Raw genomic sequence first — 57,671 nt, 5'->3', positions numbered from 1 at the left:
CGACCACGCGCGCACTTGGGAAATCTATGCCTTCATCGCTCTGCCAATGCTCAAGGCGCCGCTGATCTCGCTCGCCTTCGTCAAGATGATCGAGTCGCTGCGCGCCTTCGACCTGATCTACGTCATGACCCGCGGCGGCCCCGGTATCGCGACCGAAACGCTCGACATGTACGCCTTCTCGCAAGGTTTCATCGAGTCCGGCCGTATCTCCTACGCCTCCAGCATGGCCGTTCTGATGATGATTGCCACCTCGATCGCCTTCACCTTCATCTGGAAGAGGGTTCAGTGATGACCGCCCACACCCTTGGCCGCCTCATCGGCCGGCTGATCCTTGGCCTCGCCGCCTTCTCCGCCATCTTCCCGATGTTCTGGACGGCGCTCAACGCCTTCAAGAACCGCGTCGACATCGTCACGCCGACACCGCTCTTCATCTTCGAGCCGACGCTCGACAATTTCGCCTATGTGCTCGGCCGCGAAAGCGTCTTTGCCGGCCTCGTCAATTCGCTGCTGATCTCGGGTGCTGCGGTGCTGATCGGCGCGGTGCTCGGCCTGCCCGCGGCCTACGCGATCGCGCGCTATCCCAACCGCTGGTCACGCGACATCCAGTTCTTCGTGCTGTCGCTGCGTTTCCTGCCGCCGGTCGCGATCGCCATTCCGCTGATGGTGATCTGGCTCGATTTCGGCCTTTACGACACGCGCCTGTCGATGATCGTCACCTATTCGCTGCTGACGCTCGCAACCATCATCTGGCTCAGCGTCCCGGCCTTCGCCCGGGTGCCGAAGGAAGTCGAGGAAGCGGCCCGCGTCGATGGCTACGGCCCCTATGCGATCTTCTTCCTGATCGCGCTGCCAATTGCCCTTCGTTCGCTCATCGGCGCCGTCGCCTTTGCCTTCGTGCTCGTCTGGAACGAGTTCCTGATCGCACTGATGCTGACGACCTCGGACGCCAAGACGCTGCCGATCGTCGCCTCGGAACTGACCCAGCTCGGCCGCGACGTGCCCTGGGGCATTCTCAATGCATCCGTCGTGCTGCTCTCCATTCCGCCGCTGCTCTTCATCGGGGTCCTAAGTGGCATGCTCAACAGCGCCTTCAAGCGCAAGATTCAATGAAACCCAAGACTGGAAAAACAAGGAAGTCCTCCATGCAAGCATTGGTCCTCGAGCAAAAAGGCAAGCTCGCGCTCAGGGAGATCGACCTCCCGCTCACGCTCGGCCCCGATGACGTCAAGATCGCCATCCACACGGTCGGCGTCTGCGGCAGCGATGTGCACTATTACACCCATGGTGCCATCGGCCCCTATGTGGTGCGCGAGCCGATGGTGCTCGGGCACGAGGCGGCCGGCACCATCGTCGCCGTCGGCAGCAACGTGGAAACGCTTGAAGTCGGCGACCGCGTCTGCATGGAGCCGGGTGTTCCGGATCTTACGTCCCGCGCTTCCAAGCTCGGCATCTACAATGTCGATCCCAAGGTTCGCTTCTGGGCGACGCCGCCGGTCCATGGTGTGCTCGCTCCCTTCACCGTCCATCCGGCTGCTTTCACCTACAAGCTCCCCGATAACGTCTCGTTTGCCGAGGGCGCGATGGTCGAGCCGTTCGCCATCGGCATGCAGGCGGCCGCCCGCGCCCGGATAGCACCCGGCGACGTCGGTGCCGTCATCGGCTGCGGACCGATCGGCATCATGGTGGCGCTGGCAGCCCTTGCCGGGGGCTGCAGCCGTGTCTTCATCTCCGATTTCAGCACCGAGAAACTGGCCATCGCGGCGCAATATCCGGGCATCACCCCGGTCAACATCGCCGAGCGCTCCTTTGCCGATGTGATCGCCACTGAAACCGGCGGCTGGGGTGCCGATGTCGTCTTCGAGGCAAGCGGCAGCGCCAAGGCATTCTCAGGCATCTTCGATCTCGTTCGCCCGGGCGGGGCCATCGTGCTGGTCGGCTTGCCGGTCGAAGCTGTCCAGTTCGACGTGCCGGGCGCAATCTCGAAGGAGGTCCGCATCGAAACGGTATTCCGCTATGCCAACATCTTCGATCGCGCGCTGCAGCTGATCGCATCGGGCAAGGTCGACCTGAAGCCGCTGATTACCGAGACATTCCGGTTCGAAGACAGCATCAAGGCGTTCGAGCGGGCTGCTTCCGCCCGGCCGACGGACATCAAGCTGCAGATCCTTATGGACAGCGGGAAGGATTGAGCCATGGCGAACATCGTCTGCTCCGGCGTCGACAAACAATACGGCGCCGTCAATGTCATCACGGATTTCAACCTCGATGTCGCCGATCACGAGTTCATCGTGTTCCTCGGTCCATCCGGCTGCGGCAAGTCCACGCTGCTGCGCATGATCGCTGGTCTTGAAGACATATCCGGCGGCACCGTCTCGATCGGCGGACGCACGGTCAACGACCTGCCGCCAAGGGATCGCGGCGTCGCCATGGTCTTCCAGAATTATGCGCTCTACCCGCACATGACGATCTACGACAACATCGCCTTTGGGCTGAAGCGCATGAAGGTGCCGAAGACGGAGATCGACACGCGCATTCTGGCTGTCGCGGCAACGCTCGGGCTTGATCCCTACCTAACCCGCAAGCCGACTGAATTGTCGGGAGGGCAGCAGCAGCGCGTCGCCATCGCCCGCGCCATGATCAAGACGCCGCGCGTCTTCCTCTTCGACGAGCCGCTTTCGAACCTGGATGCAAAGCTCAGAAACCACATGCGCGTCGAGATCGCCCGGCTGCACCAGAAGCTGAAGACCACGACCATCTACGTGACGCACGACCAACTGGAGGCGATGACGCTTGCCGACAGGATTGTTTTGATGAAGGGCGGAGCGATTGAGCAGGTCGGCACGCCAGCCGAAATCTACGAGCGCCCGCGCACGCTCTTCGTCGCCGGTTTCATCGGCACGCCGAATATGAACTTCATCGACGTCACCGCCGAGAAGACCGAAGGCGGATGGCTGCTTCGCAGCGCCGGCAGCAACTTCGTGCTCTCGGATGACAAGTTCGCGCTCCGCCATGGCCAGCAACTTGTGCTCGGTATTCGTCCGGCCGATCTGACGATTGCAGCAGAAGGCCACAACCTTCTCTCCGGCACCGCCGATCTCGTCGAGTTTCACGGCAATGAAGCGCTCGTGACCTTCCTGTTTGCCGAAAAGGAAATCGGCGCGCTGGTCAAGGCAACCATATGTCCCAAACCAGGAGACGCCGTATCTTTCGCCATCGAGCCTGAGAGCCTGCATCTCTTCGACCGGGAAAGCGGACTCTCCTTGCTGAAGTCCTGAGCGAAGCGGCTGAACCTCGTCAGCTCGGATTTGCAAATGAGGCGGCTGGAAGCGGTCCGGCCGTCATCATCGTAAAATCGAAGGGCACGCGGACGTCGGCATCAAGCACGTATTGCCGGTGAACGCGAAGGAAGTCGCGTTTGATCCTGCGATAGCGGTCCGGCGAAAGCATGTGCTTTAGCCGGATGAAGACGATGGGCGGCTGGGGCGCATCATGGTGTCCGGCCAGTGAAACGACCTGGCATCTGTAGAAATTGATCGCATCGGTCAGGCATTGCACGTCGAACCAGAAGATGTCCTTCACACGGGCGATGGCCCCGACACGGCCCCGCAAGACCTCGGCCGAGCGAAGCAATGCGCATTGCAGGATCGCGCCACCGAGCGTGACAAAGATGATGCGTTTTCCCTCAAACAGGCTCGGCTCTCTTTCTACCAAAGTGCCGATAACCTGGGTGGCGATGCTTGATCCCATGCTGTGGGAACTGATGACATATTCGTCGGCCGGCTCGCTGAGTGCCGCCCGCACGGACGCCAAATTATCCTCAACCCACTGCTTGAAATAAGGTTTTTCCAGGCTGGCGACGGCAACGGCCAGTTCCCAATCGGAAAAGAGGTGCAGCGTGTGCCATCTGTCCGACCACGGCAAAAAGAGCCGGAAGAAGGCCACATAGGCGATGATTGCACTTGGGATCAGGAGCCACGACTCAAGCGCAAGCCAATAGGGCGCAGTACCGATCAGCACGCTCAGAGCGAGCCCAATCGCCACCATCAGGAATGGAAAGAGGAAGAACAGACCGAAGCGCCACGCATGCCAGAAGTAAGACCAAGCGCCGCCTTCCCAGATCACGCGTGCGGCACTCAGGTACCCAGCAGCCATTCGATGTAGCATCGACCGACCGTTGAGGCTTTTGACGATTTCGTCGTGATCGAAGACGTAGACGCGGCTCATCGTTCGCCAATCGATGCCTTGACTGTCCACGTCGAAGTAGCGGCTGGGCCCTTCGGTCTGTACCGGTCCCACCTCGACCGCAAAGTCCTGAAGCTTGGCGGTCTTAACCGCCGATCGCTTGTAGCGCGCCTGGTGCTTTGCGGCGTCCAGTGGCTCAAAGCCTGGAAAGTGCAGCACAGTTCGTTTCGTGACGTGCCCGGAGGATCTGTCGAATGACAAGTGGATGATCTTTCAATAGGCGCAAAACGCCCGCTCCTGCTTCCCGATAGGAAGCGGGAGCGGGCGCTTGGTGAGCGCCGGGTGGTCCCAGCCTGCGGGAAGAGGTCGACAATCTCGATGTCGAGAATATGGCCGAATGAAACGATACAACGGTGCTGGAAGATTTTTTTTGGTGCGGCCGATCCGAAACGCGACTGTCCGCCCGCGCTGCGGAGACGCTGTGTGTCTTTATGGGTTCCTTATGCCCAGGCTCCGTCTTCCCAAGCGATTTCCTACCTTGTTTCACGCTAACAGGAGACGGCGCAAATGCCGCAACAAGCCTCAATGGCTCCGCCTTCTTAGCGCCGTTTTTCGATGGCTTGAGACGCCGTGCCGCCGGGAACATCGCCGAATTGCGGAACGTGTCACCTTTGCAATGTGCAGCCTGACTCGCGCACCCGCGTGGCAACGACGAGAGAAGTGCACAGACGCCTCGGCACCGACCTCCCCGGTCGCGGAAACGTCTCACAACGAGCAAGACAATGAAAATCAAGAACGGGTTCAAGCCCAACCCCAAGACCAGCCGCCGATTGCCGACGGAGTATTTCATCCTGGCGGATGTTGCTTTCGAGGGCGTCGTGATCGGCTACCTTGCCGGCAGGCCTATACGGGAAGCGGTAAGGGATGGCAGCGGCCTTTGCTATCGCTTCGTCGGCGTGGCTCCGCGGCTGCCAAGTGGTGGCTTCGACGTATTGTCGCTTCGCTCCGGCGAATGGATCGTAGAGCCCGGCCTTGTCTATGCGGCCGAAACGGCGGCTGCAAAGAAAGAAGCGAATCGCGCCGCCTGACCGCCTCTGGCTCGACCGCGCCTCGATGGCCTCCGGCCCAAATCCAGCGATGGTCATGGCCGGAACGTTGTGGAAGACGTCCGCGGGGATTCCTGTGCTTTCCGCCAGATTTCCGTTGCCCTCATTGCGAACAGTACGATCGCCGAGCGCACCCAGTATCATCTTGCAAGCGCGCAGCTTTCTCCTGATCAGCCGCGCCACGATCGAAACTGAACCGTCGGCAATCTCTCCGGGGACACGCCGTCCTCCCGCAATGTCCCTGTAATCTTGCCCCTTTAGCAGCGGGTTGTCGCCGCCTCGACCCGGAACAACACTCGGGCATGCGGCAGGTCAAAGCACGACCGTGCGTTTTGCGCGTCCGCATGGATGCCGGCGCTGCGGGAAACCGGGATCCGTCATGTTCTTCAGCAAAGGGCGTCGCGCCCTCGTATGCCTCGCCGCCGCCGCCGCCGTCCTCCTGGCCGGTTGTGCATCCGACACGATGAAAACCTATATCGGCCAGCCGGTCGAATCCGTCATCATCGACTACGGTCCGCCTTCGAACGTTCTCGATCTCGGCTGGAACGAGCGCGCCTATCAGTGGCGCAAGATCTCGACGAATGTCGTCTCCGGCACCTCCAGCGGTGAAATCAGAGACACTCGACGCGGAATGCGCTACGAGGAATACACGACGCCGGGCTATGTCGAGGAACAGGAGTGCTTCTACACCTTCTATGCCCGAATGCAGCAGGGCCGCTGGTACATCACCAACTTCCGCCAGCCGAAACTGGAATGCGAGTGATGGCTGCAGCCCTTCTGGTGAGTCGCATGGATTCATTGTAAATATTTGAATCTATGCATATTTTTATTGAGTGCTCTGCTCGGAAAGACCTGCGATCGGGAGAACTGGCATGCGCATCCTGCTGCTGGAAGACGAGCCGGAGATGGCTTCGGCGCTGAAGGCGGCGCTGGAGCGGCGTCAGGTGATCGTCGATCACGTCTCGACGCTGGCCGACGCCGAAGCCGTCGCCGAACTCTGGCCCTATGACGTCGTCGTGCTCGATCGCCGGGTACCGGATGGCGAGGGGCTGGACCTCATCCCGAAACTGCGCAGTCTCGGGGTCGCGGCGCCCATATTGATGCTGACGGCATTGGGATCGATCAACGATCGGGTCGCCGGCCTCGATGCCGGTGCCGACGACTACCTGTCCAAGCCGTTTGCCGTCGAAGAACTGATGGCCCGGCTACGGGCGCTCGCCCGCCGCCCGGTCTCATTGAAAGCCGAGCAAACCAAGGTCGGACGCCTGATTTACGACTTCCACCACCGCGAAGCAGCCGTGGACGACAAGCCGCTCGATCTCTTGCGCAGAGAACGCCTTGCGCTCGAAGCCTTGATGCGTCGACCGGGCCGAACCGTGCTCAGGGCGACATTGGAGGAATCGGTCTACGCCATGGAAGACGAGATCGAGTCCAATGCGCTCGACTCGCATCTTTCACGCCTGCGCCGAAAGCTCGATGATGTCGGTGCCGGCGTCGAGATCCGGGCCATCCGCAACCTTGGCTATCTCCTGCGCGCAACGACATGAAGAAAGCTCGGCCTCGCTCGCTGCAATGGGTGCTCGTGCGCCGCCTCATCCTGCTGCAGGCGGCAACCCTGTTTGTCTTTATCGGCCTGCTTTTTCTGGCAATGTTCATCGCCCAGCCGCGCCTCCTCGTCGACAACGAAGCGGCCGTGGATGTTCTCGACCACGCCGTCGGGCGTGATGCGAGCGGCGCGTTGATGATCCGTGAGACGGACGAGCTACGGGAGCTGCGCCAGTCCCACCCCAATCTCTGGTTCATCATCCGCGACGACGCCGGCCAGGTTCTCCGACAGGGAACCGTTCCCTCCCCCTATGACGAAAGCGGCGGCGACCTGCTGCGACGTGTGGAGGGCGCGAAACTGCTGTTCGATGACGGCGGAACGCTGCCGGACGCCGTCCTCCACAACGCCGAGACCGAGGCCGGCCGCGTCCAGATCATCGCCTCGACGGTTGCTTCGCGGCGCGACAATGGCCCGCTGGACGTGCAGATCAGCGTCAACGTCGACATGGCACGCGACCTCGACGGCACGACGACCTGGACCGAGGTCGTCCCGATGATCGCACTGCTCATCCTGTGTTTCCTGTTGCCGATCGTTCTGGTGATGGGCGTGACCACATTGGTCACGGCGCCAGCCGTCGTTCGGCGTTCCCTGGCAAGCCTCATATCGACGGCTGATGAAGCCGGTCGCATCGATATCGACAATCGAGCGGTTCAGCTTGAAACCGAACATGTCCCGACCGAAATCGCGCCGTTGGTGCGTGCCTTCAACAGGGCGCTGGCGCGGCTTGGCGAAGGATATGACCAGCGCAACCGCTTCCTCACCGACGCGGCACACGAATTGCGCACCCCGATCGCGATCCTCAGAACCCGTGCCGAACTTCTGCAGGAAGCTCCGGAAAGCGCCCGCCTGAGACTGGATATCGAGCGTCTGTCTCACCTCGCTCAGCAGCTCCTCGACCGGCAGGTGCTCGAGCATGCCGGTGGCGCACTCGAAGTGGTGGATCTTGTTGCCCTCGCGAGAAACATCGTCGCAGACTTTGCGCCGTTGGCGTTCGAAGCTGGCTACGAACTGGCGTTCGAAACCGAGGTGCCGGAGGCGCGTGTCAACGCTCGGCCACGCCAGATCGAACAGGCCGTCGCCAATCTCTTGCGCAACGCCATCGAACATGGCGGCGGCACCGGCACCATCACCGTGCAGGTCAATGCCGAGGGCGGGCTTGAAATCCAGGACGAGGGCCCCGGAATTCCTCTCGAGGAACGCGACCGCGTTTTCGAGCCTTTCTATCGCTTGCGTCCCCGCTCCACCGGCGCCGGTCTGGGGCTCAATCTGGCACGGGAGATCGCCCGCCTCCACGGCGGCCGCATCGACATCCTTGTCGGCCCATGGCGAGGAGCCCGCGTCCGCTTGCATTTGCCGCTTATCGACGGGAGCCGCCCGGCGCACAAATCGGCGTGAGCGCGGACGTAACCATCCCCTTTTCTCAAAAGCTTTCGGCTTCCCCCTTATCAAGGCGCCGCTGATGCTCCACATTTGCAGCGATACATCATGAACGTTCGCCGGACGACCGGCTGAGCGCTCGACCAGCATGGAGAATTGCATATGCAGATGTCTTCGCAGGCCCCCTCCCCTTCGACCGAAGGAGAAAGCTGGCCGGCCCGGCGCCGGAGCGTGCTCGACTGGTTGATCATAGAAACACGCAACGAGCGATTTATCGACAATATCCTCGTTGAAATGTGCGACCGGCTACAGACGGTCGGTGTCCCGGTTGCACGTGCGACGCTGCATTTCCGCATCAACCATCCGCAGTGGTTGGGCGCCCGCATTCTATGGCGCAAGGGCTTGGCGGAAGCCGAAATCGATCTCTACGACTATGGAACACAAAACACCGCAGTCTACCTCAACAGCCCGCTCTATGTAATCAACAACGGCGGCACCGAAGTTCGCATGAATCTGGAGGCTCTGCCGGAAGAGCAATCTCAGAATTCACTCTATGTCGACCTGAAAGCCGAGGGCCTGACCGAGTACATTGCCTGGCCGCTCGAGCACACGCTGGGCAAACGCCATGTCGTGACCTTTACCACCGACAGAATGGGCGGCTTCGAGGATGAGCACATCACCCTTCTCTCGGATCTTCTGCCAGCGCTGGCGCTCGTCAGCGAAATCCGGCTGAAGAACCGGTTTGTGCGAACGCTGCTCGAGACCTATGTCGGTCCGCATGCCAGCGAGCAGATTCTTGCCGGCGCCACGACGCGCGGCAGCGGCGTTACCGTCGGTGCCGCGATTTTGATCTGCGACCTGCGCAACTTCACGAAACTCTCCGACCTGTGGCCGCGCGACGACGTGATCGAACTGCTCAACGCCTATTTCGACGCGATGTCGGAACCGATCGAACGGCACGGCGGCGAAATCCTCAAGTTCATGGGCGATGGGCTGCTGGCGATCTTCCCGCTCAGCAATGCCAATGCCGCCGAAAACCTGCTGCAGGCAATCCGTGAGGCGGAAGCGGCAATCGCCCTCCTCAACAAGGACAACCTCGAAAAGGGCCGCGAACCCTTTGGCTATGGGATCGGCGTCCACGTCGGCGACGTGATGTACGGCAACATCGGGTCGCGTCGGCGGCTGGACTTCACGGTGATCGGCCCCGCGGTCAACATCGCCTCGCGACTGGAGAGCCTGACCAAGGAAACGAAGCGCCCGGTGCTTCTGTCGCGGGCTTTCGTCGAACTGGCCGGCTGTGCATCCAGCATGGAGCATCTCGGCTCCTATCCCGTCAGGGGCATCGGTGAGCCGATCGAGGTCTTCGCCTTTTCGGGCAACGGTCCGGCCCCCGTCTTGCGCGTGGTGGGAGAATAGCCAGTTGTCCGCGGACAACTGGCACGTTACCGGTCGGCGAGAATTAGCCGGCTATCCGATCGGGCTCGGCGCGAACTGAGCGACGAGTTCGTGGCGATCGCCGGGATAGGTCAGCCGCACATGCGTGACCGGTGCACGACCGCTCCAGGTGCGGCGCTCGATGACCAGGCAGGCGGTGCCGGTCGAAATATCGAGCGCCTGCGCCGCCAGCTTGTTAGCTGAAACGGCGCGAATGCGGTGTTCGGCCGTACTCCATGGCACCTTGCCAAGCAGCCACGAACCGGGGGCCGCGGTCTCAAACAACTCCGCTTCCGCCTCGGGCACCGCCGCAAGGCTGATCAGGCGCTCTTCGAAACAAAAGGGACGACCGCCGGCAAAATGCCGGCACGTGACATCCAGCAACCTGGCCGATGTCGGAAGATCCAGGCGTTCGACGTCCCGGCTCTCCACCTTGCGAACCTTTCGCTCGTCCAGCTGGAAACTGTAGTCGAGCCCCAGCGATTGGACTTCGAGCTTGACGTCGTGGATCTCCATGACCGCCGACTGCACCTGCGGAAAGGTGACGTAGCTGCCCGACTTGCGTCGCCGCTCGATCAATCCGCGCTTGACCAACTCCGTCAGCGCCTTGTTCACGGTCATCCGCGAGCAGTCATACTGTTCGGTCAACTCGTGTTCGAATGGAATGCGGTGACCGGGCGGCCATTCCCCGGAGAGGATGCGCCCTTCCACGTCCCCGAGGATACGCTGATGCAAGGACAAGGATTGCCCTTGGTTATCGACGGCATCGCCGGGCTGGTCGTTTGAAACGGTTCGGTCTTGCTTGGTGTCCATGACACCGAACTTAATCATTTCCGGGCGGCGAAACAGCCCTTCTCTCTCTGTTTCGCGCTTTTCCACCATGGCGCCCGAAGCCGGATCAGACGACTGTTGACAGGTGTCAACACCTGCAGCAGCGCCTGGGGATCAATAGAGAAGATGCCACGGCGTCAGGAAGGCACGCGCCCATTCCTGATTGCGGCCAGACTCTTCGCAGTCCGGCTTTTCAACCGAAGCTGACGCGATCTCCACACGCGACTGCCGCGTCGCCTTCGGCGGCGGCGGCGCCAGATAACCGAGGGTCATTCCACCAAGATAGAACATAGCGAACCTTCTCGCATCGCGTCTCTGATGGCCACAATCGTGACACAATCCGCTCATCTGTCAATAGTCTATAAATTCTATACTCTTTTAGAGCTTCACAGGCCTACCGGCGCGTCGGCGGAAGAGCCTACCGATAGGTCCGCTACCCGAACTCAGTTGTCCGCGGACAACTGGTCGCTATCCCAGGTTCATTCGCCGCCCAAATGGGGCCCTGGGTATAAATCGCTATGCGTTTGTAAAAGCGAACCGAATCGGAGCATAGTGCATCTGCGCATATTGTTCCGATATGACGATTTTTGCGCAGTTTTCGGGGAACCCAATGTTGCAACAGAAAATTCAAGGTCACGACGAACAGGAGCATCTGCCGACGCTTCTGGCTGCCGATGCTTTGGAACTGGCGCATCAGCTACAGCAGCATCAAAAGAAGATCTTCCCTCCGCAAGCCCAAAAGGCAATGCGCCTCTTCAGCCCTGCCGAAGCCGCGGCCTTCATTGGAATCGGCGAAGGCTATCTGAGACAGGTGGCCTCAGAGGGCCACGGCCCGGCGCCCTTGTCAAACGGTCGGCGCATGTACGCGGTTGAGGACATCGAGCGCATCCGTCGTGTTCTCGACGAAGGCGGCAAGTCCGGGAAATACGTCCCGCACCGCCGCGGCGACGAGAAGCTTCAAGTCATATCGGTCATGAATTTCAAGGGCGGCTCGGCGAAGACGACGACATCTGCCCACCTTGCCCAATATCTGGCCCTGCGCGGCTACCGGACGCTCGCGATCGACCTCGATCCGCAGGCTTCGCTTTCCGCCCTCTTCGGCCACCAGCCGGAACTGGACGTTGGCGAGGGCGAAACGCTTTATGGGGCGATCCGCTACGACGAGCCGCGGCCGATCGCCGACATCGTCCGTTCGACCTACACGGCCAACCTTCACCTCATTCCTGGCAATCTCGAACTCATGGAATTCGAGCACGAGACGCCGAAGGCAATGATGATGGGTGGCGCTGCCGAGACCCTCTTTTTCGCGCGTATCGGCGACGTATTGGCAGAAATCGAGAGTTTCTACGATATCGTCGTCATCGACTGCCCGCCGCAACTCGGCTTCCTGACCATGTCGGCGCTCTGCGCTGCCACATCCGTTCTCATCACCGTGCATCCGCAGATGCTCGACGTCATGTCGATGTCGCAGTTCCTGTCGATGACGAGCGAACTGATGAGCGTCGTCGAAAAAGCCGGTGGTCGCACAAGTTACGACTGGATGCGCTATCTCGGCACGCGTTTTGAGCCGAATGACGGTCCGCAGAGCCAGATGACCGGCTTCATGCGCGCCATTTTCGGCAACCGCATGCTGCAAAACGCGATGGTGAAGTCGACAGCTATCTCCGATGCCGGCGTGACGAAGCAGACACTCTATGAAGTCGAGCGCTCGCAGTTTGTCCGCGGCACCTACGACCGCGCCATGGATTCGCTGAACCAGGTCAATGGCGAGATCGAAGAACTGATCCGCCAGGTTTGGGGGAGGAAGTAATCCATGGCCCGCAAAAATCTGATTGGCATTACCGGCGACACGACCGGAAACGACGCTGAAACGGCTCTGGAGCGGGCAGCCGCCCGGCCAATCGCCGGTCTCAGCGTCGGGACTCGGCCAGTAAGCGCCGTCGGCGGCATTACTCGGTCCCTGTCGAACATCACCCAGAAGGTTGAGCGCGCTCAGGAGCTGGAGCGCCAGCTTGCCGAAGGATTGACGATCGTCGATCTCGACCCAGCGCTCATCGACGCCTCTTTCGTCGTCGACCGTCTCGAGATTGGGGTAGATGCACAATCCGCTCTTGCTGCACAGATCCGCGAGCATGGACAACAGGTGCCCATTCTAGTGCGCCCGCATCCCGATAACGAAGGGCGCTACCAGGTTGCCTACGGTCATCGGCGATTGGCCGCTGCACGCGAGCTTGGCGGCAAGGTCCGCGCCGTTGTCCGCGATCTCAGCGACGAGCAGCTGGTCGTCTCTCAGGGGCAGGAGAACAATACCCGCACGGATCTGTCATTCATCGAGCGGTCACTTTTCGCGACGCGCCTTGAAGACCGCGGCTTCTCCCGCGAAGTCATCATGTCCTCGCTCGGTGTCGACAAGGCCGCACTTTCAAAGATGATTTCCGTCGTTCGTCGGCTACCGATCGCCCTGATCGAGGCGATTGGCCCGGCACCGGAGATCGGTCGCCGTCGCTGGTTCGAACTCGCCGAGCTTCTGGCCCAGGACGGAAAGGCCGAAGCTGCAGACGTCTTTGTCAAAGACAAAAAACTCCAGGAGGCCGGGAGCGATCAGCGCTTTGATGCGCTTTTTGCCTTCCTCAACACCTCCAAGGCGCGCGCCAGAGCCATCTCATGGGTGGCGCCCGACGATACAACCCCGGTCCGGATCCGTGAAACGGACGTCGAAACGACGCTGTCCTTCAACAGGAAGAAGGCGCCGGGCTTTGCAGATTTCGTGAGGCAGAGGCTCAAATCTCTGTACCTCGAATACCAAGAGGAAACAGGAGACTAAACAGAGCAAAAGAAAAAGGCTTCCGAACGACTAGCGCTGCGGAAACCCTTCTCTCGTGTAGCAACTAGAGAATCCCATTTCCGCGAATCGGTGTCAAGAGTTTTCAACGTCGTTTCGGCGAACGAATTTCTTTTGCCTTGAAAAAGGTGAAGACGAATGGATTGTGGGATTGTCACGACGCCCTTCGGGCGGCGGGCGATGTCGCTTGGGATGTTGGCACACCAACTTTCCAGCGTTTCGGCCGTCGACGAAGGCAAGGTCGATAAATGGAAATTGTTTCGAACGGTCTGTGCTGCCAAGTCGAGCCTTGGCATTTCCGATCGTTCTCTTGCGGTTTTGAACGCATTGCTGTCGTTCTATCCGAAGACCGAACTCGAGGGGGCCGACGGTCTCGTCGTGTTTCCATCCAATGCTCAGCTTTCTCTGAGAACGCATGGCATGGCAGAGACAACGCTTCGGCGGCACCTCGCCACCCTGGTCGAGGCCGGCCTCATTCTCCGGCGCGATAGCCCCAACGGTAAGCGCTACGCTCGCCGCGACCGCAAGGGAGCGATCGGCCAGGCTTTCGGGTTCGACCTTGCGCCGTTGCTTTCTCGCGCGGCCGAATTCGAAGCTGAAGCTGCGCGTCTGGAAGCCGACCGGCGTTACCTGCAGATGATGCGTGAACGCATGAGCCTCTGCCGCCGCGATGTAGCAAAGCTGATCGATCTGCTGCGGCCTTCCGATAGTGCCTACGCCGAAGACGCCGAAGCGCGCTGCCAGGCCGTCTACATGTCCCTCACACGCAAGCCCTCGCTCGCCGAAATCGAGCGCCTCCTCCCCGTTCTTGCCCAACTGCAGGACGAATTGACTAATCGTCTGGAAAATCTACTGAAAACACAAAATATGGCTGCCAATGAACGCCAAAATGAGCGGCACATACAGAATTCAGAATCCGATTATCTTTCTGAATCTGAACAGGCTGATGAAGGACTTGGAGTGGCATTTTCGCGCAGCGTTTCAGCAAGTGTCCTGCCAGGGAGCCAAGATGGCAGTGATCTAGTCACCGATACCGAAACATCACTGCTGCCGAAACTTCACTCACATCACGCGGCAACCCCTCCTCTGAACCGCGCTGTGCCACTGCCACTCGTCTTGAAGGCCTGCCCGCAAATCCGCGACTACGGCCCATCCGGTCGTATCGACAACTGGCGCGATCTCCTGACAGCGGCCACAGTGGTCAAAAACATGCTTGGGATCAGCCCTGATGCCTACAACGAAGCCTGCGCAACCCTCGGGCCAGAAACCACCGCGACCGTGCTGGCGTGCCTTCTGGAGCGCGCTGAGCACATTCATTCAGCTGGTGCCTATCTGCGTGACCTTACGCGCCGTGCGAAGAGCCAATCCTTCGCTGTCTCGGCAATGTTATCGGCTCGGCTACGCGCTCAGCTTTCTGCCGTCGGATAGACGAAGGGATAGCCATTCGATAGGAATTCAGCGTGGCGTTCTGATGTCGGTGCTGCTTCTCTCCGAGGTCGAAGCAAGCTTGTACAAGGCGAGCAAATGCGAGAAACTGGAAGTGCAGGGATTCGTTGATATCTTCGAGTTATTGTAGTGTTCGAGATACAATTTGAACGCCTGCCATCTCCCAGAAAATATTGATGTTTCTATCCCTTTCGGAAAGAAAGGGGGCCTTTTCTTCCGTTGCTCAGACGGCACTGAGAATGACCGAGCGATCTCTCGGGGCAGATGTCTGTGCGGGGAACCAGTGAGATTGAAAATAGCCACGGCGAAACAGTGTCCGCTGGGGTAGGTTTTCGAAGATAGGCGTAGAGACAGTCGGTTTCCGTCTGCGCGAGGCCCGTGTTGACGGCTGTCAACGCAACTGGGCGACCGTTGGGCAAAGAACTACTCGGGCTTACGGTGGCCGGTAGAATTCCTATCAACAATCTCCGTCGATAAGAGAGCGACGTGGCTGCCGCTCAAGAAGCGGTTAGACGCTCTACACTTGGCCCCTGAAGATGTTCGAAACTCTCTCAGGCCCGGTTCGACTACCGAGCGGGCGCTGACCTGACTGCAGCCCTTCTGGCCATGGGGGCAACCATCTTTGATTATGTTTTTGAAGGCCCAGAGACGCTCGATCTATTCTGCGGGGGGGGGGCTACCTCATGAGGCGCCGGTCTTCGTTTTCACGCTTTGGGCGCCCATCGACTGCGTCATTAATCGGGAAGCAAACCGTGTCGGACGCAAGCAATTGGGGGGATGCTGTCGTGCGGACATACGAGGTGATCAACCGAAACCGGCATATGCTTGGGCGGGAGATTTCAAATACCGATACGCCGGAACGAACGGTGCAGATGAACCTGGAAGCAATCGCCAATCCGCGCAATAGCTGGGCGTGTCCCTACCCCGCAGACCTGAAGAACAGCCGATCTCGCGGCCCGCCAAATGACGTATTCAGCGCGGCGCTCCCGACGGAGCGGCTCAACGTCTCTGGTAGGTTGACAGCTGTCAACAGTCGCTGCACCTGGGCCGATGCCAACCTACCTGCCGTCCCTAGTCGGACAGTGAGCCGTGTGCGTCTGAGTTCGGACAACGATAGTGCTGGCCATAAGTCAAAGAAGGTGGCCGCGCCTGCGTTCCGCCGGAACGGCGCCCCTCTCGCAATGGTCGAGATCAGATTGCATTGCCGCGCATCTGTGACGGAAATGAATATCGTGTTACGTTCCGTTTCGACGCCGAGACCCTTAGTTTGAAATGCGATACCAGATCCCCGATCCCTATCATCCGACACTGCTTCCGCTGCTGATTTCGGCAGAAGATGCCTTGGCGCGACTGGACGAGCGAACAAACCGTCATGCGGTCGAAGACGGTTTTCGTGAGCGTGGCCATTTCTTCGACGCGGCGGCGGCGCTATGGGTTGCCGGAGAGCTCGTCCATGTCGAGGACCTCGTGCTGCACGATGCCCATATGGATGCGCGTGCCCCGACGCATGAATTGACGATTGCCCATTCGGTTATTCGCGCGCGGCGGCGCATCTGGCTGGGCGAGCCCGGATGGGCGTTTTCGCCTCAGGGGATCGCCGCCCTTCGAGGCGAACAGCTTGCACCAGCGAATGCCGGCGCTCTGCCTGCAGAGGCAGGGCCGGAGCCGCAATCTCACGCCACCGGCAACGACCGCGATCTTGAGGTGGACGACGACGAGGACGGCAATCCGATGGCTGCCGAGTTCGCGGCCATCGATGCAGCGATCGCCCGGTCACAGCAGCTGCTGGAAGCGCACGACAAGGATACGCTCGAAGTCGCCGAGCGCGCGGCACGCGTGACCGCACAGGAGCCCATGGGACAGCTAGGCCTGCTCTTTGACGAGGAATGGGACGAAGACGCGCGGATCGACGAATGGCGACAGGTGGTCGCAACCGCAGACAAGCTGCCGGCCAGCCTTGGCGCCGTACTGCTCTTCGATGCCTGGGAGCGGATCGAGCCGCTGCGTCGCCAGCACTGGTTGGGCTCGCTGCTCGTTGGCGCCTATCTGAGATCACGCGGGAAGATCACCTCGCATCTCCTCGCCTTCAATGCCGGACAGAAGGTCGTCCGCCATGAGCGGCGGCGCTCACAAGACCCAGCGACACGATGGAGTGCCTTCCTGGAAGCGATGGCGGTGACCGCGGATCTCGGGCTTAAGGAACTCGACCGTCTATCGCTGGCCAAGACCCAGATGGAGATGCGCATCCGCGATCGCCGCTCCAACAGCAGCCTGCCGGCGCTGATCGAGCTGGTTCTGTCGCGACCGATCGTTTCCGCCACGCTCGTCGCCCAGCATGTCGGCGTGACGCCGCGCGGTGCATTGAACCTTGTGAGGGAACTGGGCATCCGTGAAATGACCGGCCGCGGACGTTACCGCGGCTGGGGTGTGCTTTAGGTCATGCGCTGAATGCCGATGGGAGCATCTGGCCACTAGCCCATGGTGATCAAGATCAGCAGCACGAAAACGACGGGGACAAGAACCAGGGCCGGGATGATGATCGCTGGATAGCCGAAAGCGATGATCGCGAGCAGCCAGATCAATGCGCAGTTGATCACAAACAGGACTTTTGCCGTCTGTGATCCCTGTGCGGCTTCCTTCAGCATCCAGCCGAACACCGGCACGTTGTAGACAAGTCTGGCAATCATTGTTCTTCCTTTTCTGGGGCAGTCCGGGTGGGGATGTTCTGTTCGGAGAGCTTCAATTCTGGGGTTGCACGCCGCTGGCCGTCCGCTGGCGGGTGAGGCCGGCAGCGGTTTCAAGGCGTTCGGGATCGAGCACACGCATGCTCTTTGGATGGCTGAAGTCGATCAGACCTTCGCGCTTGAAGCGGTTGAGACACCGGCTGACGGTCTCGACGGTAAGGCCGAGCCAGTCGGCAAGATCTGCTCGGGTAAGGTGCAGGTGAAAGCACAATCGGGCAGGGGCGCCGCTGCGACCGCTGCGATTGAACAGGCGTGACAATTCGACCAGAGCACTGGCCACCTTCTCGCTCGCGGTCTTGCGGCCAAGCAGAGTGGCATGCGTCTGTAGCCTATGCAACGTCGTCTTCAACTCGCTGGCGACAGCCGGATTGGTTGCGTGAAGTTCGGCGTCGCCGAGGGTTTCAATACGCGCGATGCTCAATGTCTCTGCCGTGGCAATGTTGCGGCCCTCGACTGTGAAACCGAAAAGCCGGCCTGGACCGAGCACATCGGTGATCTGTCTGCGGCCGTCGTCGAGCAACTGGGAGAGAACGATGCAGCCATCGAGCACGCGAAACAGCGAGCGGTTGCGGCCACCTTCAAAGAGCAGTGTGAAGTTTTCGCCGACCACACGGCTGCGAGCTGGAACACGTGGCGGTCTGGTCAGGGACGCAAGGGGAGGGGCCGCGGGTGGGGCGACCGTGGATTGGGTTTCGGGCATAGGATTTGTCCGCGCTGCGAATGCAAGGAGGCATGGCAGCCTCGCTGCGATCCGACGTCGAAGGGGGGCGTTGACAGCTGTCAACGCGGTTTCAAAGCCAGGCGACGGCTTCAGGTGGCCCACGCGGACTGGAATTCGGGAAATGAACCTGTGTCGCCGGCTGTACGGCGGCGACCGCAACCAAGGGCGCAAGGCTTCCCTGCAGGCGCTCGCCGACGGTGTCACCCGGTGGGGGCAGCAGCGCCCAGAAGAATCGGCAGGCACTGCAGACATGTTTCTGCGCCGGCTTTTCCTTCCCGTCGGGGTCAGTACCGGTTTGACAGAAGTCCGGCAGTGAACCGTCGGGCAGGGCGTAGAGCGCATAGTCGGTTGCCGAGATTGGGGCCGCGAGCGCAGGGCCGAGATGGGCGAAACCCAGCAGGAAAAGAGCCATGGCGCACAGGGTGCGCAGGGCCTTGTCCCATCTTGATTTCGTGCGACGTGTCATCGCTCAGTTTCGTCCTCGTCTCTTTCTTCGACGAAGCCAGAGATAGGCGAGCAGCTTGACAAAGCTCAATGTGGCAAACCGCGCAGGGGCAGAATGCCGCAGTCATGGGAACGCCGCGCGTCCGGTTGAAAGTGCGGCGTTCTAACGTTTTGATTTATATGGATATTGTTGCGAAAATGGCTGGCAGCGATCAATCTTCCTCGACAAAGACCTCCTGCCGCTTGGCCTTTACGCTCGGCAGGAATACGACGATGAGCACCAACGCCGCGATCAGAAGCAGGATCGCGCTGATCGGTCGGGTGACGAAGGTCGTCGGATCGCCGCGCGACAGGATCATGGCGCGGCGGAGATTTTCCTCAAGCAGCGGCCCGAGTACGAAGCCGAGCAGCAGCGGCGCTGGTTCGCAGCGCAGCTTCAGCAGCAGGTAGCCGACGAGGCCGAAGAAGGCGACGGCATAGAGGTCATAGACGTTGGAGTTGACGCTGTAGACGCCGATCGAGCAGAAGGCCATGATGATCGGGAAGAGCACGTAGTAGGGGATCTTGAGCAGTTTTACCCAGAGCCCGATCAACGGCAGGTTCAAGACCACCAGCATCAGGTTGCCGATCCACATCGATGCGATGATGCCCCAGAAGAGCGCGGGCTGCTCGGTCGCGACGTTCGGACCGGGCACGATGCCCTGGATGATCATCGCGCCGATCATCAGTGCCATGACCGGGTTGGCCGGAATGCCGAGGGTCAGGAGCGGGATGAACGAGGTCTGTGCACCGGCATTGTTGGCACTTTCCGGACCGGCAACGCCGGCGATGGCGCCGTGGCCGAACTCTTCAGGACGGTCCGAGACACGCTTTTCGACGGTATAGGAGGCGAAGGCAGCAAGGATTGCCCCGCCGCCCGGTAGGATACCGAGTGCCGAGCCGATGATGGTGCCGCGCACGACAGGCGCGAACATGCACTTGAAGTCATCGCGGGTCGGCATCAGGTCTGTGACCTTGGCCATCAGCACTTCGCGGGTGCGCTCGTTTTCGAGGTTGCGCAGGATTTCGGCGATGCCGAAGACGCCAACCGCGAGGGCCACGAAATTCAGTCCGTCGGCGTATTCCCGGATGCCAAGCGTGAAGCGCGGCGTGCCGGAATAGATGTCGGTGCCGACCAGCCCGAGCAGCAGGCCGAGCGCCACCATGGCCAGAGCCTTGGTGATCGATCCATGGGCAAGGGCGATCGAGGAGACGAGACCGACGATCATCAGCGAAAAGTACTCGGCCGCGCCGAACTGCAGAGCGATCTCGGTCAACGGCGGTGCAAAGACTGCGACGAGGAAAGTCGAGACGGTGCCGGCGAAGAATGAGCCGAGCGCTGCAATGGCGAGTGCCGCTCCGGCGCGCCCCTTGCGGGCCATCTGGTAGCCGTCGATCGCGGTCACCGCCGAGGATGATTCGCCTGGCATGTTGATCAGGATGGCGGTGGTCGAGCCGCCGTACTGGGCGCCGTAGTAGATGCCGGCCAGCATGATCAGCGACGAGACCGGCTCGAGTTGGAAGGTGATGGGCAGCAGCATGGCGATGGTCGCCGTGGCGCCAATGCCAGGAAGGACGCCAATCAAGGTGCCGAGCAAAACGCCAATCAGGCAGAAGAGCAGGTTGGCTGGAGAGCCGGCGGTTACAAAGCCGAGTGCAAGATTGTCGAAGAGTTCCATTGCGCGTCTCCTAGAACTGGACCCAGGGGCCGAAGCGTTGGAAGGGAAGGCCAAGACCGTAGCTGAAAACTGCGACCGAGAAGGCCGTCAGCGCCGCCGACAGCGCGAGCGCCATCAGTGGTGTCATCCGGCCCGACGCGAAGCAGGCGATCAGAGCGGTGAAGAACAGCGCGGGCACGAAGCCGAGGCCGCGCACAGTCATGCCGAAGAAGACCGGCGCCGGCAGGATGAAGGCCATGCCACGGATCGCGATCGGGCCGATCGGTTCGCCTTGGACGCGGGTGGACTGCACGAGGATCACGACGCCGAGCAGTGTCAGGATGATCGCCAGCACCAGCGGGAAGTATCCCGGGCCCATGCGAAAGGCGGTGCCAAGCTCGAGATTGAAAGCCTGCCAGGCGAAGAACAGTCCGACTGCCGTCAGGATGCCGCCGCAAAGCGCATTGGTGGTGTCAAAGGAGAGTGATTTCATCGTGTCCCCATATGTTGCTAGCGGGGCAGCCGGCCGAGGCGTGACGAGCGGCCTCCCGCATTTGCATTGCCGGCGCGGAGCCGGGTTCGCTCAGTGGGCATGGTTGCGTTGACAGCTGTCAACAGATGCTGACGGGTTCGATCCCTCGTGAGGCGTGCCGTCAATGCATCGCCCGAAGTCGAGCGGCCGCGCCCCGACCTGGTCAGAGCGCGGCGCGACGAGCATGGATCAATCGGCGTACTGGCCGGCAGCCTCGATCACCGGCTTCCAACGGGCGATTTCGCTTTCGAGCTTGGCCTTCAACGCAGCCGGGGTGGCATCGGCATCCGACGAAGGTTCGGTACCGAGTTCGCCGAAGCGGGCGACGACATTCGGATCCTTGAGTGCGACCTGCAGCGACTTCGACAGGCGCTCGGTCACTTCGGCCGGTGTACCCTTCGGGGCGTAGACGCCGTGCCAGATGCCAACCTGGAGGTTCGGCAGGCCCGCCTCGGCCGTCGTCGGCAGATCCGGGAAGACCTTGAGCCGCGCAGGCGAGGTGACGGCGTAGGCCTTGATCGTGCCGCCCTGAATCTGCTTCGTGGTGTTGGTGGTCTGGTCGCACATAATGTCGACCTGGCCGCCGAGAAGATCGGTCATTGCCGGGCCGGTACCCTTGTAAGGCACGGTCGTCAGCGGCGTTTCGATCGCGCTCATGAACATCATGCCGCAGAGATGCGAGGCAGCACCGATACCGGCATTGGCAACGGTAACGGTGTCCTTGTTCGCTTTCACGTACTCGACGAGACCCTTGAGGTCTGCCGGCTCCAGATCCTTGCGCGCGACGATGGTCATCGGCACTTCGGTGACGAGGCCGACATACTCGAAGGAGTTCAGCGTGTCATAGGCGAGCTTGCGGTAGAGCGTGGCGCTCGTCGCCATGCCGATATGATGCAGAAGCACGGTGTAACCATCCGGATCGGCCTGGGCGACGCGACCGGCGCCAAGCGTGCCGCCGGCGCCGCCGACGTTCTCGACGATGATCTGCTGGCCGAGATCCTTGGACATGGATTCAGCCACGAGACGCGCGACGGTATCCGTCGGGCCGCCGGCCGAGAACGGCACGACCATGGTGATCGAGCGTTCGGGATAGGTCTGTGCATTGGCGGAAACGGCGAAAAGCGACAGGGCGGCAACAGCGCCGAGCAGGGCATTCAGGGTTTTCATCTCTTCCTCCCGGATGAAATATCGGCCAGCCGACAAGGTTTCCTCCCGCGCCGGTTCTGGGTTTCTCCATTTGCAAACGCAAACTTTGCGCAGACAACGGCTTAGCGGGGCGACGGCGCGTATTTGTCGGGCGCATGCGTTGATTTGGGTGGATTTGGAAACAAGCGGCCAATCGCATGGGTGGATTTCCACCCATCAGGGGGAGGCGCGGTACCGTGTCCTTGGTTCAGCAGCGATCGGGCGCCTTCGCTTGTTTCTTATGCCTGGGTGTGTTGGACTGGCCTCGTGGAGGCCGAGCCTTCACAGTAAGCACTCGCCCATGGGAATGGTTGGATGCGCAAGCTGGCCGCTGTTCTGTGTATCGATGTCGCCGGTTACAGCAAGCTGATGGGACGTGATGAGGCAGGTACCCTTGCCCGCGTCAAGGCGGCCTTTGCGGCATTCGATCCGGCGCTGGCGCGACACCATGGGCGTATCGTCAAGCTGATGGGCGACGGTGCCCTGATCGAGTTTGCGAGCGCGGTCGACGCGACCCTGTGCGCAATGGCGCTTCAGAGCGTGGCAGTGGCCACCGATCCTTCACTCCGCTTTCGCATGGGGCTCAATCTGGGTGATGTGATCGCCGAAGACGGCGATCTCTATGGGGAAGGGGTCAACATCGCAGCGCGGCTGCAGGCTCTCGCCCGGCCCGGTGGGATCATCCTCTCCGAAGCGGTCCGCGAGCACATCGCCGGAAAGCTGAGCCTTGCCCTGGAAGATCTCGGGCCGACGTCGCTCAAAAACATCGAGCGTGCCGTCCGCGCCTTTGCCATCCAAGCTGGCGGGCCGGCAGAGACCACCGGCAAGCGGGAGCGGATCGGTATCTGTGTCCTGCCTTTCACCAACATGAGCGGCGATCCGGAGCAGGATTATTTCAGTGCCGGCGTTACAGAAGACATCATCATTGATCTCAGCAAGCTCTCGCCGCTTTCGGTCGTCTCGCGGGCGACTTCCTTCGGGTTGAAAGCACAGAGCGCGCGGATCGTCGCGCAACAACTTGATGTCGCCTACATCCTCGAAGGCAGTGTGCGCAAGGTGGGTGACCGAATCCGACTGGCGGCGCAGTTGATCGATGGGAGCAATGAAGCGACCGTCTGGGCCGAGCGCTTCGACCGAGACATCAGGGACGTGTTGCTGCTGCAGTCAGACCTTGCAAGCGCCGTCGTCGAGGCGCTCCGGCTTCAGTTGCTACCTTCCGAGCGCCAGGCTTTGGAACGCACGGCGCCGACCGATCCGGAGGCATACAAGCTGTTTCTGCTGGCGCGCGAATACAATATCTCCGGATCCGAACGACACCTGCCGCTGATCATCCGGCTTTGCCGTCGCGTGACCGAACTGGAGCCCGGCAATGCACGCGCCTGGGCCCTTCTTGGCGAAACGCTGAACCGTCTGCGACGCAGCGTCGGCGGCGCGGAAACGGGCGAGCTGGAAATCGACCGCGCCCTCGAACTCGACCCCGGCCTTGCCAGTGCCCATGCCGCAAAGGCGCTGCTGTTTCTGTACAGAGGAGAGTTCGGTGAGGCTGAGCGCCAGTGTGCGATTGCGCTGCAACTCGAACCCGACGACTACGCCACCAATCTCGCTGCCGGCAGAACCTGCCTCATGCGCCGCCGCTATGATGACGCCATTCGCCACTTCGAGCGGGCCGCAGCGCTGGCGCCTGCAGACTACAACGCTGCCGCCATGGCCATCCAATGCTACCAGGGCAAGGGCGATGAGCAGGCCGCGCTTGCGGCCTGTCGCCGCGCGTTGGCCCGGATCGAGCGCATCGTCGCTGCCGAGCCGGATCATAGCGGCGCGATCGGGCATGGCGCCGGTATCCTTGCGCTCCTCGGTGATCGTGAGCGGGCGAATGAATGGGCATCACGCGCCAGTCTGCTGGAGCCTGACAACATCCAACTGCAGGCAAATCTGGTTTGTGCCTGGGCGATCAGTGGTGACGCTGAAGCGGCCCTGAACGCACTTGAGCGTATCGCGTCGGAGATAAGCGGGGAGTTGCTGGTGTGGATGGAAAACGACAACGACCTGGACAGCTTGCGCTCGTTGCCGCGTTTCGCGCAGATCATACGCGCGACCAAGGCACGCTTCGTCGATCCGACCTTGCCTGAAGGGGATGCCGCGAACGAATGATAGGCCTATCGTGGAGATCGTTCGCCGGACCTAGCGGCACAATCAGGTCGGCGGCAACTGGACCGTCAAAGCCCGGTGCGTTGCCTCAGATAGGTAACTTCCTCGGGGGTCAGGCTGCGGCTCGTCCCCTTCGGCAAATCGCCAAGAGCGATCGTCCCGATCGAAATCCGCAGCAGGCGCAGCACCTCGAAGCCGAGCGCATCGAGCATGCGGCGGATCTGGCGGTTGCGCCCTTCCTCCAGCTCGACCTCGATCCACGTGTTCTTGTCGCCACCCCTGAGGTGGAGGGCGCGCGCAGCGCGCAGAACCTCGCCACCTTCCTCGATGCCGGCAACCATCTGCTCGAGCTGACCAGCATCGATCTGCCCGGCAATCTGCACGTGGTAGACCTTGCCGAGATGGGTTTCAGGATCGAGCAGGCGCTGGGCGAGAACCGTGTCGTTGGTGAAAAGCAGAAGTCCCTCGCTCGCCTTGTCGAGGCGACCAACCGGGGACAAGAACGAAGTGTCCATATCCTTCAGGCAATCGAATACGGTCGACCGGCCTTCGGGATCGTGGCGGGTCGTGACCAGTCCACGCGGTTTGTTCAGCATCAGATAGATCTTGTCTTCGGCAAGCACCGGCTTGCCGTCGACCGTGATGCGATCCTTGTCGATATCGACCCAGTGTGAAAGGTCCGTGATCTTGCGTCCGCCGACGCTGACACGTCCTTCGAGCACGAACTTTTCGGCCTGCGTGCGCGAACAGTAGCCGAGCTTGGAAAGCGCGCGGGCAACGGTTACGCGCTTGCCGGCATCGGCCGCGGGGCGGCGGCCGTTGTCTCGAGCGGTTGTTGGTCGCTTCTGCTTCACGCTGTGGTCTTCCGGTTACTGGTCATGTGGCGGCTCGTTACCGCGCTTCTGCTTATCCGGCGGAGCGACAGCCCCATTAGCCGATCTTCGTGTAGTCGATCCGCCGGGCGAGCCAGCAGCCGATCGTGAGGCCAGCCACGTTGCCTTGCGGGTCGCGTCGGACGAGCACTGTCCAGTCTCCCGGTGCTGGCGCATCCATCGAGCGCATGCAGCGAAGAAGCCAGACGTCTTCGGCCAGCGGTCGCATCGCGTGCATCGCGCCGGTCCCGAGCGAACCGTCGAAGCCGCCGTAGAAGACACCATTGGTGGAAACGATGTCGAGATGGGCGTCGAGTTCAGCCTGATAGTAGCGACCGGCGATATCGGGAAGCGCGGTGCCGGAGATGCGCTCGGCGTTCACCGTCAGATTTTCGCGAGGCCGTTCCATGCGAAGCGAGCCGGCTTGCGCAGTCAGCGTCACTGAGGCCGAACGCGCGTTGCCGTCGGCGCTGACAGAAAGCGACTCCGGAGAGGTCGCAAACCGCAGCTCGACGCGGGACGATCCGGTAGGCCTGGTGACAAGCGCGAGGCCTGTGTCCGCATCCAGATAGCTGCCGGTACCCTTGGCGTCCCAGCTACCGGATGCGGTTTCGGTTTCCTCGTGGCCGAGAGCGATCTTCATCAGCGTCACCGCCGCCGCATGGGCATCGCCTTCGTGATTGAACATCACCACGACCGAGAGGCGTTCCGCCGGTGCGTAGAGCCTGCGGCAGCGAAAGCCGCGGAGTGCGCCACCGTGGCCGCTGATGACCGCATCGCCGATCGTTTCCTGTGCCAGGCCGAAGCCGTAAGGTGCCGGGCGGCCATCGGCATAGGTCTGCGGCGCAGTGAGACGGCGGTAGAGCCCGTCCGCATCGTCACGCGTCCGGTCGATGAAGCATTCCCAGGCCAGCATGTCGTCAAGCGAGGCGGAAACACCGGCGTCGCCTGCCCAATAGATGCGGTTGAGCGCCTCGAAATAGCCTGTCGTCTCGTTGCCCTCGTAGCCGACGATACCATCCGGCGGCAGGCTCGTATCCGGTGTCAGGGCGGCGGTCTGCATGGCTGCGGGATCAAAGACGGAGCGCTGGTAGAGTTCCGCCATCGAGCGGCCGGTATGCTCTTCGATGAGGCCGGCGAGAATGCGGAAATTGCCGTTGGAATAGGAATAGCGGGTGCCGGGCTCGAAATGCGTCGAGCGCGCCTTGGAGAGCAGTGGGCGCGCATCCTCGCGGCGGAAGACGCCGTCGTGACTGGCGCCCTGCAGTACTGTCAATGCCCAGTAGTCGCGAAGTCCGGACTGGTTGTGGCAGAGATGGGCCGCGGTCGGGCGCTTGCCCTCAAGCAGGGGGAGATAGGCGTCGAGCGCCCGGTCGAGCTTTTCGGGATGACCGACCGTGTCCAGCAGAACGGCGCAGGTCAGTTGCTTGGTGATCGAGCAGATCGGTATCCGCGTCGCCATCGTCATCGGCTTGCGGGCCGTCAGGTCGGCATAGCCCCAGGCGTGGCGCAAGATGACCTCGCCATCTCTCACCACACCGGCAACGCCGCCCGGTCCGGGGTAGTGCTGCGGCAAGGCTGCGAGGGCGCGTTCAAGGACGGAAAGATCAGGAGTGTTCATGGCGCTGACGGTCTGTCGGACGGAGGGTAGGGGACGTTGTGTTCCGTTCGTATCGCCCCCTCCTTCCGCATGCAATGCCTGCAGCCCCGCGGCGTGGTCAGCCGGCGCCTGCCTGGGCATGGTAGAGGCGGCTGTAGGCGCCCTTGGCGGCAAGCAGCGTTTCATGCGGCCCCTGTTCGCGAATGCCGCTGCCGTCGACGACGACGATGCGGTCGGCATCGCGGATCGTTGCCAGCCGGTGCGCAATGATCAGCGTCGTCCGGCCCTTGGAAAGTTCGGCCAGCGATTGCTGGATCGCCCTTTCCGTTTCGGTGTCGAGCGCCGAGGTCGCCTCGTCGAGGATAAGGATCGCCGGGTTCTTCAGGAACATGCGGGCGATCGCCAGCCTCTGCTTCTGCCCGCCGGAAAGCTTGACGCCGCGCTCGCCGATCACCGTATCCATGCCCTCGGGCAAGGCCCGGATCATGCCGTCGAGTTTGGCGCGACGGGCGGCGTCCTGGATGTCCGCTTCACTGGCGCCAAGCCGCCCATAGGCGATGTTGTCGCGAATGGTGCCGGCAAAGAGGAAGACATCCTGCTGGACGATGCCGATCTGACCACGCAGCGACGAGAGCGTGATGTCGCGGATATCGGTGCCGTCGACGGTGATCGAACCTTCGCTGACCTCGTAGAAGCGTGGCAGCAGAGAGCAGATCGTCGTCTTGCCGGCGCCCGAGGGGCCGACGAAGGCGATCGTTTCGCCGGCATGGATCGTCAGGTCGATGTTCTGGATGATCGGCTTCTCGGCGCTATAGCCGAAGGAGACGCCGCGATAGGCGATGTCGCCCTTGAGGCCCTTGACATCGGCAGCGCCCGGACGGTCCTCGATATCGGGTTCGGTCTCCATCAGTTCGAGGAAGCGTTTGAAGCCGGCAATACCCTTCGGGTAGGTTTCGATGACCGAGTTGATCTTCTCGACGGGGCGGAAAAACACGCCGACCAACAGCAGGAAGCCGACGAAGCCGCCATTCGTCAGTTCACCGGTCAGCACGAAGTAGCAGCCGGTGATCATGACGATCAGCTGCGTCAGCCGCATGCTCATGTAGCTGAGCGAGGTACTGGCGGCCATGATGCGGTAGGCTTCGAGCTTGGTTCGGCGGTAGTTCTGGTTGTTGGTTTCAAACAGGCTGCGTTCGTGTTCTTCGTTGGCGAAGGCCTGCACCACCCGCATGCCGCCGACATTCTCCTCGATCCGGGCGTTGAAGTCGCCGACACGGCCATAGAGGCTGCGGAAATTCCGGGTCATACGGCCACCGTAACGGCTGGTGACCCAGGCGGTCATAGGCACCACGGCCGCCGTGATCAACGCCAGCTGCCAGTGCACCATCAACATCAGCAACAGAGCTCCGATGAAGGTCATGATCGCAATGAAAAGGTCCTCGGGCCCGTGATGGGCGACTTCGCCGATTTCCTCGAGGTCCTTCGTCAGGCGCCCGACCAGATGACCGGTCTTCTGGTTGTCGAAGAACGAGAACGAGAGCTTCTGCAGATGGTCGAAAGCCATCCGCCGCATGTCCGTCTCGATGTTGATGCCGAGCATGTGGCCCCAATAGGTGACCGTCGCCATCAGACCGGTGTTGAGCAGATAGACGAGCAGAAGGCCGGCCGAGGACAGAAGGATCAGCGTCCATTCCTGGCTCGGCAACAGCTGGTCGACGAACAGCTTCACCGCGATCGGGAAGCCGAGTTCGAGCAGGCCGGACAATACGGCGCAGGAGAAGTCGAGAATGAACAGTCCGCGATAAGGGCGATAGAACGCGAAGAAACGCTTCAACATGCGAGGGCACTCACTGGGGGGCGGCGACCGAGGGGTCAGCAGAAATATGATTTTCAATGTCATGTTTTGTGCCGGAAACCAACCCAGAAAAGCGGAAAAGCGTGTCGTGCGTTTGACTGGGAAGACATCTTCCGTCTCGCAAAGGATCAATCCGCACTTGGCGGCGCCGGCGGGAAGGAAACGTTAACCATAAGCTTCGTAGAACAGGAATCACCAGAGTGCTTCGCCTTCGATTGGGGACATCGGAGGCATCTGAGGTGCTCGATATCGACAAGCGTAGGGCGTCTTCAAGCGTTCGCGTCAACGCACGAAGTTTCAGGGGGCGAATGAGACGATGGCAGGCAATCAATCAGTGAAAGCCACGGAATCCGATGTTAGCACGATCGTTCCGTTTCCAGTGGCGAGGAGATTGACCGCCATCCGCACCGCTGCCGCCGAACTCGAGGACCTGCATGGCGCCGAAGCGCTGCAATTCTGGCGCCGCCGGTGCCGCACTCTCGCCGACGAGCTCTTTGCCTGCGGCTGCTCGGAAGACGAGGTCCGCCGGCAGGTGATGGACTTCCAGGGTGAGGTTCAGGCCGAGCTGCAGCACCGCCACCTCTCGCGCGTCTCCCAAGGCGTGATGAGCCAGTAGCGGCGCCTTCTCAATTCACCGGCAATTCCGGATCCCAGGTGAACAGTTCCTTTGCCCGGGCGATGCCGCGCAGCGCGAAGCGACCGAGCGACACCGCATGGACCTGATGTTCCGGCGGACACGCCTCGACAAAATCAGAAGACATGATCATGTGCCGCTCGACCGAACGGCACATCGATGAAATGCGGCTCACTTCGTTGACGGCCGGGCCGACGACGGTGAAATCGAGCCGGGTCTGGCTGCCGATATTGCCGTAGAAGACCTCGCCGATATGGAGCCCGAGATAGACATCGGTCGTCGGCTTGCCTTCCTTCTGCCGGCTTGCGTTGAGCTCGGCCAGCATGCGGCGCAACTGCCGTTCCGCCGCAATCGCGTTGGCGCAGGCGGTCGCCGGATCGTCGGCGTTGAAGATCGCAAGCACACCGTCACCGATGAGCTTCAGCACGCTGCCGCCGTGGTCGTGAACGGCCGTGATCACCGTGCCAGAATAGTCGTTGAGCAATGGGATGATCTCGTCTGGGGCGGCGGTGTCCGAGATGCGTGTGTAGCCGCGCAGGTCCGAGAACCACATGACCGTTTCGATACGTTCTGCCGAGCCGCGGGCAATGCTGCCCTTGACCACGCGCTGGCCAGCATCCGCGCCGAGATAGACGTCTGCGAGCGTGCTGATGATGCGCACGCATGAGCCGGCCTTCACCGCAAGCGCAAGGGTCGGAAGCAGGATTCGGAGCGCGGCGATATCATCCTCGCTGAAGCCGCTGTCATTCCGCGTGGTCCAATAGGAATAGAAACAGTCCATCTCGCCGACACGGCCCTGGTCGGTGAAATGGTGGATCATGCTGACGCAGTCGGTGTGGCCTTCGTCTTTCAACCGGTCCAGTATGTTGTAGGTGGTTCCCTCGCCGGCAGAGAGCCGGAGGCGACGCTCCGCCGTTCGGTCGCAAAGCATGTGGTAGAAGATCGAGTTCTGCCAGTTCAGCAGTGCCTCGCCTGTGGTCGTTGAGCCGTACTGGATGACTTCGGGCGTGACCTCGCTCTCGTCGTTCCACTGGAAGGCGCGGCCCTCGATTTCCGGATGCAATGTGTCGATCAGCCCGAGCGCGCGGGCGAGATCGAGGCCGGCCGCGCGGCATTGCTCGCAGAACCCGGCAAACAGCTCCGGCTCTTCCAGGCCTTTCAGGCCCTGTTCGGAAAGCCAGAGCACGATTTCGCGTAACTGTTGGTCGTTCATGGCGTATCCCGCTCGGCCGACGTCGACTGACTGATGATGTGGTGCATCATCAATAGCCGAACCAGAGCTCAGAGCGAAAGATGCAGTTTGTGCTCCTCGCCTTCCGCCGGTACGGCGCAGCAGATCAGTGCCTCGCCCTCTGCCACCGGGAAGGAGGGCTGCGACGGGTAAGTCACCTTGCCCTCGAGCACCGGCGTTCTGCAGGAGCCGCAGCTGCCGTTGCGGCAACCGTATTCCGGCGTCAGGCCGCGCGCTTCGGCGAGATCGAGCAGATTGCCATCGCCCGGTTGCCAGCGCGCCTCCTTGGCGGATTTCGCGAAGACGACGTGAACCGGAGCGCTGGCCGGCGGCGGCATGATCGGCGCAGAACCGCCATCCGGCCGCCGGGTCAGCGACGAGAGCCCGAAAGCTTCCGCATGAATGCGGGCGTCGGCCACATTGAGCGCGCGCAATCCATCATAGAGCGACTGCGTGAAAGCCGCCGGGCCGCAGAGATAGAAGTCGTAGTCGTCGAAGGGCAGGGTGGCCTTGAGGTGGCTGATGTCGATGCGGCCGGCGATGTCATAGTCCTGCCCCTCACGGGCTGTACCCGGCTGGCTGAGCGCGCGGATGAGGCGGATTGTGCCCTGACCTTCCTCGACCAGAGCGGCGACCTCGTGGTCAAAGGCGCGCTCGTCCACTGTGCGGGCGGCGTGGAAGAACCAGGTCGGACGCAAGCGGCGCTTACGGCGGCCTTCGGCAGCGATGTGCTTGAGCATGGCTATCATTGGCGTGATGCCGACGCCTGCGCCGATCAGCACGGCGGGGCGGCGCTCGGTACCGTCGATGGTGAAGCTGCCCGCCGGAGCGCGCGCCTCGATCCGGTCGCCGGGCTTCATGCTTTGCAGTCGACGCGAGGCGGCCCCATCCAGCTTGACGCTGATGCGGTAGAAGCCGTCGGTCGGTGCCGAAGAAAGCGTATAGCTCCTGACCAGCGGTTTTCCGTCAGTTTCGCTCGTCAACCGGATCGGCAGGTGCTGGCCGGCCCGATGGGCCATCAGGCCGACACTGTCGTCCGGTTCGAGGTAAAGCGAGCGGATCGTCGCGCTTTCATCTTCGATGCGGGCGATCCGAAACGGCCGCCACGCTTCGGCAAGCGAGGCCGCCTGCAGGCGGACCTTCGCCTGATCCCAGTCGCCGGTGGAAAGCAGGCTGGGCGACCAGCCATTCTCTTCGAACGCCCAGCGAAGCGGCATGCCGTCAGCACGATAGACGACCTGTTGCGGACGGAAGCGCCACAGGCGTTCGGCGCCTTGAAAAGCCGCGACTTCCGGCGAAGACAGGATGACCTCGGCGCTGCCGGTCATCTGCAGCATGTCGCCAGTTGCAAAGTCGACGAACAGCAATCCGGCCCTTGGGTTGACCATGAAGTTGCCGAGCGTGTTGAAGAACAGGTTGCCAGAGAAATCCGGGATGGTCAGCACCCCATCTTCGCCGATCTCGACGAAGCCGGCCTTGCCGCCGCGATGAGAGACATCGACCTGCCGCTCGCCGGTGTCGAGGTCGACATAGGAGGCGACGAAGAAGGTGTCGGCATTGGCGATGATTGCCCGGGCACGATCGTCGAGGCCCGTGTAGCGGACTGGCCGTTGCGATGCCGGTTCATATGGGTCGCGGGAAAAGGAGAACTGCCGGAGCTGGATATATTGCGGGCAGTTGCCGAAGCTCTGGCGCACCCGAATGGTGAAGCCGTCGTCGCCGTCGCGCCGGATCGCGCCATTCAGCCGGTTCCGGCGCCGGGTTTCGAGCTGGATGCCGAGCATGCCAATGGAATTGGCATCGTCCATGCCGGCATCTGCCGGATCGTCGGGTTCGCGCGGTAACTGCACGTCGAGGTTCCAGGCGTCGGGCGCCTGCATGAAGCCGGGGGCCGCGGCGCGCATCGTCGCCCAGATATCGCCCTTCGCATCGACCGCGCCGAAGGCGGCGAACGGCAGCATGGGGAAGAACTGCTGGTGCTGCTCGGGCATGAAGGTACGGACGAAATTGCGTCCGGTCGCGTCCATGCGCTCGACGACGCCGAGGCTGCGCTGGATGGCGAGTTCGCCTTCGTGCCAGGGGGAGTCCGGCCGCTTCTGTTGTGCATTGTCCGGCATGATCTGAAACCTCGTTGGGGTGAGGCCCGGGGCAGTTTGGCCGCCCCGGGCCGGTTCGTCAGGCGGCGAGGCCAACGGCCGTCTTCTCAAAGCCGACGAAGCCGGGCAGGCGCTCGATGCGGGCAAGCCACGCGCGGACTTGCGGGTAGTCGGAGAGGTCGACATTGCCCTCCGGCGCGGCGGAAACGTAGCTGTAGAGGGAAACGTCGGCGATGGTCGGCCGGGCGCCGAGCAGGAAGTCGCGCCCGGTCAGTTCCGCATCGACCTGCGCCAGAACGCGATGCGCTCGGGCGATCGCCTCGTCCGCCCGCAGACTGGCGCCGAAGACGGTGACGAGCCGGGCAGCCGCGGGGCCGAAGGCGATGTCGCCGGCCGCGACCGAAAGCCACTTCTGCACCTTGGCAGCCAAGGCCGGATCTTCCGGCAGCCAGTCGATGCGGCCGAGCTTCTTGGCGAGATAGACGAGGATGGCGTTGCTGTCGGCAATGACGGTGCCATCGTCATCGAGCACCGGAACCTGGCCGAACGGGTTGAGCTTCAGGAACTCCGGCTCCTTGTGCGCTCGGGCCTTGAGGTCGACGTCGACCAGTTCGTGCGGTACGCCGAGCAGCGACAGAAAGAGCTGCGCCCGGTGCGAGTGGCCGGACAACGGATGGCGATAGAGTTTCATGGGAGATGTCCCTCGAAGAGCATGAGAGCCGTCGCGGCCCTCCGACAGTTCGGGATGAACCGTCTTCGAGAACAATCTATGACTTTCCAATTTTTGGCAGTAGACTGCGGGTATGATAGTCTGATTCCCGTTTTTTGGAAGGAAAGATGGATCGTCTCGACGCCATGGGCGTTCTGCTTGCCGTCATCGAGAACGGCAGCCTGTCGGCCGCCTCGCGGCAGCTCAAGGTTCCGCTTGCCACCGTCAGTCGAAAGGTTTCGGAACTGGAAGCGCATCTTGGCGCCCAGCTCATCACCCGGACGAACCGCAAGGTCCTCTTGACGGAAACCGGCCGCTCCTATGTCGAGGCCGCCAAGGAGATTCTGGCGCGCGTCGAGGAGGCGGAAAGAGTGGCCGCCGGCGAATACAATGCCGTGAAGGGCGACCTGACGATCTCTGCCCCCATCGTCTTCGGTCGCCTGCATGTGCTGCCTGTCGTTGTCGACTTCCTGAAGGCCCATCCCCAGATCGACATGCGGCTGGCGCTGGGCGACCGGTTTGCCAATCTCGTTGACGACCACATCGACGTGGCGCTTCGGATCGGCAACCTTCCCGACAGCAACCTCGTGGCGACCAAGCTCGGCTCAGTCCGCCGCGTAGTCTATGCCAGCCCCGACTATGTCGCGCGGCACGGCGCCCCCGGGCATCCGAATGAACTCGTCGGGCACGACTGCATCACCTTCGAAAACGTCACGGCCGCCCATGTCTGGCGCTTCCTCGACAGTGGGCGCGAACTGGCGACCCCGATCCGGTCGCGGTTGATCGTCAACACGGCGGAATCAGCCGTCGATGCCGCCATCGCCGGCCTTGGCCTGACGCGCGTGCTTTCCTATCAGGTGGCACGTCCGGTTTCTGAAGGGCTACTTGTTCCGTTGCTGGAGGTGTTCGAACACCCGCCGCTTCCGGTCCAGCTGGTGTATCTGCCGCAGGGTCTCGTGCCGATGAAGCTTCGGGCCTTCGTGGATTTTGCGGTGCCGCGGCTGCGCGGGGTCTTGCGCTAGTCGCTGGTCAGCGCTCCCGGTTTCCGCCCTCAGTCCGCTTGCGGGCGCTCGCCGGTGGTCGGCCGGATATGGCGCGCATAGGTTCGCCCGATACGAATTTCGCTGCCATCGGAGAGAAGGGCGATGAGGGCGGCGAAGGGGGCCTGTTTCAGCCCCACAATACAGTCGCGGCGCACGATCGAGCTGCGGTGAAGCCGCAGAAACTCTGCCGGATCGAGCCGACGTTCGAGCGACGCCAGGCTCTCGTGATGCAGATAGGACCGGCCCTCGATGTGGATGCGGACATAGTCGCGCTCCGCCTGGAAGCGCACGACCCGGTCGAGCGCGATGCGAACGAATTCGCCGCGGGATTTGATCCAGAGATCGGCCGACTGGGTTTCGTGTTTGCGCAGCGCCTGTCGCAGCGCCTGCACGGTTTCGTTGAGTTCCACCACGCGTTCGGTGCTCGTTCGCGCGGCAATCGCTACGCGCGCCCGCTCGATCGCGGTACGCAGGCGGCTGGCCTCGATCGGCTTGGTGACATAGTCGACGGCGGCAGCCTCGAAGGCGCGAAGCGCATAGTGATCGAACGCGGTCACGAACACCACCGCGGGCGCGTTGCTTCCCGCTTGCTCCAGGATGTCGAAACCGGTGCCGCCCGGCATCTGGATATCGAGCAGGATCACGTCCGGTTGCATTTCGGCGATGAGGCTGCAGGCCTGCTGGACGTTGCCGGCGGTTCCCAAGAGCTCGACCCCTGGCATCGCGCCCAGAAGCCGCAGCAAACGGCGCCTGGCGAGCGGCTCATCGTCGACGATGAGGATCGAAAGGGGGACTGTCTGGATTTCGTTCATGCAAGCCTCAGGGGCATTGTAATTGCGGCTCTGAAACGTCTGGGCGTGACCAGCCCGGATACGCACGCACCGACTCCCGGAAAACGCGCCTGGACGCGATCCGCGACGTTCTTGAGGCCGATGCCGGTGCCGGAGGCCTGGCGCCGCCCATTGCCAGCCTCGGCTGCGATATCGTTCTCGACGGTAATCTCGAGCGCTTGGCCGACCTTGGCGGCGCTGATGACGATCTCGACCTGTTCGGGCGAGCGGCCAACGCCGTGTTTGACCGCGTTCTCGATCAGCGGCTGCAGGATCAGGCTCGGCACCAGTGCCTCTTCCAGGCCGCTGGCAATGTCCATCCTGAGCTTCATCCGATCGGAGTACCGCTCGCCTTCGATGTGCAGGTAGCCGGCTTGCAGGGCCAGTTCATCCGCCAGCCGCACGTCGTGCAAGGGATCGAGCTCCAGGGTCGTGCGCAGGAAGTTGGAAAGCGACATGACCATGCGCGTCGCGGCGACGGTCTGCCCTTCCTCGATCAGCCCGGTGATGGAGTTCAGCGTATTGAACAGGAAGTGCGGATTGACCTGGTAGCGCAGCGCCCGCATTTGTGCCGCCAGCGCCTCCTCGCGCGTGATCGCCAGGCGCCTTTCGCGCTCGCGCAGCTCGAAACTGTAGAGCAGCGCGACGAAGAAGAACGACCAGCCGACGAACGTCGCCATGCTGTAGACGAGCGTATAGCCGATGCTGGTCCAGTCGACCGTGATCGGATCGGGGCGAACGATGAGAAGGTAAAGCAGAAAGTCGACGCCGGTATTGGCAAAGGCGGCTACGAGCGAGGTGGCGAAGCCGACGACGATCTTGACCGCGATGTGCTGGTGCCGCACGCCAAACATCGCCGCGGCGATGCCATAGGAAAAGGTCATGCCGCAGATCATCAGCAGCAACTTTCCCGGCGCCGACATGATCGGATCGATCCCGAGTATGCCCCATAGGATGCTGCTGATGAGGAACTCTACGAACCAGTAGAGGAAACCGAGCCAGAGCGTCGCGCGCCGTACGCTTGCGATGTAGGCGCTTCCGTCCATCGATTTGGCTTCATCCTCTGGTTTCATGCCATTTTTATGGTCCAAGCGCGCGCCGATGTCGATTGCCGTTCGTCGGCGAAATCAAGCCGTTTGCAGAATGCTACAGCCCTTCAGCGCTGCAATTTGCCGTTTGCAGAAAGCCGAATTCTCCCCCTTCGCAGGCTTGCTATAGCCGGCCCATGACCGCGCTTTCCCGGCGTCACCATTCGCCTGGGAGTTGTGCGCCCATGAATGCAAAGGAAAAGGGGCAGACATTGAATACCTGTGCGAAGGCGGACGTTTCGAGGATCAACCTTCTGAGTTCGACAGCCCTTGGCCGCGTCGGTCTTGTCTCGATGATGCTGGCGGCGATGCCGCTCGTACCGTCGCCGGCAAAGGCGGCAGGACTGGTCGTACCAAACGACGAGACCTGGTCCAGCGACCACACGATCAACGGCAATCTCGTGATCCGCGGCGGTCCCGCTGGCGCCACGCTGACGATCAACAATGGCGCCAAGGTCGAGAGCACCAACGGCTACATCGCCGACAGCAGAGGCTCCGTCGGCACGGTCGTCGTTTCCGGTCCGGGGTCCAGTTGGGACATCGTCGACGCCAATCCGAACAGCTACCGCGCGCTCTTTATCGGCGGTTTCGAAAACGGCATCTATGGCGGCAAGGGCACGCTGATCGTCGAAAACGGCGGTACGGTCTCCGCCAAGGAAACCTATGTCGGCTCGCTTCAGGAAGGCGACGGAACGCTCGTGGTGCGCGGTGCCGGTTCCATGCTCACCACCGACTATCTGGGTGTGGCCGATGGCGCGCTGACGCTCAACACGGCTGCGGTCAGGATCGAGAACGGCGGCCTCATCAACTCCAAGACCGCCTACTTCGAAAACGGCACGGTCCTGGTGACCGGTGATAATTCGCGTTGGGTCAACACGGGCGAACTCACGGTCGGCGACAGCTTCACGATCGAAAACGGCGCCGTGGTTACGACCAACACCGCCGTCTTGCGCGAGGATGAGAGCGTCGACACCATTCAGGTCCATGTCGACGGCGTCGGCAGCGAGCTGAAGGTCGCCGACAAGCTGACGATCGGCGAAGCAGGAAGGGTCAACCTTTCCGTCGCCAACGGGGCCAAGCTTTCGGCCGGTGGCGGCATCGTGCTTTCCGCCGTCGGCGGCATCAACAACCCAGGCATGGGCAATCTGACGATCGGCGGCAAGGTCGATCTGAACAACATCGCTGAGCCGGTGGCCCGGCAGGCGCAGGCGGCCGGCACGATCGATCCGTCAACGACGATCGACATGGGCCCGCGCGAGGGCAACGTCAATTTCAACCACACCAACACCGGTTACGAGTTCGCAAATACGATCGTCGGCGAGGGTGCGATCAACAGCTTCTCCGGTGAGACCATCGTCAGCGGCGATCTGACGAAGTTCAACGGCGAAGTGAATGTTTCCGGCGGCAAGCTTGTCCTGAAGAGCAACCTGGACACGATCGACAACGACCCGCGTACAGCGCCTTTCTACTACAGCGAGACCAATTTCGAAGTGACCAATGGCACGCTGATCGTCGACGGCGCGACAGGGCGGATTGAGGGGGACCGCTTCTATACCGGTGAAGTGAACGTCTGGGGCGAATCGAGGAGCAGCACGGCCTTCGGCCGTCTCGGCGGTTCCGGCACGGTCGGTAACACCTATATCGACAAGAATGCGATTATTTCGCCCGGCAACAATTCGACCGGTACTCTGACGATCATGGGTCGGCTGGATATGGCGGGCGGTTCGATCTATGAAGCCGATGTTGCCGGTGACGGCCGCTCCGACCGGATCGTCGTCAAGAGCATCGGCACCAACGAAAACACCGGTATTGCCAAGATCGGCGGCGGCACCAATGTGCAGGTCACTGCCCTTGATCCGAACACGAGCTACAAGACCGGGCAGACCTATACGATCCTGACCGCCGACCGCGCCATCGAAGGAAAGTTTGCCGAGGCTATCTCGAAATCGGCGTTCCTTGAGGTCTCGCTCGACCAGAAGGAGAAGCAGGTCGACCTCAAGATCAAGGTCAAGAACGGCGGTACGAAGCCAGGCGAAGAACCGAAACCCGGCGAGGAGCCCAAGCCCGGTGAACCGAAACCTAGCGAACCGAAACCCACAGAACCCGGCGTGTTTGAAGGCGAGGCTGCCACCGGCAATCAGCGTCAGACGGCGCTCGCGCTCAACACGCTCGCCCAGAGTGGCCCGTCGCTCGGGCTCTACAATGCGCTGACGATCCTCGACGGCGATGCCGCACGCCGAGCCTTCGACCAACTGTCCGGCGAAGTCCATGCTTCGGCGCAGACGGCGCTGATCAACGACAGCAGCCTGCTGCGCAATGCTGCCAACAATCGCATTCGCGACGCTTTCGGCGATGTAGGGGCTGCGAGCGTTCCGGTTCTTGGCTACGGCCCGGAGGACAAGATCACGACGGGTGCCGTCGCTGCCGTCAACGCCGTTCCCGCCGCGCCGCCGGCGATGGTTGGCTGGGGCCAGGTGTTCGGCTCCTGGACCAATACCGACGGTAACGGCAACGCCGGCGGCCTCGATCAGTCAACGGGCGGCTTCGTCACCGGCTTCGACGCGGCGGTCTCGGACAACGCGCTGATCGGCATCATGGCCGGCTACAGCCGGACGAACTTCGACGTCGACAGCCGTGCCTCCAATGGTGACAGCGACAACTATCACCTCGGCGTCTATGGCGGTGGCCGTTGGGGCGATGTCGCGCTCAGGTCGGGCCTCGCTTACACCTGGCATTCGATCAACACCTCGCGCAGTGTTGCCTTCCCTGGTTTCTCCGACCAGCTGAAGGCCGATTATGACGCCGGCACCTTCCAGGCCTTCGGTGAAGTCGGCTATCGCATCGACCTGCCGAGCGTCGCACTCGAGCCCTTCGCAAACCTCGCCTATGTCAGCCTGCACACCGACGGCTTCACCGAGCGTGGTGCGGCGGCCGCGCTGTCGAGCAAGAGCAACACGACCGACACGACCTTCACGACGCTCGGTCTGCGCGCTTCTGCTCCGCTCAGCCTCGGTACCACAGATGCCAAGGTGCGCGGCATGCTCGGCTGGCAGCACGCCTTCGGCGATACGACGCCGTTCTCCACCGTGGCCTTCGGCACGGGCAGCGCCTTCTCGGTTGCCGGCACGCCGATTGCCGAGGATGCGGCGATCATCGAGGCCGGCATCGACTTCGCGCTGACCGGCAATGCGAGCCTCGGCGTCACCTACACCGGCCAGTTCGGCTCCGGCACGACGCAGAATGCGGTCGACGCCAAGCTTGACGTGCGCTTCTGATGCGTCGGCTTGTCTGGCTATCGACAGTGCTGATGGCGACATTCGTCGCCATCACGCCGCTTCATGCAGAGGACGCGGCGGCCAGCAAGGCCGCGGCGCCCTCTCAGCTCTCCGAAACATACGAGGACTGGAGCGTCGCCTGCGCCGAGGTCGAAGGTAAGAAGCACTGCCTCGTGTCACAGCGGCAGTTTCACAAGAGCGGCCAGCACGTGCTGACGCTCGAGCTTCGGCCGGCCGAAAATGCCGGTCTGGAGGGAAGCCTCGCGCTGCCTTTCGGCCTCTATTTGGAAAAGGGCGTCACCCTCGGCGTCGACGAGGCGACCGGCGGCAAGCCGACGCCCTTCCGTACCTGCCTGCTGATCGGCTGCATCGTGTCGTTGACGTTTACCGAGGGTACGGTCGCACTGCTGCGCAGTGGAACGACGCTGAAGATCGGTGCCTTTGCGAGCGATACGGAAAAGGACGTAGCGTTCTCGGTGTCACTCAAGGGTTTTACGGCGGCGTTGGATCGCGTTCTTGCGCTCACCGGCAAGGCGTGAGCCCGTACCGGCCATGCTGTTTGTGCGCCGCCACGGTGCGATCAGGACGAAGTGGGCTCGTCCCACCCGACTTGCAGGGCTGCATCGACGGAACACACCAGGCCCGAGGGGTGGTAGCTGATCTCCACCTGGCCGTTGAGTTCGGCTGCCAGGAGTGTCTGGATCAGACGCGAGCCGAATCCTTTGCGCGATGGTTGCTTTACCAGCGGACCGCCGGATTCCTGCCAGCGCAGCGTCAGCCGGGTCGGCGTGCCGGTCTTGAGCGACCATGTGATCGAGACCCGTCCGTCCGCTGTCGAAAGGGCGCCGTATTTGGCGGCATTCGTGGCGAGCTCATGCAGCGCCAGGGACAGCGACACGACCATTCGCGGTGGAACCTGGATCGGCGGGCCGGACACGACAAACCTCTCCTGCGCGTAGGGGGAGATCGCCTGGTTGATGATCGCCTGCAACTCCGCCCGTTCCCAGGTTCCATGGGTCAAAAGGTCGTGGGCCCGCGCCATCGAAACCAGCCGCGCCTCAAAGGCCTGCACCTCGCCGGCGTCCGTCGCGTCGCTGCGGCCGAGCGTCTGCCGGGCAATGGCCAGAACGGTCGCAAACACGTTCTTGACGCGATGGTTCAGCTCGCCGACGAGGACGGTCTGAAGGCGCTCGGCTTCCTTTCGCACGGTTATGTCGTGGGCCAGCTTCGAAGCACCAACGATGCTGCCATAGGCGTCGTAGATCGGTGAAACGCTGAGCAGGACGTCGACGCTTCGACCGTCCTTGTGGAGCCGTTTGGTCTCGTATGGCTCGACCTTGAGGCCCGCGCTCACCTGTCTGAGGATCGCGGGCTCTTCGTCAATTCGGTCCTCGGGCACCAGCGTCATCACGGACCGGCCGACCATTTCCTCGGCCGAGTAACCGTAGAGCCTTTCGGCTCCGGCGTTCCAGGTCGTGATCCTCATCCTGAGATCGATGCCGAGGATGGCATCGTTGGAGGACGCGATGATGGCCGCAAGACGACGCTCGACCTCCTGGGCCCGCTTGCGCTCGGTGATGTCGACGATGACGGCGGCGGCCTGACGAAAATTGCCGCGCTCGTCGCGGAGCGCGGAGACCGAGTTCGTTACCCAGACAAGACCACCATCCTTGCGCAGGTAGCGCTTCTCGATCTCGTAGCTTTGGCCCGTGCTCACCATCGTCTTGAACAGGCGGGCGCTTTCGGCGACGTCTTCGGGAAAGGTGATGTCATGCATGCGCATCGTCAGCAATTCGGCTTCGCTGTAGCCGACGATTTCGCAGAAGCGATTGTTGACCAAGAGGAAGCGGCCCGTCAGGTCCATCTGGCTGATGCCGGCGGCCGATTGCGAGAAGATTGCGCGAAGCCGCTCTTCGTTGGCCTGCAGGGCGCTCTCGAACTTCACGCGTTCCGTCGTTTCGTTGACAATGCAGAACACGCCTCGAACCCTCTCTTCCTCGTCCCGGACGGGCGAGTAGGAGATATCGAAGTACACCGTTTCGGGATAACCGTGACGCTCGATGTAGAAGGGACGGTCTTTCGCAACCACCGTCTCGCCGCGCTTCAGCACGCGCTGCAGCAGAGGTTCGAGGTCACCCCAAAGCTCACCCCAGTTTTCGCGTGCCGGGCGCCCCAGCGCACGAGGGTGCTTGTCCCCGATGGTGGGCGCATAGGCGTCGTTGTAGAGCGCAACGAACTCCTCGCCCCAGAACATCACAATCTGCGCCTGCGCCGGCAACATGATGTCGACCGCCGCCGCCAGGCATGGCGGCCAAGCCTCCATGGGGCCGAGCGGGCTGTCATCCCAGCGATGAGATCGGATCAGCTGACCCATCTCTCCCGCTGCCGTGAAGGGTGCGCTGCTGTGCAGGGTGAAATTCCTCGCTTGAGTGGCCAGGGTACTTCAACTCTTTGAGAAACTTAGGTCAATACGCAAAGTGCGAAGCCTTGCAGGCGCAGCTTGCGCGATAAGCCTATGGCGTGATCTGCGCCTTCGCAACGCCATCTTCTTTGGGTTGTCTCGCTTCCTTGGGTCGTCAGGCGATGCGGCGGTCAAGCGAGAAAGCCGGAAACACCGTCCCACAATAGCTTCAGCGCGACCAGGGCCAGCAATCCATAGCAGGCGCGATAGACCTGCCGCTGGTAGAGCCTGCCCTGGAGCCGCCAGCCGAGCGTAACACCGCTCGGAATGGCGAACAGGCAGATCGCCATCAGCACTCCGAGATCGGCGTTCGGCTTTGCCAGGAACAACCATGGCAGGGCCTTGGTCGCATTGCCGACGGTAAAGAAAAGGCTCGTCGTTCCCGCATAGACCTCCTTGCTGAGGCCAAGCGGCAGAAGATACATCGCCAGTGGCGGTCCGCCGGAGTGGGCGACCATCGTGGTGATGCCTGAGGCGAGGCCGGCCGAAATTGCCTTGGGGGTCGAGCGTGGGCGCGCCGTTACCTCTGCGCCCCTTGCAAGCCACAGGCCGACGAAGAGCAGCGTCGTCGCCGCCATCACGATCGCGACGGTGCGGTGATCGAGAAAGCGGAACAGCAGATAGCCGAGCCCGATGCCAATCACGAGCCCCGGAAGCAGCAGCACGAGGTCGGGAGCAGACCAGGTCGTGCGCTTGAAGTAGCGCAAGCCGTACAGATCCATTGCCACGAAGAGCGGCGCGAGAAGGCCGCCGGCGGTGACCGGGTCCATCACCAGCGACAGCAGCGGGATACCGAGTATGGAAAAACCGCCGCCAAACGCCCCCTTCATGAAGCAGATCAGGAATACCCCGGCAAAGGCGACCATAATGGTCAGGGCGGTCAGTTCCATCGCAGTGCCTCCGCATTCGCGCACGCCGTGAACGCGGCAGTGGTCGGTTGATTGTTGAGAAATACGAGCATTGCCTCGTTTCCAGCCTCTGCTCGGCGCGTGCAACGCCGTCTGTCCGAGCGCGCGGTCCGGCTCGCGCTGGCCAGTCCGATGCTAGATGATTTGGTTGCGACGGAATGAAGGTCGCCCGTCCTTGCACCTATTCGGGCTGGGTCAGCGTCAATCTGCCGCTTTCCGCTTGAGGACGAGTTTGGCTTTGAGGTTCTGCACCACTTCGCCACGCTGATTGATGGTGCTGCTGACAACGACGGCGATGCCGCGATCAGGCTTCGAGCGGGACGGTATGATCTCCACCACTTCGCTTTCCACATGCAGCGTGTCCCCGGGGCGCGTCGGCGCCGGCCAGTTGATTTCTCCGCCTGCGCCGATGAGGCCACCGGCAAATGGCAGGCCGGTCTCGACATTGAGGCGCATCGTGATGGCGGCGGTGTGCCATCCGCTTGCGGCCAGCCCCTTGAAGAGCGTGTCCCTGGCCTTTGCCTCGTCGAGGTGAAAAGGCTGCGGGTCGAACTGCATGGCGAAAGCCTTGATCTGGGCTTCGTCGATGATATGGGTCGCGCTTGTAAAGCGTTGGCCCACATAGAGGTCGTCGAGAAAGAGGCGAGCGGGCGTCGAACTGTTCATGATCTGCCTCCTCTAAGTGCGCGTCCTTTGACCTGCGGGCATTCAATGGGCACCGCCCGCACCTGCGCCGCCGAGCTGGATCTTGCGGGTGAAAAGCAGGGCGATGGCAGCGAGCGCCAACACGGTGCCGATTACGGCGAACGTATCACTGAAGCCCAGGATAAGCGCCTGGCGGTGAACCGTCGCGCCGATAACTGCGATCGCCTTGTGCTGTGCAACGGCGGCGTCGGTTACGCCATGCGTCAAGAAGTGCTGGGTCAGATCGCCGATCCGGTCACGGACCTCGTCGCGGGAAAGCGTGACGGACTGGCCGATGATGTTGGAATGGAACTGCTCGCGCTTGGTGAGCACGGTCGCGAGCGTGGCCGTTCCGACTGCACCGCCGAGATTGCGCAGCATGTTCGACAGGCCGGAAGCGGCGGCCGCCTCGCTTGGAGCAATGCCGGCGGTCGTGATCACCGTGATCGGCGTCAGCACCAGTGCCTGGCCGATGGCGCGCACGATATTGGGTACGAAGAACTGGTCGCCGGCGCTGTCGAGCGAGAGCGTCGTGTTCATGAAACAGCTGACGGCGAAGATGCTGATGCCGACGAAGCCGACGTAGCGCGCGTCGAAGCGCTTCATCAATGTCGGTACGAGCGGAATGATGAGGAGCTGCGGCAACCCGGTCCAGGCGAGCACGAAGCCGATCTGCTCGGCATTGTAGCGCTGCACCTGACCCAGATACTGCGGCAGGATGTAGACGGTGCCGAACAGCGCCACGCCGACCAGCACGTTGACGAGGACACCGACGCCGAAGTTGCGCTGCCTGAGCAGACGCAGCTGGACCAGCGGCTTTTCGACCTTGAGTTCGATGATGACGAAGGCGGTCAGAAACACGGTTGCGACCAAGGCGAGCTTGACGATGAGCGGCGACTGGAACCAGTCGTCCTTGTTGCCCTCCTCGAGTACGGTTTGCAGGGCCGAGAGCCCGATCGCCATGGTGATGATGCCGGCCCAGTCGCCCTCCTTGAGCAGGGACAATTGCATTTGCTTCTTCTCGAGCGTGAAGTAGAGCGCAACCACCATGACCATGCTTGGAGGCGTGTTGACGAAGAAGATCGACTGCCAGCCGTAGTTCTCGGTGAGATAGCCGCCGATCGTCGGGCCGATCGCCGGCGCGAAGGTGACGGACAGGGCGAAGAGTGCCAACCCGAACGGCTGCTGCGCCTTGGGCAACCGGGTCAGGATCATCGTGAAAGCCATGGGGATGAGCACGCCACCCGCAACGCCCTGCAGACCGCGCAGCACGATCATCGAGCCGAGATCATGGGCGAAGGCGCAAGCCGCGGAAAAGATCGGGAACAGGATGGCATTTGCCAGGATGTAGCGCCGGAACGAGAAGACGCGGCTGAAGTAGTCGGTAAGGGGGATCACCACGATCTCGCCGATCAGGTAGGAGGTCGATATCCAGGCGCCGTTGTCGACGCCCGTGCCGATGCCGCCCTCGATATCGAGCAGCGAGGCGTTGGTGATCTGGATGTTCAGGATCGCCATGAAGGCGCCGATCAGGCCGGCAATCACCGCGATCCATGCTTTCGTGCTCGCCTTTTCAGAGGGCGCCGCTGCGGTTGGCAGCGTGCCGGGGGCAGCTGTATCAGCAATGGTGGACATAACACCCTCCTGCCGTGTCTGGCTGGTGAGACGGGCGCCCAATCGCCCCTAGTAGATCTTTTCCGACTTTGACGCGACTTCGGTCGCCGTCGGGTTGGTATCGATGGTCGGGTAGACCGACATGCCGGGCCGCAAGATCACCGATCGTGGGATGCCCCGGTCGAGTACGATCTTGACCGGAATGCGCTGCACCACCTTCGTGAAGTTTCCCGTCGCATTGTCCGGCGGCAGCAGCGCAAATTCCTGGCCGCTCGCCGGCGAGATGCTGTCGACATGCCCCTCGAAGACCTGGCCGGGGAAGGTGTCCACTTCGACTGTCACCTTCTGGCCGGGATGGACGCCGGTAAGCTGGGTCTCCTTGTAGTTGGCGACGATGTAGGCCGCCTCCGTCGGGACGACGGCCATCAACTGGGTGCCGGCCTGTACATATTGGCCGACCCGCAGGGTACGGTTGCCGATCACGCCATCGATGGGGGCGGCAAGGGTGGTATAGGAGAGGTTCAGGCGAGCCTGGTTCTGCGCCGCCTTGGCGCTGTCGAGTGCCGCCTTCGCCTGGGCGACTTCGGCCTTGATCACGTCAAGCTGCTTGGTTTCATTGGCAAGTGCTGCCGTATCCCGTGTTACCGCGGCACGGGCGGCCGTGATGCGCGAAGCCGCCTGTTGAGCATTCTGAATGGTGCCGAAGCCCTGTCTGGCGAGTTCCGAATAGCGTTTGTCGTCCTGTTCGGCAAAGGTCTGGTCGGCCCTGTCGGCCTCGACCGTCGCCTTTGCCGCTTCGATCGCGGATTGCTGGGCCACCAGGGCCGACTGCTTGTTGGCGATGTTGGCTTCGGCTGCCTCGACCTCGGCCATCGCCCGTTCGAGGCTGACGTTGAAATCGCGGTCGTCGATGCGGGCGAGGATCTGTCCCGCCTTCACCCGCTCGTTGTCGGCCACGAGCACCTCGGCGATATGGCCGGATACCTTGGGCGCAATCGTCGTGCTGTCGGCCTTCACATAGGCGTCGTCGGTCGACACCTGGAAGCGGCCTGTCGTCCAGTATCCCCACCCGAAATCGGCGGCGGCCGCCAGGGCTGCGGCGGCCACCGAGGCGAAGAGCAGGCCGCGCAGCCACCGCTTCGCGGGTACCTTCGCGTTCGGCGCCAGGGCAGGCGGGATAGCAGGCAGTTCCTCGGGGAGCCGAATGGCCGGCAACGTCTCGGCAGTCGGAGAGGGGGCTTCTGTGATGGCGATTGCCGTGTGCTGGTTCATGACCGGTTCCTTTCCCCGGTATGGCGGGGCGATCCAAAACGCCGTTCGCCGAATTAGGAAAACTATTGTTTTCTAAAATGCGCGCGAGGAGCCGAGTTGTCAATCAAATTTGGAAAATGACTGTGTTCCTTAATTTCAAATTCGGCATAGTGGTGCCGGCAACCGGGCTTGCGGCATGCGGAGAGCCGGGAAACGCGACCTGAAAGGCCATCTGCGGCTTTCGGGGCGTGTCGCGATCTCAATCGAAATCGCATAAACGCAGAGGCCGGCCCCTTGCGGGACCGGCCTTGTCAATCGTGCCGAAGCGATGGGGAGCTTCGCTGGTCGGGCCGGGGGTCACTTGACCGGGTTGGGGCCGATCGTCTTGCCGTGACGGACGCGTTCGTCGGCCTTGTGGACCATGGTGTAGGCGTAATCGATGCCCATGCCATAGGCGCCGGAATGTTCCTTCACCAGCGAAGTGACGGCATTGTAGGTTTCCTTGCGGGCCCAGTCGCGCTGCCATTCGAGCAGGACCTGCTGCCAGGTGACTGGGATGACGCCGGCCTGGACCATGCGGTCCATGGCGTATTTGTGCGCATCGACCGAGGTGCCGCCGGAGGCGTCGGCGACCATGTAGATCTCGTAGTCCGGGACATCATGGAGGGCCGAGAGCGCAAAGGTGGTGTTGCAGACTTCGGTCCACAGACCGGAGACGACGATCTTCTTGCGGCCGTTGGCGGCATTCCTGGCCAGCGCGTCGCGGACGTTCTGATCGTCCCAGGAGTTCATCGAGGTGCGTTCGAGGATATCGTTTTCCGGGAAGACGGCGAGCAGTTCGGGATAGGTGTGGCCGGAGAAGGATCCGGTCTCGACGGTGGTGATCGTCGTCGGGATGTCGAAGACCTTTGCGGCCTTGGCAAGGCCGACGACGTTGTTCTTCAGCACCTGGCGGTCGATCGACTGAACGCCGAAGGCCATCTGCGGCTGCTGGTCGATGAAGATCAGCTGGCTGTTCTGCGGGGTCAGGACTTCGAGTTTGGACATGGGCTTTCTCCTCTTTGAGCTGGTTGAAAAGCGGGGCGTCGGTGCCTGGTCGTTCCGGTCGGTGGTGAACTCGTTTGGTGAGAACAGATGTAGCCGACCGGATTGCGCCGTTGAATTGCAATAATAATTGCGATTGAATTGCGAAAAATGAAATAAAAGATGGTGGCACGCGGTATGAGCATCCTCCGCGATCAAAGGCGCAGCCGTACGGGCGTGAAGATCTCGGAAACCCGATCCTTAGTGGGCGGCCAAGCCGATCTCGCGTGCGGTTGTCCGAAAGAAACGCGTCCGGCGGCGCGCCACACCCGGCGGCGCGCGCCGCCAAAACGCAGTGCTTCGGCGGCTTTTCCGATGTATACTCCGGCACAAGCGGGGAAAATGGAGGTAAGCCAATGAACAGGCTGACGATCATTGCCTTGTCCACGGCGGCGGCGCTGACCAGCGTTTCGCCGGCCATGGCATTTCCCACGATAGCGGGCGCCCCGAAGATCGAGACGGCGCAAGCGCAACTGGTTCAGTACAGACGATACGGTGGCGGTTACCGCGGTGGCTACCATGGCGGTAATTATCACGGGCACAACCACGGCGGCGGCGACGATTGGGCCTGGGCGCTCGGCGGACTGGCCGCTGGTGCGATCATCGGTGGAGCGCTGGCGCAGCCCTATTATGGCTCGGGCTACTACGATCAGGGTTATTACAATCAGGGCTACTACAACCAAGGCTATTACGGCCCGACCTACTATCGCCCGCGCTACTATGCGCCGCGCTATTACCGGCAGACCTATTATGGCGGCGATGCGCACACGAGTTGGTGCTATGCCCGCTACCGGTCCTACAGAGCTTACGACGATACGTACCAGCCCTATCACGGTCCGCGGCAGATCTGCATCTCGCCCTACTGACGGGTCGGGGGCGTTTTGAGAGAACGCCGCCGCTTGACGAACACTATTGGATCACGTTGCCGGGCCATCGCGGCACGGAAAAGTGGCTTCAAGACTCCTGGCGCGCCGAAAACGGACACGACACGACCGAAGCTGACAGTCGTCCTCCGTTCAGCCGGCAGCACCTGCCGGCAGAGTGCTTCTGATTCGGCTGCTGCTCAACAGCCCGGCTGCCTGAACCAGCGGGTAGCCGGCGGCGGCGATATCGGAGTTGATCCTGTGCAGGTCGCGAACGAGGTCGATGAACAGCGCATTGCCTTTCGCATCGCCGGCCGCTTCGATGCGTTCGCGACCGAGATGCCGGCCGACGACGTCATCCTCCAAGTCTCGAAAGCGATCCTTCTGGGCTGCAAGGCGGGCTGAGGCGGAGACGTCGCGCGACAGGAGCGCCGCAGGAAGCAGCCTGAGCGACGCGGCGATCACTTCCGAGAGGGCATCGAGTGCCTCGCGCTGGCTCGCCCTCAAGGCGACGTCCTGCTTGACCTTGGCCCGAATGCGGTCGGCGAGGCTGAGCTTGATGACGTCGCCGGCATGTTCGAGATTGCTCGCAAACAGCATGATCTCGTGGGCTCTGCCGGTATCCTCGGCCGAAAGCTCGTCCTGCGTCAACTGACCGAGATAGGCGTGGACCGAGGCCATGTAGTTTCCAAGCCTCGCGTCGATCGAGGGCAATTCCTTCAGCGGTTCCATCCGACCGGTTTGCAGCGCCGTCAGCGACATCAGGAACATGCGTTCCAATAATTCGCTCATGCGTATCGTTTCGGTCGTCGCATTGCTGAGCGCGATTGCCGGTGTTTCGAGGGTCCTTCCGTCGAGATAGCGCGGGGACGCAAGCGGGTCGTCCGCGACGGGGCGTGCCGGGACAAGGCGCTCGACCAGGCGGATGACGATCGGAGACAGCGGCAGGAACACGGCTGCGACCAGCAGGTTGAAGGCAGCGTGGAGGCCGACGGCGACGTGGAGCGGCTCGGCGGGCAGGCGCCCGGCGATCTCCACGATCTCTCGCGCAAAAGGCAGGAGCGCGATCGCCAAAAGACCGCGGCAAAACAGGTTGGCGAGCGGCAGCTTGCGGGCCACGGGTGGCTGGTCGAGCGTGGCGCTGACGGCCGGAAGGCCGCCCCCGAAATTGACGCCCAGGATCAGGGGCACGGCTCCGGCAATTTCGAGACTGCCGCTCATCAGAAGCGAAGCCACAAGCAGGATGACCGCGAGCGTCGAGTGACAGAGCCAGGCAAGCAATGCGCCGACGAGGAAGCCGAGCACGGGCTCACCGGCAACGGTTCCCAGAACATCGTGGAAGAGCGTCGCCTGGCGCAGCGGCGCGGTCGCGGCAACGATCACCTTCAACGCCATCAGCATCAGGCCGAGGCCCATCAGGATGCGCCCCGCATTTCGCGGGCGAAATTCGCTCGACGCGTTGAAGGCGACATAGCCGGCGAACAGAAACAGTGGGGCGAGCATCGCCGCGAGCGAGGAGCCGGAGGCAAAGAGGCCCGAGACGAGCGCCGAGCCGATATCCGCCCCAAGCAGGACCGCAAGTCCTGTTGGTGCCGAGATCGCCCCGGCGCCCGCAAGTCCGGCAACGATCAGCGCCATCGCCGTTGCGCTGCCGAGCACGGCGGTCGCCAGCACACCGCTGCCGAAGGCCGTGAGCCGGTTCGACAGGCGCTCCTCGACGAAACGCTGCAGCCGGTCACCCCAGCCACGCATGACGCCGGTGCGCACCATGCGCACGCCCCACAGAAGCAGCGCCACGCCGCCAAGGAGTTCCAGGATGACCAATGTTCCGGAGTTCATCTCGCTGCCCTCGTCGCAGGCATCAGTCGGCGACGGATTCGTCGGGGGCGACAGAGCCGATATTGTAGCCTTCGAGCTGCGCGGCCATGCTGCCGCGTCGCGGGAAATGCAGGATGGTTGCCGTCCCAGGGGTCACCGGAACGACGCGCGACGGCGGAAGATCGAGGAATTCGTGGCAGGCGGCGCGGACGACGCCGCCATGGGCGACGATCAACAGGTCCCCTTCCGTGCGGGACATCCAGTCGTGAACGCCTTCGGCCACGCGCCCGCGAAAGGCACCCCAGGTTTCGCCATTGGCCGGGGTGAAGGTCCCGGCGCGCCAGGCCGCATATTCCTCCGGGCGTTCGGCGATCAGGTCCGGCTTGCGCCGCCCGGTCCACTCGCCCATGTCGAGCTCGCGAAAACGCTCGTCCGTTGGCGCATCGGGATGGCCGATGAGTGCGACGGTCTGCCGGGTGCGCCCGAGATCGGACGCAATGATGCGAACCGGTTTCAGCGCCTTGGCATAGGGGCGAAACCGCCGCACCTGCGCGACACCGCGCTCGGACAAGAGCGAGTTGTCCTGGCCCTGAAGCCGTTGTTCAGCGTTCCATTCGGTCTCGCCGTGGCGCATGAGGATGAGCCTCATTGATGGATCCTTTCTCCGGTGGCGGCGAAAACCGCATCGGGTGTACGAATGAAGGAAAGGGGGATCGTCTCCCCGGGCGTCGCGGTGAAGTAGCCGTCGGCCATGGCGGTGACGCGCATCTCGTCGACCATCGCCGTCACCATGGTGCGTCCGGCAATCGGCGCGGCTTCGGCAAAGCGGGCGGAGAGCGATGGGGCTCCGGCGACCGAGCCGACGCTGACGTCCTCGGCGCGATAGAGGAGCTGCACTGCGTCGCGGCCGACCGCAAGGGTTGCCGGCGCGAGCGCCGTTTCGCCGAACATGAACCTGTCATCCACCCGTTGTACCGGTATCAGGTTTGCCGGTGGCGTGCCGAGGAAGGTCGCGACAAAGGTGGTCTGCGGGTTGCGCAGCAGATCGATCGGCTTGCCGAACTGTTCGACGCGACCATTGTTGAGCACGGCCACATGGGTCGCCATGGTCATGGCCTCGACCTGGTCGTGCGTCACATAGACCGATGTTGCGCCGGTCGCCCGGTGGATACGCATCAGTTCGCTGCGCATTTCGATGCGCAGCTTGGCATCGAGGTTCGACAGCGGCTCGTCGAAGAGCAGGATGCTCGGCTCTGGCGCGATCGTGCGGGCAATCGCCACGCGCTGCTGCTGGCCGCCGGAGATCTCTGCCGGATAGCGCTCGGCAAGCGCGTCGATGCCGAGAAACGAAAGCACCTCTTTCACGCGCCCTTCCCGCTTGTCCCGTGGCCATTTGGCGACCTTGAGGGGCCAGGCGATGTTGCCGGCGACGGTCATGTGCGGCCAGAGCGCGTAGCTCTGGAAAACGAGGCCGGCATTGCGCCGGCCGGCGTCGGCGATGACGCCGCCTGCACCGCTGGAAACGGTCTGTCCGACGAAGTCGATTTCCCCTTCGCTCGGGCTCTCGAGCCCGGCCAGCATGCGCAGGAGAGTCGACTTGCCACAGCCTGACGGCCCGACGAGAACCAGGAAGGAACCGGCGGGTACGGAGATGTTGACGTCCTTGACGGCGGTGAAGGCACCAAACCTTTTGACGAGGCTGCGGATCTTGATGGCGTCCGCGGTGCCGGTTGTTATGGCGTTCATGGTTGTTTCCATTTCTGGACCCGGTTCTGCAGGGCGTGGGCGAGGAACGAGGCAGCCAGGCAGACGACGAGGATGACGAGGGTGATGGCATTGGCGAACTGCATGAAACCTTCGGCCGCATAGCGGTAGGCAACCATGCTGAGTACCGGCGAGGTGGCGGTGAACAACAGCACCACCAGCGACAGATCCCGCACCATCTTGACGAAGACGAGGATTGCCCCGGCAAAGAGGCCGCGGATGGCGAGCGGAAAGATGATCGCGAAGAGACGACGGATCAGGCCCGCACCCGTGAGCCGGGCGCTTTCTTCGATATCGGCGGAGATCTGGCCAAGCACGGAGCGGCCGGACTGCACGGCAAAGGGCAGGTTGTGCGCGGATGCCGCGATGACCAGCAGCGCGAAGGTGCCGTATAGCGAGGGCAGCGGCCCGATCGGCGCGCCGAAGAGCGCGATATAGGCGGCGGCAAAGGCGATGCTCGGTACCAGCAACGGCAGGAAGGCGAGCTGGCTGAGGAGCGTCGCAAGCAGGCTGCCCTTGCGTTGCACGATGGTATAGGCAAGCGCAAGGCCGAGCAGCATCGTCGTGAAGGCGACGACGAGGCCGAGGCGGATCGTGTTCCAGATCGCATCGATCAGTACGGGATTGCGGAAGATTCCGGCCTGTCCCTGCGCCATCTCGCCGCCGCCTTCGCCGATCCAGAAATGCAGCGTCCAGTTGGAGAAGAGTGCGCCGCTTTGTGGCGCAAGGCTCGACGCGGCTAGCACGAGGACCGGAAGGATCGTTGTCAGAAGCCCGATGACGACGGCGATGGCGAAGAGCGGCCAGCGCCAGGCGCCGAGCGGGAAACGTTTGGTCCGCCCGCCCTTGCCCGTCACGGTGATGAAGGCCTTGCGCCCGGAGACGATACGGTCCGAGAGCCAGAGAAAGAGAGCAGACACAGCGATCAGCAGTAGAGCGATGACAAAGCCGCGCTCGTTCTGCCCCGTCTCGATCATGCCGAAGAGGCGGGTGGAAAGCGTCTGCATGCGCACCGGCAGGCCGAGCAGTGCGGGTGCGGCGAAGTTGGCGACGGCGCCGGCGAAGGTCAGGGACGTGGCGGCGATCAAGGCCGGTGTGACGACCGGCAGGATGATGCCGAAGAAGATGCGAGGGCGCTTGGCGCCGGCCATTTGTCCGGCCTCGACGAGGTCGGCACCCACCGAGCTCAGTGCCGCGGCGATGATGGTGTAGGCGAGCGAATAGTAATGCGCGATCAGCACGATTGCCGTCGGGATCAGGCCCCAGGCGAGCCAGTCCGGAATGGCAAGGCCGCTGGTCTCGAAGAAACCGGCCGAGCCGCCGAGGCGGGAATTGCGAAACAGCGTGCCCCAGGCAAGGGCGGCGGCAAAGCTCGGGATCATGTAGGGCAGCGTCGCCATCAGGCCGAGGAAGCGGCGGCCCGGGACGTCGGTGAGCACGACCAGCCAGGCGAGGAACCCGCCGATGAGCAGGCAGCCGCCACCGACGCTGAAGCCGAGGACCATCGTATTGAGGAGCGGCCGCCACCAGAGATTGGCGGACAAGGGACTGATGAGCACGGCCTTCCACGCCGCAAGCCCCTCCGGCGTCAACGTGGTGACGAGGATGCGCAGCAGCGGAGCAACAACCAGAATGGCGACGATGGCAACGAGAAGCGCCGGCAAGAGGAAGCCCGATCGGAGCAGCCGGCTGCCCGATGGTGCGAATATGGATAGGGATGTCATGTGCGAGCCTCGGCGTCTGTCGACACGCGTTGCGAAAAGCATGTCGACAGACGGTTACCGTTACTGGAGCGTGATGATCAGGTCGGCGATGCGCCCGCGCGCAGCGGCCGTCTTTGCCGGATCGATCGTCCAGGCCTTCAGCTCGCTGAGTTTGACCGAGTCAGAATGGTCGGCGATGGTCTTGCGGGTTGCGTAGTCGCCGGGAACATTGAACGGCTCGAAGCCGGCTCCGCCCGTTGGCGTGTCGTCGCCGAACATGAAGTCGATCAGCAACCGGGCTGCTGCCGGATGCGGCGCCTTGTCGGCGACTGTCAGCACCGCCGGAAAGAGGATGCCGTTGGCCGGTTCGACGTTGTTGGCGATCTGCAGGGCCCAACCTTCCTTCTCGTTGTCGCGGCGGTCGGAATAGGTGCCGAAGCCGACGGGCGGGTTCTTGGCATTGACGTCGCCGATCGACTTGTTGAGCACGTCGCTGTTCGGGAGCAGGATCAGGTCATTGGCAAACAGGTCCTTGATGAACTGCTCGCCGGCGCCCTGAAGATCGCCTTCCACTTCGATGTCCTTGCCGAAATGCGCCTTGTAGGCGGCCGCCATCTCGTCCGGATGAAGTGCGATCTCGGTCAAGAGATCGAGCAGTTCTCCGCGCTGGCTCGGATCGACCATCAGCACCCGGCCCTGCCATTCCGGCTCCGTAAGCTGCCAGAGATTGGTGACGGGCGAACCGTCCGGAAACGCCTTTTCGTTGTACATCAGCACCTTGGTCGAGAGGCGTTGGGTCAGAAGCGGTGCCTTGTAGCGGTCTTCCAGTTCATTCAAGACACGCGGCGGGACGTAGTTCACGATCCGCTTTCCCTCCAGAAGCTTGGTGAACACGACGGGCGTATCGGCGATGTAAAGTACGTCGACGGCGTGCACGCCGGCCTGCTGTTCCGCCTCGACGCGGGCGATCTGCTTGGTCGAGCTCATGTCTAGGCCGATCAGGTCGATGCCCGGGTAGGCTTCTTCGAATGCCTTCTCGATCTTGGCGATACGGCTCGACAGCGAGAAGACGGTGACGCTCCCCTCCTTCTGCGCGAGCGGCAGCAATTGCTGCGGTGTCAATCCATCGAGATCGGACGCCATCGCGATCGACGGCAATACGAAACACGCGGCAAGTGCGGCATTGGTCAGTCGTTTCAACATGTTTTTCTCCTCCCTTTTCATTTCCCTCAGTCGAAGTCGTTGAACAGCTCCGACAGCTTCTCCAGCCTGCCGATGACCTGCCCCTGGTGGCGCCCGGCGATCGTCAGGACGATGGCGTTGACGATCGCAAACGGGATCGTCGGTGTCTGGAATTCGCTTCCCGAGCGCCCCCTTGGCGCCGCGAGCATCAGATCGGCGGCGGGCTCCATCAGCGGCCCGGCCAGATCGGAAACGAGGATCGATTTCGCGCCGACGCGCGTCGCGTGCCGCATCAGCGGGCCGTAGCTTTGCGGTTGCTTGCGGAAAGCAAGCGCCACCGCCAGGTCGCCAGCATCCATGCTGACCAGGCGCTCGGCTATGTCGCGGCCGCGCCCCGTCAGTTGGATCGTGGTCATGCCGAAGCGATCGAGGCGGCGTTGCAGGAAGCCGGCGACGGATTGCGCATGGCCCTGCCCGAAAATAAAGACGCGGCGCGCGGAAAAGATCAGATCGGCAGCCCGGTCGATTTCCGCCTGTTCGACCGACCGGGCGAGCGTTTCGAGTGCCGTGATCTCGGCCGCAATCAGATCGGTCAGGTAATCGCCATGCTCGACCTTGGAGACCGACCGGCGCATGCGGTTGGCGGCGTCCTGATCATCCAGCACCTCACGCTGCAATTGTGCGCGAAGGTCCGGAAAACCCTTGTAGCCCAGCTTCTGCGCAAGCCGCGTGGCCGTGGCCTCGTGAACGGAAGCGCGCTGGGAAAGCTGCGGGCCCGACAGGAACGCAGCTTCCGCCCGGTTTTCCAGCATGGTCGCGATCAGTTTCTGATCCGCATCGGTCAGCCGCCTGGAATGGGTCTTGATACGATCGAGTATCGTCATGACGTCCCCGCAAGTTCATTTGCAGGATCTATCGTTTCTGCAATCTTTCGTGCCGTCAACGAGGGCGATGCAAGAATCTTTGCAAGACCCTGCAAGGCGCCCAGGCGCGCAAGTTGGGTTGCTTCCGATCGCGGCGCCAGGAGCGAGAAACCAGTCGTTGATTGCTAGTTCACCGTGCGTGCTGGCCCTGGTGGCGCAACTTCTGATTTCTTCAGAAAGAATCTTTGCAAGGCGGCGCAAACCGTCATTGCCGCGGTACAGCCGGTCTGCCGCCGCGTCCGAGGGCCGCTGTTCAAGTTCGATCTGCCGACGTAGTGTCCGCGCATCGATTGCAAGGCAGGACGGAATGACCACGATCACGATGAACGAAGCGCTCGACCGTGCCGGCACGGGACCCTATCAGTACCGTTTGATCGGCATCTTCGGGTTGGTCTGGGCGGCCGATGCCATGCAGGTTCTCGCCGTTGGTTTCACGGCAGCCTCCATCGCCGCGACGTTCGGTCTGACGGTTCCTGAGGCACTCCAGACCGGGACCCTGTTCTTTCTCGGCATGCTGATCGGGGCGGTTGGTTTCGGCCGACTTGCCGATCGGATCGGTCGCCGGCGGGTACTGATCGTCACCGTGGCCTGCGATGCGATCTTCGGCATGCTGTCGATTTTCGCTCCCAGCTTCGGCATCCTCTTGCTCCTGCGTTTCCTCACGGGTGTTGCGGTCGGCGGTACCCTGCCGGTCGACTACGCCATGATGTCGGAGTTCCTGCCCGCCCGAAGCCGTGGTCGCTGGCTCGTCATGCTCGAGGGGTTCTGGGCCGTCGGAACCCTGATTGTCGCTGTGGCGGCATGGCTCGTGGCACTCGCTGAACTCACTGACGCGTGGCGCTATATTTTCGCTGTCACGGCCATTCCTGCGGTGCTCGGCCTCGGACTGCGTTTCCTCGTCCCGGAGTCGCCACTCTATCTGCTTCGCGCGGGCAAGGCTGCTGAGGCAACAGCCATCGTCAACCGGATGCTCGTCGCCAATCGCCGCCCTCAGCTCGAAACGGGGGTATCGATCGTGCTTCCTGCGGCCTCCCCGAGCGCCGGCATCTTTTCCGGGGATCTGCGCCGTCGCAGTCTTCTGATCTTGGCGGTGTGGTTCCTCGTCTCCGTGTCCTACTACGGCGTCTTCACCTGGATGCCACCGCGGCTCGCGGGCGAGGGCTTCGGCTTCGTCCGCGGTTATGGTTTCCTCGTTCTCATCGCCTTGGCGCAAATTCCAGGCTATGCGCTCGCCGCCTATGGCGTCGAGGCCTGGGGACGCCGGCCGACGCTGATCGGCTTTTGCCTTCTCTCCGCCTTGAGCTGCCTGCTTTTCGTCGTGGCGGACGGGGCGACGATCATCGCAGCATCGCTGCTCATCATGAGCTTTGCGCTGCTCGGCACCTGGGGCGCGCTCTATGCCTATACGCCGGAGCTCTATCCGACGGAGTCGCGCGCAACCGGAATGGGCGCGGCGGGCGGCATGGCGCGGCTCGGCGGTCTGCTCGCCCCTTCCTTGATCGGCATGCTGGTGGTCCAGAGCTTCGGGCTTGCCATCGGCACCTTTGCAGGTCTGCTGCTGGTGGCCGCGATCGCGGCCTGCCTGATCGACGCGGAAACCCGTCTTGCGTCGCTGACCTGAGATCCGCGCACGAATGCGCCCATCGCTCCCGGCGAAAAGGGCACTAATCACAGAGGCGAGGAAAGGGAAGCTCTACCAAGGTGTTGCGGCAAGATCGGCCTGTGTACAACCGGTGGATAGAATGCGGACAACTCGGGCAGCTGCGAAGCCGGCCTTTCTGATCGAGAAAACCGCTCTAGCATGTTCATGCGGCCGATCCCACGGTCGCTAGTGTAGCAGCTATATCATCGGGACCGGTGCTTCGCGCCGGTCCCGATCCTCTTTCCAG

49 protein-coding genes (1 of these 49 cut by a window edge) are annotated in these 57,671 nt (G+C 62.4%); 20 read left to right on the top strand and 29 right to left on the bottom strand.

All coding sequences use genetic code 11. The features are described from left to right. The 4 genes in view from PWG15_RS31420 to PWG15_RS31405 are tightly spaced (at most 32 nt apart) and all read left to right on the top strand, a layout consistent with a single transcriptional unit that may run on beyond the window. On the top strand, positions 1-289 hold the final stretch of the coding sequence (locus tag PWG15_RS31420) for a carbohydrate ABC transporter permease (RefSeq protein ID WP_275025506.1). The gene continues 572 nt to the left of window position 1, outside the view; 289 of the gene's 861 nt are visible here — the last part of the coding sequence; its start codon lies beyond the left edge, outside the window; its stop codon occupies positions 287-289. Next, positions 289-1,110, top strand: coding sequence for a carbohydrate ABC transporter permease (locus tag PWG15_RS31415; protein ID WP_275025505.1), 822 nt, complete (start codon positions 289-291; stop codon positions 1,108-1,110). Before PWG15_RS31420 ends, PWG15_RS31415 begins: the two co-directional genes overlap by 1 nt. 32 nt (positions 1,111-1,142) lie before the next feature. Next, positions 1,143-2,189 (top strand): NAD(P)-dependent alcohol dehydrogenase, encoded by a 1,047-nt coding sequence (locus tag PWG15_RS31410; protein ID WP_275025504.1) that lies wholly within the window; start codon positions 1,143-1,145, stop codon positions 2,187-2,189. Positions 2,190-2,192: 3 nt separating this feature from the next. Next, positions 2,193-3,275: an ABC transporter ATP-binding protein gene (locus tag PWG15_RS31405; protein WP_275025503.1), complete on the top strand. Its 1,083-nt coding sequence runs from the start codon at positions 2,193-2,195 to the stop codon at positions 3,273-3,275. Between the two features lie 19 nt (positions 3,276-3,294). Here the strand turns inward: PWG15_RS31405 and PWG15_RS31400 are convergent, their stop codons facing one another. After that, positions 3,295-4,401, bottom strand: a complete 1,107-nt coding sequence (locus PWG15_RS31400; RefSeq protein ID WP_275025502.1) for a hypothetical protein — start codon at positions 4,399-4,401, stop codon at positions 3,295-3,297. A 563-nt stretch (positions 4,402-4,964) separates the two neighbouring features. On the opposite strand from PWG15_RS31400, the gene PWG15_RS31395 reads away from it, so the two are divergent. The 5 genes from PWG15_RS31395 (at position 4,965) to PWG15_RS31375 (ending at position 9,687) form a co-directional block, all read left to right on the top strand. Next, a complete protein-coding gene (locus PWG15_RS31395; RefSeq protein ID WP_275025500.1) occupies positions 4,965-5,270 on the top strand; it encodes a hypothetical protein in 306 nt (101 codons plus the stop codon). Positions 5,271-5,667: 397 nt separating this feature from the next. After that, complete coding sequence (locus tag PWG15_RS31390; protein ID WP_275025499.1) at positions 5,668-6,051, top strand: hypothetical protein; 384 nt, start codon at positions 5,668-5,670, stop codon at positions 6,049-6,051. 109 nt (positions 6,052-6,160) lie between these two features. Next, positions 6,161-6,835, top strand: coding sequence for a response regulator transcription factor (locus PWG15_RS31385; RefSeq protein WP_275025498.1), 675 nt, complete (start codon positions 6,161-6,163; stop codon positions 6,833-6,835). Further along, positions 6,832-8,289: a sensor histidine kinase gene (locus PWG15_RS31380; RefSeq protein ID WP_275025497.1), complete on the top strand. Its 1,458-nt coding sequence runs from the start codon at positions 6,832-6,834 to the stop codon at positions 8,287-8,289. Before PWG15_RS31385 ends, PWG15_RS31380 begins: the two co-directional genes overlap by 4 nt. A gap of 144 nt (positions 8,290-8,433) precedes the next feature. Then, a complete protein-coding gene (locus PWG15_RS31375; RefSeq protein WP_275025496.1) occupies positions 8,434-9,687 on the top strand; it encodes an adenylate/guanylate cyclase domain-containing protein in 1,254 nt (417 codons plus the stop codon). Positions 9,688-9,738: 51 nt separating this feature from the next. Here the strand turns inward: PWG15_RS31375 and hutC are convergent, their stop codons facing one another. Beyond that, a complete protein-coding gene (gene hutC / locus PWG15_RS31370) occupies positions 9,739-10,518 on the bottom strand; it encodes a histidine utilization transcriptional repressor HutC (protein ID WP_275027280.1) in 780 nt (259 codons plus the stop codon). A 132-nt stretch (positions 10,519-10,650) separates the two neighbouring features. Beyond that, entirely contained in the window at positions 10,651-10,827 is a 177-nt protein-coding gene (locus tag PWG15_RS31365) for a hypothetical protein (RefSeq protein WP_275025495.1), read from the bottom strand. Between the two features lie 322 nt (positions 10,828-11,149). On the opposite strand from PWG15_RS31365, the gene repA reads away from it, so the two are divergent. From repA to PWG15_RS31345, 4 genes are all read left to right on the top strand, one after another. Then, positions 11,150-12,346: a plasmid partitioning protein RepA gene (repA, locus tag PWG15_RS31360; RefSeq protein ID WP_425536836.1), complete on the top strand. Its 1,197-nt coding sequence runs from the start codon at positions 11,150-11,152 to the stop codon at positions 12,344-12,346. A 3-nt stretch (positions 12,347-12,349) separates the two neighbouring features. Then, positions 12,350-13,360: a plasmid partitioning protein RepB gene (repB, locus tag PWG15_RS31355; RefSeq protein WP_275025491.1), complete on the top strand. Its 1,011-nt coding sequence runs from the start codon at positions 12,350-12,352 to the stop codon at positions 13,358-13,360. Positions 13,361-13,516: 156 nt separating this feature from the next. Beyond that, positions 13,517-14,806 carry a plasmid replication protein RepC gene (gene repC, locus PWG15_RS31350; RefSeq protein WP_275025490.1) on the top strand — a complete coding sequence of 430 codons (1,290 nt, stop codon included), beginning with the start codon at positions 13,517-13,519 and terminating at the stop codon, positions 14,804-14,806. A gap of 1,290 nt (positions 14,807-16,096) precedes the next feature. After that, entirely contained in the window at positions 16,097-17,260 is a 1,164-nt protein-coding gene (locus tag PWG15_RS31345) for an RHE_PE00001 family protein (protein WP_275025488.1), read from the top strand. 35 nt (positions 17,261-17,295) lie between these two features. Here PWG15_RS31345 and PWG15_RS31340 read toward each other — a convergent pair whose 3' ends face one another. From PWG15_RS31340 to PWG15_RS31315, 6 genes are all read right to left on the bottom strand, one after another. After that, entirely contained in the window at positions 17,296-17,511 is a 216-nt protein-coding gene (locus PWG15_RS31340) for a hypothetical protein (RefSeq protein WP_275025487.1), read from the bottom strand. Between the two features lie 52 nt (positions 17,512-17,563). Next, a complete protein-coding gene (locus PWG15_RS31335; RefSeq protein WP_275025486.1) occupies positions 17,564-18,268 on the bottom strand; it encodes a Crp/Fnr family transcriptional regulator in 705 nt (234 codons plus the stop codon). Between the two features lie 91 nt (positions 18,269-18,359). Continuing rightward, entirely contained in the window at positions 18,360-18,755 is a 396-nt protein-coding gene (locus PWG15_RS31330; protein ID WP_275025485.1) for a hypothetical protein, read from the bottom strand. Between the two features lie 190 nt (positions 18,756-18,945). Next, positions 18,946-20,451: a tripartite tricarboxylate transporter permease gene (locus PWG15_RS31325; protein ID WP_275025484.1), complete on the bottom strand. Its 1,506-nt coding sequence runs from the start codon at positions 20,449-20,451 to the stop codon at positions 18,946-18,948. 10 nt (positions 20,452-20,461) lie between these two features. Next, positions 20,462-20,923 carry a tripartite tricarboxylate transporter TctB family protein gene (locus PWG15_RS31320; protein ID WP_275025482.1) on the bottom strand — a complete coding sequence of 154 codons (462 nt, stop codon included), beginning with the start codon at positions 20,921-20,923 and terminating at the stop codon, positions 20,462-20,464. Between the two features lie 228 nt (positions 20,924-21,151). Further along, complete coding sequence (locus PWG15_RS31315; protein ID WP_275025481.1) at positions 21,152-22,129, bottom strand: tripartite tricarboxylate transporter substrate-binding protein; 978 nt, start codon at positions 22,127-22,129, stop codon at positions 21,152-21,154. Positions 22,130-22,462: 333 nt separating this feature from the next. Here PWG15_RS31315 and PWG15_RS31310 point away from each other — a divergent pair, with 333 nt between their 5' ends. Next, on the top strand, positions 22,463-24,298 hold the full coding sequence (locus PWG15_RS31310) for an adenylate/guanylate cyclase domain-containing protein (RefSeq protein ID WP_275025480.1): 1,836 nt from the start codon (positions 22,463-22,465) through the stop codon (positions 24,296-24,298). 65 nt (positions 24,299-24,363) lie between these two features. On the opposite strand, the gene PWG15_RS31305 is transcribed toward PWG15_RS31310, so the two are convergent. From PWG15_RS31305 to PWG15_RS31295, 3 genes are all read right to left on the bottom strand, one after another. Then, entirely contained in the window at positions 24,364-25,149 is a 786-nt protein-coding gene (locus PWG15_RS31305) for a pseudouridine synthase (protein WP_275025478.1), read from the bottom strand. A 76-nt stretch (positions 25,150-25,225) separates the two neighbouring features. Beyond that, positions 25,226-26,788, bottom strand: coding sequence for a D-aminopeptidase (locus tag PWG15_RS31300; RefSeq protein ID WP_275025477.1), 1,563 nt, complete (start codon positions 26,786-26,788; stop codon positions 25,226-25,228). A 97-nt stretch (positions 26,789-26,885) separates the two neighbouring features. Further along, entirely contained in the window at positions 26,886-28,604 is a 1,719-nt protein-coding gene (locus PWG15_RS31295; RefSeq protein ID WP_275025476.1) for an ABC transporter ATP-binding protein, read from the bottom strand. Between the two features lie 409 nt (positions 28,605-29,013). Here PWG15_RS31295 and PWG15_RS31290 point away from each other — a divergent pair, with 409 nt between their 5' ends. Continuing rightward, the gene (locus tag PWG15_RS31290) at positions 29,014-29,238 is read left to right on the top strand and encodes a DUF6074 family protein (RefSeq protein ID WP_275025475.1); all 225 of its coding nucleotides are present in this window, start codon (positions 29,014-29,016) and stop codon (positions 29,236-29,238) included. Positions 29,239-29,248: 10 nt separating this feature from the next. Here PWG15_RS31290 and PWG15_RS31285 read toward each other — a convergent pair whose 3' ends face one another. From PWG15_RS31285 to PWG15_RS31275, 3 genes are all read right to left on the bottom strand, one after another. Continuing rightward, positions 29,249-30,469 carry an adenylate/guanylate cyclase domain-containing protein gene (locus PWG15_RS31285; protein ID WP_275025474.1) on the bottom strand — a complete coding sequence of 407 codons (1,221 nt, stop codon included), beginning with the start codon at positions 30,467-30,469 and terminating at the stop codon, positions 29,249-29,251. A 68-nt stretch (positions 30,470-30,537) separates the two neighbouring features. Next, complete coding sequence (locus PWG15_RS31280; RefSeq protein ID WP_275025473.1) at positions 30,538-32,604, bottom strand: 2Fe-2S iron-sulfur cluster-binding protein; 2,067 nt, start codon at positions 32,602-32,604, stop codon at positions 30,538-30,540. 58 nt (positions 32,605-32,662) lie between these two features. After that, positions 32,663-33,274, bottom strand: a complete 612-nt coding sequence (locus PWG15_RS31275; RefSeq protein ID WP_275025472.1) for a glutathione S-transferase family protein — start codon at positions 33,272-33,274, stop codon at positions 32,663-32,665. 146 nt (positions 33,275-33,420) lie between these two features. Here PWG15_RS31275 and PWG15_RS31270 point away from each other — a divergent pair, with 146 nt between their 5' ends. Further along, entirely contained in the window at positions 33,421-34,314 is an 894-nt protein-coding gene (locus PWG15_RS31270; RefSeq protein WP_275025471.1) for a LysR family transcriptional regulator, read from the top strand. Positions 34,315-34,343: 29 nt separating this feature from the next. Here the strand turns inward: PWG15_RS31270 and PWG15_RS31265 are convergent, their stop codons facing one another. Both PWG15_RS31265 and PWG15_RS31260 read right to left on the bottom strand, forming a co-directional pair. Beyond that, the gene (locus PWG15_RS31265; RefSeq protein WP_275025469.1) at positions 34,344-35,147 is read right to left on the bottom strand and encodes a LytR/AlgR family response regulator transcription factor; all 804 of its coding nucleotides are present in this window, start codon (positions 35,145-35,147) and stop codon (positions 34,344-34,346) included. Beyond that, positions 35,144-36,238 carry a sensor histidine kinase gene (locus tag PWG15_RS31260; RefSeq protein ID WP_275025468.1) on the bottom strand — a complete coding sequence of 365 codons (1,095 nt, stop codon included), beginning with the start codon at positions 36,236-36,238 and terminating at the stop codon, positions 35,144-35,146. Before PWG15_RS31260 ends, PWG15_RS31265 begins: the two co-directional genes overlap by 4 nt. 200 nt (positions 36,239-36,438) lie before the next feature. Between PWG15_RS31260 and PWG15_RS31255 the strand changes: the two genes are divergently transcribed. Further along, entirely contained in the window at positions 36,439-39,528 is a 3,090-nt protein-coding gene (locus tag PWG15_RS31255) for an autotransporter family protein (RefSeq protein WP_275025467.1), read from the top strand. Positions 39,529-39,560: 32 nt separating this feature from the next. Beyond that, positions 39,561-40,067, top strand: a complete 507-nt coding sequence (locus tag PWG15_RS31250; protein ID WP_275025466.1) for an invasion associated locus B family protein — start codon at positions 39,561-39,563, stop codon at positions 40,065-40,067. Between the two features lie 41 nt (positions 40,068-40,108). On the opposite strand, the gene PWG15_RS31245 is transcribed toward PWG15_RS31250, so the two are convergent. From PWG15_RS31245 to PWG15_RS31220, 6 genes are all read right to left on the bottom strand, one after another. Continuing rightward, on the bottom strand, positions 40,109-41,902 hold the full coding sequence (locus PWG15_RS31245; RefSeq protein WP_275025465.1) for a PAS domain S-box protein: 1,794 nt from the start codon (positions 41,900-41,902) through the stop codon (positions 40,109-40,111). Between the two features lie 218 nt (positions 41,903-42,120). Then, the gene (locus PWG15_RS31240) at positions 42,121-42,879 is read right to left on the bottom strand and encodes a sulfite exporter TauE/SafE family protein (protein WP_275025463.1); all 759 of its coding nucleotides are present in this window, start codon (positions 42,877-42,879) and stop codon (positions 42,121-42,123) included. 219 nt (positions 42,880-43,098) lie between these two features. Beyond that, on the bottom strand, positions 43,099-43,563 hold the full coding sequence (locus PWG15_RS31235; protein WP_275025461.1) for a MaoC family dehydratase: 465 nt from the start codon (positions 43,561-43,563) through the stop codon (positions 43,099-43,101). Between the two features lie 42 nt (positions 43,564-43,605). Beyond that, positions 43,606-45,216 (bottom strand): MDR family MFS transporter, encoded by a 1,611-nt coding sequence (locus tag PWG15_RS31230; protein WP_275025460.1) that lies wholly within the window; start codon positions 45,214-45,216, stop codon positions 43,606-43,608. A 48-nt stretch (positions 45,217-45,264) separates the two neighbouring features. After that, a complete protein-coding gene (locus tag PWG15_RS31225) occupies positions 45,265-46,467 on the bottom strand; it encodes an HlyD family secretion protein (RefSeq protein ID WP_275025459.1) in 1,203 nt (400 codons plus the stop codon). Between the two features lie 336 nt (positions 46,468-46,803). Then, positions 46,804-47,493, bottom strand: a complete 690-nt coding sequence (locus PWG15_RS31220) for a hydrolase (RefSeq protein ID WP_275025458.1) — start codon at positions 47,491-47,493, stop codon at positions 46,804-46,806. A gap of 392 nt (positions 47,494-47,885) precedes the next feature. On the opposite strand from PWG15_RS31220, the gene PWG15_RS31215 reads away from it, so the two are divergent. Next, a complete protein-coding gene (locus PWG15_RS31215; RefSeq protein WP_275025457.1) occupies positions 47,886-48,395 on the top strand; it encodes a BA14K family protein in 510 nt (169 codons plus the stop codon). Between the two features lie 150 nt (positions 48,396-48,545). On the opposite strand, the gene PWG15_RS31210 is transcribed toward PWG15_RS31215, so the two are convergent. The 6 genes from PWG15_RS31210 to PWG15_RS31185 are packed head-to-tail and all read right to left on the bottom strand — an operon-like array spanning position 48,546 to position 55,743. Further along, positions 48,546-50,231, bottom strand: a complete 1,686-nt coding sequence (locus tag PWG15_RS31210) for a Na/Pi cotransporter family protein (protein ID WP_275025456.1) — start codon at positions 50,229-50,231, stop codon at positions 48,546-48,548. Positions 50,232-50,253: 22 nt separating this feature from the next. Continuing rightward, a complete protein-coding gene (locus PWG15_RS31205; RefSeq protein ID WP_275025455.1) occupies positions 50,254-50,859 on the bottom strand; it encodes a histidine phosphatase family protein in 606 nt (201 codons plus the stop codon). Beyond that, positions 50,856-51,956, bottom strand: coding sequence for an ABC transporter ATP-binding protein (locus PWG15_RS31200; protein ID WP_275025454.1), 1,101 nt, complete (start codon positions 51,954-51,956; stop codon positions 50,856-50,858). Before PWG15_RS31200 ends, PWG15_RS31205 begins: the two co-directional genes overlap by 4 nt. Then, positions 51,953-53,698 (bottom strand): ABC transporter permease, encoded by a 1,746-nt coding sequence (locus PWG15_RS31195; protein ID WP_275025453.1) that lies wholly within the window; start codon positions 53,696-53,698, stop codon positions 51,953-51,955. Before PWG15_RS31195 ends, PWG15_RS31200 begins: the two co-directional genes overlap by 4 nt. A gap of 60 nt (positions 53,699-53,758) precedes the next feature. Next, positions 53,759-54,880: an ABC transporter substrate-binding protein gene (locus PWG15_RS31190; protein WP_275025451.1), complete on the bottom strand. Its 1,122-nt coding sequence runs from the start codon at positions 54,878-54,880 to the stop codon at positions 53,759-53,761. Between the two features lie 26 nt (positions 54,881-54,906). After that, positions 54,907-55,743, bottom strand: coding sequence for a MurR/RpiR family transcriptional regulator (locus PWG15_RS31185; protein WP_275025450.1), 837 nt, complete (start codon positions 55,741-55,743; stop codon positions 54,907-54,909). Positions 55,744-56,089: 346 nt separating this feature from the next. Between PWG15_RS31185 and PWG15_RS31180 the strand changes: the two genes are divergently transcribed. Then, entirely contained in the window at positions 56,090-57,403 is a 1,314-nt protein-coding gene (locus PWG15_RS31180) for an MFS transporter (protein ID WP_275025449.1), read from the top strand. Positions 57,404-57,671 lie beyond the last annotated feature (268 nt).

The sequence above is a fragment of the Ensifer adhaerens genome, assembly GCF_028993555.1.
Classification (GTDB): Bacteria; Pseudomonadota; Alphaproteobacteria; order Rhizobiales; family Rhizobiaceae; genus Ensifer; species Ensifer adhaerens_I.
The sequence above is the reverse complement of the archived record's forward strand: the minus strand, read 5'-3'. Positions and strand labels throughout refer to the sequence as shown.

What these genes read in the sequence shown, in the direction of transcription:
- PWG15_RS31415 (WP_275025505.1), top strand. Translation starts at nt 289, where the DNA reads ATGACCGCCCACACCCTTGGCCGCCTCATCGGCCGGCTGATCCTTGGC.
- PWG15_RS31410 (WP_275025504.1), top strand. Translation starts at nt 1,143, where the DNA reads ATGCAAGCATTGGTCCTCGAGCAAAAAGGCAAGCTCGCGCTCAGGGAG.
- PWG15_RS31405 (WP_275025503.1), top strand. Translation starts at nt 2,193, where the DNA reads ATGGCGAACATCGTCTGCTCCGGCGTCGACAAACAATACGGCGCCGTC.
- PWG15_RS31395 (WP_275025500.1), top strand. Translation starts at nt 4,965, where the DNA reads ATGAAAATCAAGAACGGGTTCAAGCCCAACCCCAAGACCAGCCGCCGA.
- PWG15_RS31390 (WP_275025499.1), top strand. Translation starts at nt 5,668, where the DNA reads ATGTTCTTCAGCAAAGGGCGTCGCGCCCTCGTATGCCTCGCCGCCGCC.
- PWG15_RS31385 (WP_275025498.1), top strand. Translation starts at nt 6,161, where the DNA reads ATGCGCATCCTGCTGCTGGAAGACGAGCCGGAGATGGCTTCGGCGCTG.
- PWG15_RS31380 (WP_275025497.1), top strand. Translation starts at nt 6,832, where the DNA reads ATGAAGAAAGCTCGGCCTCGCTCGCTGCAATGGGTGCTCGTGCGCCGC.
- PWG15_RS31375 (WP_275025496.1), top strand. Translation starts at nt 8,434, where the DNA reads ATGCAGATGTCTTCGCAGGCCCCCTCCCCTTCGACCGAAGGAGAAAGC.
- hutC (WP_275027280.1), bottom strand. Translation starts at nt 10,518, where the DNA reads ATGGACACCAAGCAAGACCGAACCGTTTCAAACGACCAGCCCGGCGAT.
- PWG15_RS31365 (WP_275025495.1), bottom strand. Translation starts at nt 10,827, where the DNA reads ATGTTCTATCTTGGTGGAATGACCCTCGGTTATCTGGCGCCGCCGCCG.
- repB (WP_275025491.1), top strand. Translation starts at nt 12,350, where the DNA reads ATGGCCCGCAAAAATCTGATTGGCATTACCGGCGACACGACCGGAAAC.
- repC (WP_275025490.1), top strand. Translation starts at nt 13,517, where the DNA reads ATGGATTGTGGGATTGTCACGACGCCCTTCGGGCGGCGGGCGATGTCG.
- PWG15_RS31345 (WP_275025488.1), top strand. Translation starts at nt 16,097, where the DNA reads ATGCGATACCAGATCCCCGATCCCTATCATCCGACACTGCTTCCGCTG.
- PWG15_RS31340 (WP_275025487.1), bottom strand. Translation starts at nt 17,511, where the DNA reads ATGATTGCCAGACTTGTCTACAACGTGCCGGTGTTCGGCTGGATGCTG.
- PWG15_RS31335 (WP_275025486.1), bottom strand. Translation starts at nt 18,268, where the DNA reads ATGCCCGAAACCCAATCCACGGTCGCCCCACCCGCGGCCCCTCCCCTT.
- PWG15_RS31330 (WP_275025485.1), bottom strand. Translation starts at nt 18,755, where the DNA reads ATGACACGTCGCACGAAATCAAGATGGGACAAGGCCCTGCGCACCCTG.
- PWG15_RS31325 (WP_275025484.1), bottom strand. Translation starts at nt 20,451, where the DNA reads ATGGAACTCTTCGACAATCTTGCACTCGGCTTTGTAACCGCCGGCTCT.
- PWG15_RS31320 (WP_275025482.1), bottom strand. Translation starts at nt 20,923, where the DNA reads ATGAAATCACTCTCCTTTGACACCACCAATGCGCTTTGCGGCGGCATC.
- PWG15_RS31315 (WP_275025481.1), bottom strand. Translation starts at nt 22,129, where the DNA reads ATGAAAACCCTGAATGCCCTGCTCGGCGCTGTTGCCGCCCTGTCGCTT.
- PWG15_RS31310 (WP_275025480.1), top strand. Translation starts at nt 22,463, where the DNA reads ATGCGCAAGCTGGCCGCTGTTCTGTGTATCGATGTCGCCGGTTACAGC.
- PWG15_RS31300 (WP_275025477.1), bottom strand. Translation starts at nt 26,788, where the DNA reads ATGAACACTCCTGATCTTTCCGTCCTTGAACGCGCCCTCGCAGCCTTG.
- PWG15_RS31295 (WP_275025476.1), bottom strand. Translation starts at nt 28,604, where the DNA reads ATGTTGAAGCGTTTCTTCGCGTTCTATCGCCCTTATCGCGGACTGTTC.
- PWG15_RS31285 (WP_275025474.1), bottom strand. Translation starts at nt 30,469, where the DNA reads ATGAACGACCAACAGTTACGCGAAATCGTGCTCTGGCTTTCCGAACAG.
- PWG15_RS31280 (WP_275025473.1), bottom strand. Translation starts at nt 32,604, where the DNA reads ATGCCGGACAATGCACAACAGAAGCGGCCGGACTCCCCCTGGCACGAA.
- PWG15_RS31275 (WP_275025472.1), bottom strand. Translation starts at nt 33,274, where the DNA reads ATGAAACTCTATCGCCATCCGTTGTCCGGCCACTCGCACCGGGCGCAG.
- PWG15_RS31270 (WP_275025471.1), top strand. Translation starts at nt 33,421, where the DNA reads ATGGATCGTCTCGACGCCATGGGCGTTCTGCTTGCCGTCATCGAGAAC.
- PWG15_RS31265 (WP_275025469.1), bottom strand. Translation starts at nt 35,147, where the DNA reads ATGAACGAAATCCAGACAGTCCCCCTTTCGATCCTCATCGTCGACGAT.
- PWG15_RS31260 (WP_275025468.1), bottom strand. Translation starts at nt 36,238, where the DNA reads ATGAAACCAGAGGATGAAGCCAAATCGATGGACGGAAGCGCCTACATC.
- PWG15_RS31255 (WP_275025467.1), top strand. Translation starts at nt 36,439, where the DNA reads ATGAATGCAAAGGAAAAGGGGCAGACATTGAATACCTGTGCGAAGGCG.
- PWG15_RS31250 (WP_275025466.1), top strand. Translation starts at nt 39,561, where the DNA reads ATGGCGACATTCGTCGCCATCACGCCGCTTCATGCAGAGGACGCGGCG.
- PWG15_RS31245 (WP_275025465.1), bottom strand. Translation starts at nt 41,902, where the DNA reads ATGGGTCAGCTGATCCGATCTCATCGCTGGGATGACAGCCCGCTCGGC.
- PWG15_RS31240 (WP_275025463.1), bottom strand. Translation starts at nt 42,879, where the DNA reads ATGGAACTGACCGCCCTGACCATTATGGTCGCCTTTGCCGGGGTATTC.
- PWG15_RS31235 (WP_275025461.1), bottom strand. Translation starts at nt 43,563, where the DNA reads ATGAACAGTTCGACGCCCGCTCGCCTCTTTCTCGACGACCTCTATGTG.
- PWG15_RS31230 (WP_275025460.1), bottom strand. Translation starts at nt 45,216, where the DNA reads ATGTCCACCATTGCTGATACAGCTGCCCCCGGCACGCTGCCAACCGCA.
- PWG15_RS31225 (WP_275025459.1), bottom strand. Translation starts at nt 46,467, where the DNA reads ATGAACCAGCACACGGCAATCGCCATCACAGAAGCCCCCTCTCCGACT.
- PWG15_RS31220 (WP_275025458.1), bottom strand. Translation starts at nt 47,493, where the DNA reads ATGTCCAAACTCGAAGTCCTGACCCCGCAGAACAGCCAGCTGATCTTC.
- PWG15_RS31215 (WP_275025457.1), top strand. Translation starts at nt 47,886, where the DNA reads ATGAACAGGCTGACGATCATTGCCTTGTCCACGGCGGCGGCGCTGACC.
- PWG15_RS31210 (WP_275025456.1), bottom strand. Translation starts at nt 50,231, where the DNA reads ATGAACTCCGGAACATTGGTCATCCTGGAACTCCTTGGCGGCGTGGCG.
- PWG15_RS31205 (WP_275025455.1), bottom strand. Translation starts at nt 50,859, where the DNA reads ATGAGGCTCATCCTCATGCGCCACGGCGAGACCGAATGGAACGCTGAA.
- PWG15_RS31200 (WP_275025454.1), bottom strand. Translation starts at nt 51,956, where the DNA reads ATGAACGCCATAACAACCGGCACCGCGGACGCCATCAAGATCCGCAGC.
- PWG15_RS31195 (WP_275025453.1), bottom strand. Translation starts at nt 53,698, where the DNA reads ATGACATCCCTATCCATATTCGCACCATCGGGCAGCCGGCTGCTCCGA.
- PWG15_RS31190 (WP_275025451.1), bottom strand. Translation starts at nt 54,880, where the DNA reads ATGTTGAAACGACTGACCAATGCCGCACTTGCCGCGTGTTTCGTATTG.
- PWG15_RS31185 (WP_275025450.1), bottom strand. Translation starts at nt 55,743, where the DNA reads ATGACGATACTCGATCGTATCAAGACCCATTCCAGGCGGCTGACCGAT.
- PWG15_RS31180 (WP_275025449.1), top strand. Translation starts at nt 56,090, where the DNA reads ATGACCACGATCACGATGAACGAAGCGCTCGACCGTGCCGGCACGGGA.